Raw genomic sequence first — 55,419 nt, 5'->3', positions numbered from 1 at the left:
GCGCTCCGACAAGAAGCCGACCGCCGTGTTCAGCATGGGCGAGGACTTCCACGTGATCTCGTTCACGTGGGCCAACAACGAGCGCGTGCTCATCAGCATGGGCGAAAAGTCGGGCGCGCTGGAACAGCCGCGCTGGAACGGCAACCTCTACGGGATGGGCGTCGACGGTGGACCGGTGTCGCTCGTCGGGACCGATGCCGGCGTGGTCGGGGGCGCAAGTCGGCTCCGTGCCAAGGAAATCGAGTACGTGTCGGCCCAACTCATCGACAAGCTGCCCGGCGACGATCGCAACGTCCTGGTGGCCGTGACGCCCTACAGCGAGGACATCGCGCACAGCGAGGCGGATGCGCTGGATGTCTACACCGGCCGGCGACGCACGCTGGCCCGAAGCCCCGTCCGTGGCGCGGGATTCGCCGCGGATCCGCAGGGTGAAGTCAGGTTCTCGTACGGGCGCGACTTCCAGAACGCGAACAAGCTCTACTACCGCGATGTCGGGGGGGAGTGGGAGCTTGTCAACGACGAAACGCAGACCGGCCGGGTCGAATGGCCGCTCGGCTTCGATGCCGAAGGCCGGATCGCGTACCTCGAAGTCGAACGTGCGTCCGGTCCGAACGCGATCGTGGCATTCGACACGGTGGACGGCACCAGGAGCACGGTCTTCCAGGACGACACGGTCGATCCGGGCTCGCTGATCTTCGAGCAGCATGCGTCGGGGTACATGGAACCGGTCGGCGTGTTCGTGGCGTCGGGCAAGCCGCGGTCGGAGTTCTTCAAGCCGACCGCGCGGATCGCGAAGCTCTACCGCGGGCTCGAGGCTGCGTTTCCGGACGAGTCCGTGGCGATCACGTCGCGGACGCGCGACGATCGCCTCGCCGTCGTCCAGGTGTACAGCGATCGGAATCCCGGCGAGTTCTATCTCTTCGACACGACCACCATGCAAGCGTCCCGGATCATGGGTCGCCGCGACTGGATCGATCCGGAAAAGATGGGCAGCACGCGGGAAATCTCGTTCAAGGCGCGGGACGGCCTGACGATCCACGGCCTCCTGACGACGCCTGCCGGCGCGGGCGGCAAGGACCTGCCCATGGTCGTGTACGTCCACGGTGGTCCGTTCGGTGTCTCCGACGCCTGGGGATTCGATACCGACGTGCAGACCTTCGCCAATGCCGGATATGCGGTGTTGCAGGTGAACTTCCGCGGCTCGGGCAATTACGGCATGTCCTTCGAGGATGCCGGTGCCAAGCAGTGGGGCCTGAAGATGCAGGACGACGTGACCGATGCGACGCGCTGGGCCATCCGCGAGGGCATCGCCGACGAGGACCGGATCTGCATCGGGGGCGCGAGCTATGGTGCCTATGCGTCGCTGATGGGCGTCGCCAAGGAGCCGGGCCTGTACAAGTGCGCCATCGGCTACGTGGGCGTCTACGACCTGGAGATGATGTACGGACGCGGCGACATCCAGGAACGCATGACCGGCAAGAACTACCTGCGGGACTGGCTGGGCCGCGAAGGCCTGGCCGGGAATTCCCCGGTCAACCTCGCCGGCCGCATCCAGGCGCCGGTCTTCCTGGCCGCCGGCGGCGAGGACGAGCGCACGCCGATCGAGCACACCGAGAAGATGGAGCGCGCGCTCAAGGGTGCGGGCGTGCCGGTGGAGAGCCTGTACTACCGGACCGAGGGCCACGGCTTCTACAAGCTGGAGCACCGTCGCGAGCTGTATCGCCGCATGCTCGCCTTCCTCTCCCGCCACCTGGGCGGCGCGGTCGCGAAGGCCGATGCCAACGGCGGGCCCGGCGAGGCCGCCGACTGAGTTGGACGACGGGGCGGCCTGCGGGCCGCCCCGCTCGTTTCCGGCGCGAGCGTGCCGGGTAGGGGATGCGCGGATGGCCTCCCGGACTGGCCGCCACGGCGGCAATGGGTTACCAATGCCCACCCGGTCCCGCCCTCGCGGCGATCACCCATGGAGAACCGAATGCGTCGTTCCGCGCTTGTCCTGGCCCTCGCTTTCCTCGCCCCGGGCATCGATGCCGCGCCGCGCGGCTTCGAAGTCCGCGACCTGGCCACGCTCGACCGCCATTCGTCCCCGACGCTGTCGCCCGATGGCCGGTGGCTGGTGTTCGCGAAGCGCGAGGCCGACCTGCCGGCCAATGCCGCCACGACTTCGCTCTGGATCGAGGACCTGCGCGCCCGTGACGCCGCGCCGCCGGTGCGCCTGACGCCGGAGGGGTGGAGCGTGAACTCGCCGGCGTTCGCGCCGGACGGTCGTCGCGTGCTCTTCCTGAGCGCGAAGGGCGGATCGATGCAGGTGTACGCCATCGGCACCGATGGCGGCGCGCCCCGGCAGCTGACCGACCTGCCCGTGGGCGTCGGCGGGTTCCAGGTGTCGCCGGACGGCACGCGCATCGCCCTCCACGCGGACGTGTTCGCGGACTGCGGCAGCGACCTCGCCTGCACGAAGTCGCGGCTGGCGGGGCGCGAAGCCGACAAGGCCACCGGCCAGGTGTACGACCGCCTGTTCGTGCGCCATTGGGACGCCTGGAGCGACGGTCGCCTGAACCGGCTGTTCGTGGCCGCGCTGCCCGCGGACGCCGCCGGGCCCGCGACGACCGCGACCGCGCTGGCGGGCGACATCGCGGCCGACTTCCCGTCCCGCCCGTTCGGCGACAACAGCGAGTACGCGTGGGCGCCGGACGGTCGCACGCTCGTCGCCAGCGCGCGACTGGCCGATGCGCAGGAGCCCTGGTCCACCGATTTCGACATCTACCGGATCGACGCCGCCGGCGCGGCGCCTTCGGTCAACCTGACGCCGGACAATCCGGCCTGGGATGCCGCCGCGACCTTCAGCCCCGACGGCGGCACGCTCTACTACACCGCCATGGCCCGCCCGGGCTTCGAGGCGGACCGCATGGCGATCATGGCGCTGGACCTGGCGACGGGCGCGCGGCGGCCCGTCGCCCCGGACTGGGACCGGTCCGCGTCGGGGCTCGCGGTCTCGGCCGACGGGCGCACGCTGTACACGACCACCTGGGATGTCGGCGAGCACCCGCTGTTCGCCGTGGACATCGCGTCCGGGCGCGTTTCGGAGCTGGTGGGCGACGGTTACGTGTCATCCGTCGACGTGGCCGGCGGAACGCTCGCGTTCTCGCGCGCGAGCCTGCACACGGGCGACGTCATCCACGTCATGGGCGCGGCCGGCGGGACGCCGCGCGCGGTCACGCCCGATGCCGGCACGATGCTCGGCGGGGACGTGCAATTCGGCGACTTCGAGCAGTTCAGCTTCAAGGGCTGGAACGACGAGACCGTGCACGGCTACGTGGTCAAGCCCTGGAACTACGCGCCCGGTCGCAAGTACCCGGTGGCGTTCCTGATCCACGGGGGGCCGCAGGGCAGCTTCGGAAACGCGTGGAGCTACCGCTGGAATCCGCAGACCTACGCGGGGCAGGGCTACGCGGTGGTCATGATCGACTTCCACGGGTCCGTCGGTTACGGGCAGGCGTTCACCGACGCGATTTCCACCCACTGGGGCGACCGGCCGCTCGAGGACCTGCAGAAGGGCTGGGCGGCCGCGCTGGAGAAGTATCCCTTCCTGGACGGGGCCAACGCCTGCGCGCTCGGGGCGAGCTACGGCGGCTACATGGTCAACTGGATCGCCGGGAAATGGCACACGCCGGCCTCCGGCGCCTGGAAGTGCCTGGTCAACCACAACGGCGTGTTCGACACGCGGATGATGGGCTTCGCCACCGAGGAGCTGTGGTTCACCGAGTGGGAGAACGGCGGCACGCCGTGGGCGGTGCCGGAGAACTACGAGCGCTTCAATCCCGTGCACCACGTCGACCAGTGGCGGGTCCCCATGCTCGTGGTGCACAGCCTGAACGACTTCCGGATCCCGCTGTCGCAGGGGCTGGCGGCCTTCACGGCCCTCCAGCGGCAGGGCATCGAGTCCCGGTTCCTGTATTTTCCCGACGAGAACCACTGGGTGCTCAAGCCCGCGAACAGCGTGCTCTGGCACGATACGGTCAACGCATGGCTCGGGCGGCACCTGGGGGACTGAACGCATCCCGGGCCGGGGAGGAGGAGGGCGAGATGGGCAAGAATCCGTTTCTCGACGACGACGAGGGTGCCGGCCTCACGCCGGCCGACGCCCCTGCCACGGCCGAGACGTACACCGGGCCCGAGCGCCGGAGCGGGCGCGAGCGGCGCCAGAACAGCGAACGGCGCGAGGAGTTCCGTTTCGAGCCCGGCAAGGGCGACCGTCGCAGCGGCAAGGACCGTCGCAAGCGGTCCGGCTGGGACGACACCTCGATCCGATGAGGCCGCCACACGGGGTGCCGACCCGGACACGGGCGGCGGGACGCGTTCCGCCCCCCGGTCACGGTGACCGGCGGTGAACAGTCCCGCCCTGGTCCAGAACGACGCCGTCGTCCTCGGCCTGCTCGCGGCCACGCTCGGCGCCGTGTTCTGGACGGCGTCGCGCCCCGACGGCTTCTGGAAGCGGTTCTACGGCGTCGTCCCGGCGCTCCTGCTCTGCTACCTGCTGCCCGCGATCTACAACAGCATCGGCCTGGTCGACGGCGAGGCTTCCTCCCTCTATCCCATGGCGCGCGACTACCTGTTGCCCAGCGCGCTCATCCTCCTGTGCGTGGCCATCGACCTGGGCGCCGTGCTGCGCCTCGGTCCGAAGGCGGTCGTGATGTTCCTCACCGGGACGTTCGGCGTGATGCTCGGCGCGGTCGTGGCGTTCACCGTGATGGGCGTGGTTCATCCGGCGGCGGTGGCGGGGGAGACCTGGCGCGGGATGACCACCCTGGCGGGCAGCTGGATCGGTGGCGGCGCGAACCAGGCGGCGATGAAGGAAGTGTTCGCGGTCGACGCGACGCTGTTCGGCCAGTTCGTCGCCGTCGACGTGCTGGTCGCGAATGTCTGGATGGCGATCCTGCTGTTCCTCGCCGCGCGCGCCGACGCCTTCGACCGCTGGACGCGCGCCGACACGCGCGCCATCGCCGACCTCAAGCGCCGCATCGAGGACTACCAGGCGCAGCACGCACGCATCCCCACGCTGGCCGACCTGATGGTCGTGCTGGCGGTCGGGTTGGGATTGACTGGACTGGCGCACTTGATCGCCGACCCGGTCGTGGCGTGGATCTCCGGCCTCCCCGCGTCGTGGCGCCTGCAGGACTACAGCCTGGATTCGCGGTTCTTCTGGATCGTGCTGCTGGCCACGACCTTCGGGCTGGCACTCAGCTTCACGCGTGCGCGTCGCCTCGAGGGCGTCGGCGCCTCGCGCGTGGGCTCGGCCATGCTCTACATGCTGGTGGCCACGATCGGCATGCACATGGACCTGGGCGCGCTGCTCGAACGGCCCTGGCTGTTCCTGCTCGGGCTGGTCTGGATCAGCGTGCACGCGGGCCTGATGCTGGGGGTCGCCAAGCTCATCCGGGCGCCGCTGTTCTTCATGGCGGTGGGGTCGCAGGCGAACATCGGCGGTGCGGCGTCGGCCCCCGTGGTCGCGAGCGCGTTCCATCCGTCGCTCGCGCCGGTGGGCGTGCTGCTGGCGGTGCTCGGCTACGCCCTCGGGACCTATTGCGCGTATCTCACCGGACTGGTGCTGCAGGGCCTGGCCGGCTGATGCCGTCGGGCCGGCTCAGAGCCAGCGCACCTTCTTGAGGTACCGGTAGAGCCCGAGCACCACCAGCGCCACGACGCCGACCAGGACCGGATAGCTCCAGCGCCCGTGCAGCTCCGGCATGTGCGCGAAGTTCATCCCGTACCAGCTCGCGATCAGCGTCGGCGCGGCCAGCAGCGCCGCCCAGCCCGCCAGCCGCTTGACCACTTCGCCCTGCGCCACGGTGACGAGCGCGAGGTTGACGTTCACCGCGGCGGTCAGCATCTCGCGCAGCGTGTCGATCGAGTCGTTGAGCCGGATCGCGTGGTCGTGCACGTCGCGGAAATACAGGTGCACTTCGCCCGCGATCAGCGCGTCGTGCTGGCGCGCGAGCTGCGAGAGGATGTCCTGCAGCGGCCCGACGGCCATCCGAAGCCGCGTGAGTTCGCGCTTGAGCTCGTACAGGCGGACCACCGTCGAACGCCGGAACTCCTCGGCGAAGATGTCCTTCTCCAGCCTCGACAGCGCCTCGCGGAACTCGGCCACGATCGGCTGGTAGTTGTCGACGATGAAGTCGAGGACCGCGTACAGGCCATAGGCCGGCCCCAGCGCGAGCAGTTCGGGTTCCCGCTCCACGCGGGCGCGCACGGGCGCATACGACAGCGACGCACCGTGGCGCACGGTCACCAGGAAGCGGGGGCCGAGGAAGGCATGCGTCTCGCCGAGCTGGATGCGCTCGTCCACCGATTGCGCGGTGTTGACCGCGACGAACAGCGAGTTGCCGTACGCCTCGATCTTCGGCCGCTGGTGCGCGTGCTGGGCGTCCTCGACCGCCAGGTCGTGCAGCCCGAACTCCTCCTGCAGCTTGTCGAGCAGCGCGTCGTCCGGCTCGTACAGCCCGACCCAGAGGAAGCTCCCGTCGTCGCGCGCGAGGACGTCGCTGATGGCGTCCAGGGAGATGTCCGTCCGACGGCCGTCGCGGGCGTAGGCCACGCAGTTGACGACCGGGCCGGGCGGAGGCGTCTCCTGGTCGGCGCGGATGGCGGGCGGGCAGGGCGGCAGCGACATGCCGCCATCGTGCCGGCGACCCGTCGCGCGGGCAAGGCGGTCAGCGCGCCGCCGGTGTGCGGCCGAGCGCGAAGGCCAGCGCCACGTGGACGGGCAGCAGCAATGCGATCCAGCGCAGGTTGTCCTGCCGGGCGACGGGGAGGACGTGCATGGCCACCGCGACCAGCGCGCAACCGGCAACGACCAGGGAAAGCACGCGGAAGACGCGCCCCGGTTCGCGGGCGCGTGCCACCCGCCAGCCACCCGCGAGCAGGCCCAGGCACAGCGGGTTGAGCAGCAGCAGGTTCTGGTTCGCCCAGGCGGACCAGTGCGCGGTGAAGCCCCACAGGAAGACGAGCAACAGGCCGAGCACGCCCGCGAAAGACCAGAACCCCATCGCGGCGAGGGCGACCGGCGCAGGGCGCCGTCGCGCCGCGAACACGACCAGGCCCGCCACGCCGAGCCCGGCGATCGCGTGCGGCCACCAGGGACGGTCGCGCGGCGCGGGTTCCGGCTGGAGGCGATGGGGGACCAGCGTCATCTCGCCGGTGACCACGGGCCGGCCGTCGCGATGCCGCAGTCCACGCAGGCCGTCGGCAAGGCGCATGGGGACGAAGCCCGCCTCCCATGCGGCGATCGGTCGATCCGAGGCCGGCCCGAGGCCCAGGTCGAAGCCGAGCGCCATCAACGGGGCGGGGCGGGCGAGGCGCACCGCCTCGCTGCGGAAACTCATGCCGTCGCCTTCCACGCCCAGCTGGTCGCGCAGCAGGCCGTCCATGGCGCGGTCCAGTGCATCGCGCACGCGGGTGGAGCAGTTGTCGAGGAAATAGTCGTAGTCGTAGCGGGCGTTGCCGGGCAGCGCGTTGACCGCCAGCGCCGCGGCCAGTGCGCGCGCCTGCGCCGGATCCATGTCGAGCCACTGCAGCGTGACGCCCCGGCCGACGTCGCGGTAGTACGCGAGGTCCTCCTCGAGCGGAAGCGCGACGAGCATGTAGCGCATGCGTCCCAGAGCGAAGCCGCGGTGGAAGCCCGGCTCGGTCGGGTCGAAGTAGCCGAAGTTGTAGGAGACCGGCCCGTCGGCGGCGGGATCGTCGATGACGATCGCGTTGTGCCCGAAGCGTTCCCAGAAGATCTCGCCGGGCTGCATCGTCGCCACGCCGACGCGGATCGGCCGGGGGGGCGGGTCGCCGGACGGCTGGGCCGAGAGCCCCGTCGCGGCCAGGCCGAGCAGCAGGGCGAGCAGCCAGGGCATCCATCGGCCGGGCTCGCCCCGGCGGGAGGAAGCGCGGCGCACGCCGGGCGCCGGGCCCATGTCAGGCGTCGGCATGCACGCTCACGTGCAGGGCGTGGAGGCGCCGCGCGTCGGCGCGCGCCACGCGGAAGCTGAAGCGGCCGAGCGTCAGCTCCTCGCCCGCGTCGGGCAGGTGCCCGATCGCGGCGGTCACCAGGCCGCCGACGGTGTCGTACTCGTCGTCGTCGAAGTCGGCGCCGAAGCGCTCGTTGAAGTCGGCGATCGGGGTCAGCGCGTCGACCACGTACTGGCCGTCGGCCTGCGCGGCGATCAGCTTTGTGACGTCCTCGGCCTCGTCGTGCTCGTCGTCGATCTCGCCGACGATCTGCTCGAGCACGTCCTCGATCGTGACCAGCCCGGCCACGCCGCCGTACTCGTCGACCACGATCGCCATGTGGTTGCGCGACTGGCGGAACTCGCGCAACAGCACGTTGAGCTTCTTCGATTCGGGGATCAGCACCGCGGGGCGCAGCAACTCGCGCAGCGACCGGGGGCCGTTGTCGGCCACCACGCCGCGCAGCAGGTCCTTGGCGAGCAGGATGCCGAGGATCTCGTCCTTGTCCTCGCCGTGCACCGGGAAGCGCGAGTGGCCCGACTCGACCACCTGCTTCATCAGTTCGAGCAGTCGCGCGTCGCCGGGCAGGGCGACCATCTGCGAGCGCGGGACCATCACGTCGCCGACGGTCAGGTCCTCGATCGCGATCGCGCCCTCGATCATGCTCAGGGTGTCGGCGGCCATCAGGCCGTCGGCCTGGGCGTCGCGAAGCAGTTCGACCAGGTCCTCGCGGGTCGTGGGCTCGCCGGACAGGGCCGCGCCGATGCGGTCGAGCCAGCTGCGTCGCTTGTCCCCGCCGTCCGGCGGGCTACTGTCGTCTTCGGGCATCTCTGGGACGTGTCGGCCCCGTCGGGGCGATGGGCGGGAGTCTAACGCGGAGCGGGGGCGGCCCGGTGAAACGGGCGGTGGCCGGGGTCAGGCGTCGAGGTAGGGATCGGCGATGCCGAGCGAGGCGAGGATCTCCCGTTCCAGCCGCTCCATGCACTCGGCCTCGGTGTCGTCCTCGTGGTTCCAGCCGAGCAGGTGCAGGGCGCCGTGCACGGTCATGTGCGCGTAGTGGTCATTGAGCGGCTTGCGCTGCTCCCGGGCCTCGCGGGCGATGACCGGGGCGCACAGCACCAGGTCGCCCAGCAGCGGCAGGCGGACGTCGTCGGGCAACCCCTCGGGCAGCTCGGCCGGGAAGCTCAGGACATTGGTGGCGTGGTCGCGCCCGCGGAAGTGGCGGTTGAGGGAGCGGCCCTCGCGCGCGTCCACGATCCGGATCGCCAGGTCCGCCTCGCGGATCCGCCCGTCCAGCGCGGCAGCCACCCAGCGGCGGAAGCTCGTCGCGGCGGGCAGCCCCGCGCGCGGCAACGCGTAGCTCACCGAGACCTCGAGTCGGCTGGGGCGTCGGCTCATCGCACCGGTCGGCGTGGCGGGATTCCGAGTCTAGCCCGTCGCGCCGCCGCCGGCGTGCCCGCCCTCGGGGCGGGGTGACGTGGCGTCGTCGCGTGCGTCGTACGCACCGACGATGCGCGCGACGAGCGGATGGCGGACCACGTCGCGCGCGTCGAAGAACGTGAAGGAGATGCCCTCCACGCCCTTGAGGACTTCGAGCGCATCCTTGAGGCCGGACTTCTGGTGGCGCGGCAGGTCGATCTGCGTGAGGTCGCCGGTCACCACCGCAGTGCTGCCGAAGCCGATGCGGGTCAGGAACATCTTCATCTGCTCGATGGACGTGTTCTGGGCCTCGTCGAGGATGACGAACGCATCGTTGAGGGTGCGCCCGCGCATGTACGCGAGCGGGGCGACCTCGATCACCGACTTCTCCAGCAGCTTGACCACCTTCTCCACGCCGAGCATCTCGTACAGCGCGTCGTACAGCGGGCGGAGGTACGGATCGACCTTCGACGCCAGGTCCCCCGGAAGGAACCCGAGCTTCTCGCCGGCCTCGACCGCCGGGCGCACGAGGACGAGCCGCTGCACGCGCGACTGGTTCAGCGCCTCCACCGCCATCGCGACCGCGAGGAACGTCTTGCCGGTGCCGGCCGGGCCGATGCCGAAGTTGATGTCATGGGTGGCGATCGCATGCAGGTACTTCGCCTGGTTCGGGCCGCGGCCGCGGATCGTCCCGCGCTTGACGCGCACGGTGACTTCCTGCGGCTCGACGTCCTGCGCCACGGTGCGGTCGGCCGCGGCCTCGGTCAGGTGCAGGTGGATCGCATGCGGGTCGAGCGTCGCGCCGGCCGTCTCGTCCCAGAGCCGGCGGACGAGGCGCTCGGCGCTCGCGACCGCGGCGGGCGGGCCCTCGATCCGGAACACCTGCCCGCGGTTGGCGAGCTGGACCCCCAGGCGCAGTTCCACCTGGCGCAGGTGTTCGTCGAAGGGGCCGGCCAGGTTGGCCAGGCGCTCTGCGTCCGGCGGATCGAGCGCGAATTCGGAAACGGTGGCGTCGGGCATCGAACGGCCTGTGGCTGCGGTGGGACAGGGCGCGCCACGCGGTCGGCGCGTCCCGTGCGCGGGAGCCGAAGTGTAGTTTCCGCGCCTTCGTGCAGCGTGATGGCGGGGGGCGCGACCTACGCGGCGGTGTCCGAATCGGTGCGCACCCGCCCGCGCAGCGAGTTGCTCATCGCCTCGGTGACCACCACGTCCACGAACCGGCCGACCAGCCGCGGCGGACCCGGGAAGTTCACCGAGCGCATGTTCTCGGTCTTGCCGGTGAGTTCGTTCGGATCCTTGCGCGACGGGCCCTCGACGAGCACGCGCTGCACGCTTCCCACCATCGATTCGGAGATCCGCCGCGCGTTCGCGTTGATCGCCGCCTGCAGCGCCTCGAGGCGCGCGTGCTTCACGCCGGGCGGCGTGTCGTCCTCCAGGTCGGCGGCCGGCGTGCCGGGGCGGCGCGAATAGATGAAGGAGAAGCTCTGGTCGAAGCCGACGTCCTCGATCAGCTTCATCGTCTTCGCGAAGTCGGCGTCGGTCTCGCCGGGGAAGCCCACGATGAAATCCGAGCTGATCGAGATGCCGGGGCGAACCGCGCGCAGCTTGCGCACCTTCTGCTTGAACTCCAGCGTTGTGTAACCACGCTTCATCGCCGCGAGCACGCGGTCGCTGCCCGACTGCACCGGGAGGTGCAGGTAGTCGGCCAGTTCCGGGACGTCGCGGTAGGCCTCGACCAGCGAATCGGAGAACTCCAGCGGGTGGGACGTGGTGAAGCGGATCCGCTCCACGCCGTCGATGCGCGCGATCGTCCGGATCAGCAGGCCGAGGTCGGCGGTGCCGGCCTGCGAGCCGTCGTCATCGCGCATCGGGCCGCGGTAGGCGTTGACGTTCTGCCCCAGCAGGTTGATCTCGCGCACGCCCTGCGCCGCGAGCCGCGCCACCTCGACCAGCACCTCCTCGAAGGGTCGGCTGATCTCGGTGCCGCGGGTGTAGGGGACCACGCAGAAGCTGCAGTACTTGCTGCAGCCCTCCATGATCGACACGAAGGCCGTGGGGCCCTCCGCGCGCGGGGCGGGCAGGGCGTCGAACTTCTCGATCTCCGGGAAGCTGATGTCGACCTGGGCGCGCCCGCTGTCGCGACGGGCACGGATCAGCTCGGGCAGGCGATGCAGCGTCTGCGGTCCGAACACCAGATCGACGAAGGGCGCGCGCTTCACGATCGCCTCGCCCTCCTGGCTGGCCACGCAGCCACCCACGCCGATGAGGACCGGGCGATCCCCCGCCTTGAGGGCCTTCCAGCGGCCGAGCTGGCTGAACACCTTCTCCTGCGCCTTTTCGCGGATCGAGCACGTATTGACGAGGATCACGTCAGCTTCCTCGACGTTCGACGTCAATTCCATGCCTTCGGCGGCCGCCAGGACGTCCGCCATCTTGGCGGAGTCGTACTCGTTCATCTGGCAGCCGTGGGTCTGGATGAACAGCTTTCCGCGGCCGCCGGGCGCCTTCGGAGGCGATCCGGGGGCGGCCAGGGTCGGCAGGGGGTGGACCGCGGTCGCGGCGTCGGCGGGGGGCGTCATGGCGGCTCCGGGGGCGCGGCGGTGAATCCGGGCCCGGGGTCAGGTCTGGCGGCCGGACAGTCTACGGCGTCCCGTTTCGTGAATCGCGCGCAATACGTTCAGGGTTATGGTCTTGTCAAGGGGGCGTGATTCCCGGAGGATGCCGTTCATGATCAGGGGGACCCCACGACTGCTCGTGTTCGTCGCTGCCTGCGCGCTGGCGACGCCCGTGCTTGCCGGCACGATCTACCGCTGCGACGGCCCGGATGGCAGTCGCAGCTACTCCAGTTCGCGCATCAAGGGCGCGAGCTGCAAGGCGGTCACGTCCTACACGAAGGCGCCGGAGCCGGTCCGCGCCGCGGGCCCGGCGCCCGCCGCATCGGGCAGTGCGACGCCCGCGACCAGCGCCGCCGGCTCGCCGGCCTCGGCGCGCGCGCCCGCCACGAAGCCGTACCAGGCGCCGCGCCTGGTCCAGGGACAGGTCTACAGCTACATCAAGGACGGCGTCCGCCATTACAGCAGCCGCAAGCCCACGGGCGGCGGGGCGACCGCCATGCGGACGATCCAGTACAGCTTCCTGGAGAGCTGCTTCGCCTGCGCGGCGAAGCCGGGCGTCGATTTCGGCAACGTCCGCCTGAACATGGCGGCCTACGACGCCGAGGTCTCCGCGGCGGCCCGCGAGCACGGGGTCGACGAGGCGATCGTCCGCGCGATCATCCACGCCGAATCCGCGTTCAACCCCAATGCGCTCTCGCGCGTGGGCGCGCAGGGCCTGATGCAGCTGATGCCGGCCACCGCCCAGCGGTTCGGCGTCGGCAACCCGTTCGACCCGGGGCAGAACATCCGCGGGGGCGTCAAGTACCTCGCCTGGCTGCTGAAGCGCTTCAACGGCAACCTGACCCTGGCGGCCGCCGGCTACAACGCCGGCGAGGGGGCCGTGGACAAGTACGACGGCGTCCCGCCGTACAGCGAGACCCAGCGCTATGTGCAGCGCGTGGGCGTGCTCGCCGAGCGGTACCGCGGCGCCCTCGCTGCCCGCTGACCCCGCGGCCCCCGCCGACGGATTGTCGGCCGATTCACGTATCCGTTACACTTCGCCGTCTTTGTGGCCGCCGGTGTCCGGCGGCCCGGCCAGCCGCGTGCCGGCCGCCCAGACAGCGTGATCCACAGCGTATTTTCGGAGTGCCGGATGGCCATCGAAGGGGTCAACCCTCCCGCCCATGGCGGAACGCCCGACCAGGGCCATGAACCCGTCAACACCGGTCGCCGCCGGTTCCTCACCGCCACCACCGCCGTCGTCGGCGCGGTCGGTGCGGGGATCGCGGCGGTGCCCTTCATCAAGTCGTGGAACCCCAGCGAGCGCGCCAAGCTCGCCGGCGCGCCCATCAGCGCGGACATCAGCGCCCTGGCCGACGGCCAGCGCCTGATCGTGGAGTGGCGCGGCCAGCCGATCTGGATCGTCCGCCGGTCCCAGGCGGTCCTCGAGGCGCTGCCGACGCTCAACGACCAGCTGCGCGACCCGATGTCCGAGAACCCGGACCAGCAGCCGCAGTACGCGAACAACCCGACGCGCTCGATCCGCCCGGAAGTCTCCGTGCTGGTCGGCCTGTGCACGCACCTGGGCTGCTCGCCCGAGATGGTGGCGCAGATCGCGCCCCAGCCGTTCGACGCGAACTGGAAGGGCGGCTATTTCTGCCCGTGCCACAAGTCGAAGTTCGACATGGCCGGCCGCGTCTACCAGGGCGTCCCGGCACCGACCAACCTGGTGGTGCCGCCGCACCACTACGAGAGCGACACGACCATCGTGATCGGCGTCGACCCGCAGCAGGGGGCCGCGTAAGCCATGGCCAACATCCTCACCCGCGCCGCCAACAACGTCGCCGACTGGGTCAACGAGCGCGCGCCCGGCATGATGCCGGTGTACCGCAAGCACATGTCGGAGTACTTCGCGCCGAAGAACTTCAACATCTGGTACATCTTCGGCGTGCTGTCGATCGTGGTGCTGGTCAACCAGATCCTGACCGGCATCTTCCTGACGATGCACTTCAAGCCGAGCGCGGCCGAGGCCTTCGCCTCGGTCGAGTACATCATGCGCGACGTGCAGTGGGGCTGGCTGATCCGGTACATGCACTCGACCGGCGCCTCGCTCTTCTTCATCGTCGTCTACCTGCACATGTTCCGCGGGCTGATGTACGGCAGCTACCAGAAGCCGCGCGAGCTGGTGTGGATCCTCGGCATGCTCATCTACCTGGTGCTGATGGCCGAGGCCTTCATGGGCTACGTGCTGCCGTGGGGCCAGATGTCGTTCTGGGGCGCCAAGGTGATCATCTCCCTGTTCGGCGCGATCCCGGTCATCGGCAACGGCCTGGTCGAATGGATCATGGGCGACTACCTGCCCGGCGACGCGACGCTCAACCGCTTCTTCGCGCTGCACGTGATCGCGCTGCCGCTGGTGCTGCTGCTCCTGGTGGTGCTGCACATCTTCGCGCTGCATGAAGTGGGTTCGAACAACCCGGATGGCGTGGAGATCAAGAAGGGCCCGAAGGGCAACCGCTGGTCGCCGGCGGCGCCGGCGGACGGCATCCCGTTCCACCCGTACTACACGGTCAAGGACACGGTGTTCGTCGGCTTTTTCCTCATCATCGCGGCCTTCATCATCTTCTTCGCGCCGGCCTTCGGCGGCTGGTTCCTCGAGCACGACAACTTCACCGAGGCCAACCGCCTGGTGACGCCCGAGCACATCAAGCCGGTCTGGTACTACACCCCGTACTACGCGATGCTCCGCGTGGTGCCGCACAAGCTCAGCGGCGTGATCGTGATGTTCTCCGCGATCGCGATCCTGTTCCTCGTGCCGTGGCTCGACCGCGCGAAGGTGAAGTCCTACCGCTACCGCGGCCTGCTGTCCTGGGCGCTGCTGCTGGGCTTCGCGCTGAGCTTCGTCTGGCTGGGCAAGATCGGCGCCGGTCCGGGCACCGACCCGGTCGAGACGATCATCGGCCGCGTGCTGACCTTCTACTACTTCGCCTTCTTCATCACGATGCCGCTGTGGACCAAGCTCGACAGGACCAAGCCGGTGCCGGACCGGGTGACGACGCATGACTAAGCACATCCACGGCCGCGTGCTCGCGTTCGTCGCGGGCCTGATGGCGACCGCCTCGGCGCTGGCCGCCGGCGGCGGCAACCTCCAGCAGTCGGGCATCGACCTGGACGACCGGGTTTCGCTCCAGCGCGGTGCCGCGCTGTACATGAACTACTGCTCGGGCTGCCACTCGCTCAAGTACATGCGCTACTCGCGCATCGGCGAGGACCTCGGGCTGACCGAGGAGCAGGTGCAGTCCTCGCTCAACTTCACCGGCGCGAAGTACGGCGAGCAGGTGCTGACCTCGATGCGCGCCGAAGACGCGCAGGAATGGTTCGGGCAGGCACCGCCGGACCTGAGCCTCGTCGCGCGCGTCCGGGGCGCGGACTGGATCTACACCTACCTCAAGTCGTTCTACCTGGACGACACGCGCCCGCTCGGCTGGAACAACACCGTGTTCCCGAACGCGTCGATGCCCAACGTGCTCTGGGAGCTGCAGGGCCTGCAGCGCGCCGAGCACGGCGAGGCCACCGAGGGCGGCGAGCGGCCGGTCGAGCACCTGGTGCTGGCCGAGCCCGGCAGCATGGGGCCGGCCGAGTTCGACCAGGCGGTGCGCGACATCACAGCTTTCCTCGAGTACGCCGGCGAGCCGGCCGCGCTGAAGCGCCAGTCCATGGGCGTCTGGGTGGTCCTGTTCCTCGCGTTCTTCACCTTCCTGGCCTGGCTGCTGAAGCGGGAATACTGGAAGGACGTGCACTGAGCGAGCGGACGCGGCGCCCACGACGGCGCCCGACCGGCAGGGCCTGTCCGGCCCGCGCGGCACGTTTGTACCTCGGGGAACCGTGGCGACCGCCTGCACGGTGCGGGCGGCGTCTAGGCGACCGGCGGATTCCGGTCGCGGGGAGAGGTCGATGATGGCCGCGAGTCCGCGCATGCGTAATGCACTGACCCTGTTTTCCGCTACCGATTGCGTCCTGTGCCATCGCGTCCGGCTGGTGCTGGCCGCGAAGGGCGTCACGTACGACCTGATCCCGGTCGATCCGCAGAACCCGCCCGAGGACCTGATCGACCTCAACCCGTACCACTCGGTGCCGACGCTCGTCGAGCGCGACCTGGTGCTGTACGCCGCGAGCGTGGTCAGCGAGTACCTCGACGAGCGCTACCCGCACCCGCCGCTGATGCCGGTCGACCCGCTGTCCCGCGCGCGGCTCCGCCTCGCCATGCTGCGGCTCGAGCACGACTGGGTCCCGCAGGTGCAGGCGATCCAGCTCGGCAACAAGGCGCAGGCCGATGCCGGCCGCAAGCGCTTCAAGGAACTGCTGACCGCCTCGGTCCCGCTGTTCAAGGCGAGCAAGTTCTTCCTCAACCCCGAGATGAGCTTGGCCGACTGCGCGATGGCGCCGATCATCTGGCGCCTGCAGGCGCTGGACATCCCCCTGCCCAAGGAGGGTGGCAAGGCGATCGAGGACTACGGCAACCGGATCTTCCGCAACCCGGGCTTCGTTCGCAGCCTGACGGACGACGAAAAGAAGCTGGCCGAACTCCCCTCGTGATCCTGGGTCATGTCGAAACGAAGGGCCGCCAGCTGGCGGCCCTTCGCGTTCCGGGCCGTACGCGCGTGGATCGCGGCACCCGTGCTGGGGCTACACTTCCCCGATGACCGATGTTCCCGCCCCGGCGATGACCAGCCACCGGCCCTACCTGCTGCGTGCGCTCAACGAGTGGATCTCCGACAACGGCATGACGCCGCACCTGCTGGTGGACGCGGACGCGCCGGGCGTACAGGTGCCCCCGCAGGCGATCCACGAGGGCCGGGTCGTGCTCAACATCGCTGCGCGCGCCGTGGCCCACCTGGTCATCGACAACGACGCGGTGAGCTTCACTGCGCGCTTCGGCGGCGTCAGCCATCCGGTCATGGTGCCGATCGCCGCGGTCGTCGCGATCTACGCCCGCGAAACCGGGCAGGGGATGGCGTTGCCCGACGACCCCCAGTCGCGCGGCGAGGACGGCCCGGAGCCACCACCCTCAACGCCCGACGACGACGGCGGCACGCGCCGGAGCCACCTCCGGGTGGTCAAGTAGGTTCGAGCCGGTCAGGCCTGCCCCGGCGGGTCGAGCCGGCGTGCCTCGAAGGGATCGACGACCCGCCCCGGCCCCGCGAGCGGTCCGGTGAAGCCGACCAGCCGCCCGGCAAGCAATTGCAGCCGGCCCTGGTGCCGGTCGCTGCCATCGCGCGAATACTCGAACCGGAAGCTGCGTTCCACGCCCATGCGGCCGTCCGCGCGACGGCGCAGCCGCAATCCGGCCGCATGCACGGTGTCGTCCAGCAACTGGACGCCCGCCGACCTGCACGCCGACCGGCCCGCGACGACGGCCTGTTCGTGCGCGGCGCGCGCCGCGTTCCATGCCGCGGCCACGAGGGCGCCGGTGACCATCAATGCGAGCAGCGTCTCCACCGGCATAATGTGCGGCGCCTTGGCGCGGCAGGCAACCGTCCCCATTGGCACGGACTTCACGGATCACGGAGCAGCTTCGCGCAATGAAACTCGTCTTCCCCGGTGGAGAGCACCCGCAGGTCCTGCTTGGGCCCGGGGTCAACCGCGTGGGTTCGGATCCCGCGGCGAACATCGTCCTCGACCGGCCCGGCGTGCAGCCGACGCACTGCGAACTCCATGTCACCGCCGGCGGCGTCATGCTGCAGGTGCCCGGCGGCATGGCGGTATCGGTGAACGGGCGACGTGTCGAGGGCCTGATCGCATTGCGGCCGGGCGACGACGTCGCGTTCGACGGCGTGCGCGCGCGCCTTGCCTCGATGGACGCCACCGCGCCACGGGAACACCAGGCCGGACCCGCGATGCCCGACCCCGCGAACGACGACCCCGGCGCCACGGCGGTCCATCCGGTCGTCCCCCGGTACGTCCTGCGTGGCATCGGCGATCGTGCCTTCGGGCGCAGCTGGCCACTCATCGGTCCGGTCGTGGTTGGTCGCGCCGACGACTGCACCCTGCGCCTGGACCTGCCCGGCCTGTCGCGCCGGCACGCCAAGCTCACGCCGAACGACCAGGGCGTCCTCGTCGAGGACCTGGGTTCGACGAACGGCAGCTTCATCAACGGCAAGCGTGTCCAGCGGGCCCAGGCGGCGCCTGGCGACGAGCTCGCGTTCGACCGGGTCCGCTTCCAGCTGGTCGCGCCGGGGCAGCCGGCGCTCGCGAAGCGGGCGGCGCCCCAGGTCGCCTTCGCCGGACCGTCGCCATGGTGGTGGCTGGTGCTCGGGCTGGCCGCGCTGTCGACCCTCTGGATCCTCGCCCTGCAGTAACCGCGGGCTCAGCGCGCGGGGGGAAACCGCACGCCCTCGGGCGGACGTCCGAGCTTCATCGACAGGTCGATGGCGCGCACGTGCTTGGTCAGCGCGCCGATTGAGATGCAGTCGACGCCGTCCTCGGCCACGGCGCGGACGGTGCCCAGGTCGACGCCGCCGGAGACCTCGAGCGGGATCGCGCCGCCGTAGGGCGCGCCCTTCGCGATCCGCACCGCCTCCCGGCGTTCCTCGGCGGTGAAGTCGTCGACCAGGATGCGCGTGCATCCCTCGTCCAGCGCGGTCCGGAGCTGTTCCAGCGATTCGACTTCGACGATCAGGGGCAACGAAGGATGCATCGCCTTCGCCGCTCGGATCGCCGCGGCCATGCCGCCGGCGGCCCGGACGTGGTTCTCCTTGAGCATCACCGCGTCGTGCAGGCCCATCCGGTGGTTGTCGCCACCGCCGGCGCGGACCGCGTACTTCTGCGCCACGCGCAGGCCGGGCAGGGTCTTGCGGGTGTCGAGGATCCGCGCGCCGGTGCCTTCGACCGCCGCCACGAATCGCGAGACCTCGGTGGCCGTGCCCGACAGCGTCTGCAGGAAGTTCAGGGCCGCGCGCTCGGCGGTGACCAGCGCGCGGGTGCGGCCCTCGAGCAGCGCCAGCACGGTGCCCGCCTCGACGCGCTCGCCTTCCTCGACGCGCCAGTCGATGCGCGTGGCGGGATCGACCGCGCGGTGGCAGGCATCGAACCAGGGGCGGCCGCAGACGACCGCGGATTCCTTGCAGAGGAGATAGGCGTGGTCGGTCGCGTCCGGGAGCAGGGCGGCGGTGACGTCGCCGCCGCCGACGTCCTCCGCCAGCGCGTGCGCGACGTCGGCCGCCACCGCATCGGCCGGCGGCGCCGCCGGCGAGCGCCCGGTCATGCTCACGCCGCCGGGAAGTCGGCGACCTGGCCGGTCGGGATCGCCTCGTCCGCGAGCAGCACCGGGATCCCGTCATCGATCCGGTAGACGCGCTTCCGGTCCCGGGTGGCGAGCGCTTCCCGCAGCGGCGCCGACTGCGCGCTGCCGTCCTCCCGTGCCACGCCGCCCGCCGCGATGGCGGCGTTCAGCGCGTCGAGCCCGCGCCTGTCGAGCAGGTCCAGGGGCTGGCGCGTCGCGGGACAGGCGAGGATGTCGAGCAGCTTGCGGTCCATGGGGGCTCCGGTCGGGCGTGGGTCGCGGGTCGGGTGCCCGCCCGCGGCCGGGCCGGTAGAATACCGTTTTGACGCGGGGAGCCGGCATGTCCGACCGTCCTGGGGAAAGCGCAGCCACGCCGCTGGTCGGCATCGTGATGGGCTCGCGATCGGACTGGGAAACGATGCAGCACGCGGCCGCGCGCCTGGAGGCGCTCGGCGTGCCGCACGAGGTGCGCGTGGTGTCCGCGCACCGCACGCCCGACGTGCTGTTCGAGTACGCGGCCACCGCATCGGGTCGCGGCCTGCGCGCGATCATCGCCGGCGCGGGCGGCGCGGCGCACCTGCCGGGCATGCTCGCGGCGAAGACCACCGTCCCCGTCCTCGGCGTGCCCGTGAAGTCGCGTGCGCTCAACGGCATGGATTCGCTGCTGTCGATCGTGCAGATGCCCGCCGGCATCCCCGTCGCGACATTTGCCATCGGCGACGCCGGCGCGGCCAATGCCGCGCTGTTCGCGGCCGCGATGCTGGCGCCGGGCGATGCTTCGATCGCGGGTGCGCTCGAGGCATTCCGCCGCAAGCAGACCGACGACGTGGCGTCGAACGACGACCCGCGCAGGTGAGGCCGCGATGAGCACGACCGTCGGCATCCTCGGGGGCGGCCAGCTGGCACGCATGCTCGCGCTCGCAGGCGCGCCCCTGGGCCTGCGCTTCCTGGTGATGGATACCGTGCCCGATGCCTGCGCTGGCCAGTTCGCGCCGCTGGTGGTGGGCGACTGGCGCGACGAGGCCGCGCTGGCCGAGTTCGCCGGCCGGGTCGACGTGGCCACCTTCGATTTCGAGAACGTGCCGGCCGAGAGCGCGCGCTGGCTCGCCGATCGCATCCCCGTGTTCCCGAATCCGCGCGCGCTCGCGCTGGCGCAGGACCGGCTCGAGGAAAAGACGCTGTTCGGCGACCTCGGCATCCCGTTGCCCCCCTTCGCGGCGGTCGACGACCGCGCCGGGCTGGAGGCCGCCATCGCGCGCATCGGCGCCCCGGCGATCCTCAAGACCCGGCGCCTGGGTTACGACGGCAAGGGCCAGTTCCGGCTGCGCTCCGCCGCTGACTCCGATGCCGCGTGGGAAGCCCTGGGTCGGCAGGCCGGCACGGTCGGGCTGATCCTCGAGGGATTCGTGCGCTTCGACCGGGAACTGAGCGTGCTGGCGGTGCGTGGCCGCGATGGCACGTTCCGGACCTGGCCGCTGGTCGAGAACCGGCACGTCGATGGCGTGCTGTCGACCAGCGTCGCCCCGGCACGGGTGGACGACGCGATGGCGGCGCGCGCGCTCGACCATGCGCGCGCGATCGCGGAGTCGCTGGACTACGTCGGCGTGTTCGCGCTGGAGCTGTTCGAGCGCGACGGCGAACTGCTGGCCAACGAGATGGCGCCCCGCGTCCACAACTCCGGCCACTGGACGATCGAGGGCAGCGAGACCTGCCAGTTCGAGAACCACCTGCGCGCCGTCCTCGGCCTGCCGCTCGGTGACACGCGCATGGTCGGCCACGCCTGCATGCTCAACTGGATCGGCGAGCTGCCGGAATCCGGTCCGATCCTGCGGGAGCCCGGCGCGCACTGGCACGATTACGGCAAGTCCGCGCGGCCCGGGCGGAAGGTCGGCCACGCGACGTTGCGCGCCGACGATGCCGGGGCGCTGGCTTCGGCGCTGGCGCGCGTGGGCGAGGCCATGGGGCGGCAGGACCAGGTGGCGCCGGCCGTCGCGCGGCTCCGCGCGACCTCGTCCTGACTCACGCGGCGGGGCATCGCCCGCCGGGTCCGGGCGAAGCCGGAAACGAAACGGCCGGGCATGCGCCCGGCCGTTCGTGATCGTTCTTGGCGCCGCGCCTCAACGCATGTTCGAGGCCACGAAGTCCCAGTTGACCAGGTTCCAGAACGCCTCGACGTACTTCGGCCGCGCGTTGCGGTAGTCGATGTAGTACGCGTGCTCCCAGACGTCGCAGGTGAGCAGCGCGGTGTCCTCGCCGGTGAGCGGCGTGGCGGCATTGGGCGTGGAGGCGAGCGCGAGGCCGCCGTCCGGGCGCTGCACCAGCCAGGCCCAGCCGGAACCGAAGGTCTTCACCGCGGTCTCGGAGAACTGCTCCTTGAACTTGTCGAAGCCGCCGAAGGCCTTGGCGATCGCGTCGGCCACCTTCCCGGACGGCTCGCCGCCGCCGGACGGGGACAGGCAGTTCCAGTAGAAGGTGTGGTTCCAGACCTGGGCGGCGTTGTTGAACATCGCCCCCTGCGACTTGCGGACGATGTCCTCGAGCGGCATGTCCGCGAACTCGGTGCCCTCGATCATCTTGTTGAGGTTGTCCACGTAGGCCTTGTGGTGCTTGCCGTAGTGGTAGTCCAGCGTCTCGCCGGAGACGTGCGGCTCGAGCGCGGTCCGGTCGTAGGGCAGGGGAGGGAGTTCGATCGCCATGGCGGTCTCCTGTGGCTGGTGGCCGTCGAAACGGGGTGCCGGGCCGCGGCGGGGCCCGCGGCGGCGCGAAGAATTACAATGGACGATTGTATCCCCCCATCCGTCACGCGGCCGTGCATGCCGCGCGGCGCAGGAGCCGCCATGTCCGTGCTCGATCGCATCCAGGCCGAGGTCGATGGCCATCCCATCGTGCTTTTCATGAAGGGCACGCCGCAGTTCCCGATGTGCGGGTTCTCGAGCCGGACCGTGAAAGCACTGCTCGACGCCGGCGCGACGGACCTGCACACGGTCAACGTGCTCGAGGCGCCCGAGGTCCGGGCGAACCTCCCGCGCTTCTCGAACTGGCCGACCTTCCCCCAGCTCTTCATCCACGGCGAACTGATCGGGGGCTGCGACATCACGATCGAGCTGGCCGAGTCAGGCGAACTCGCGCGCATGGTGGCGGAGGCCGGGCGTGGCTGACGGGGCGCGCGCGCTCGACGGGCGCGTCATCCTGCTGACGGGTGCCCACGGCGGGCTCGGGTCCGCCGCCGCGGTCGCGTGCGCCCGCGCGGGCGCCACGCTCATCCTGCTCGGACGTCGGCCGGCGAAGTTGAACCGCGTGTACGACGCGGTCGCGCAGGCCGGTCCGGAGCCGCTGCTGTATCCCATGGACCTGGAAGGGGCGACGCCGGACGACCACCTCGCGCTGGCGAACCGGATCGCGGACGAGGTCGGCCGGCTCGACGGCATCCTCCATTGCGCGGCCGAGTTCAAGGGCCTGACGCCCCTCGAGCAGACCGATCCGGCGGCCGTCGCGCGCGCCCTGCACGTCAACCTGACGGCGCCGGTCTGGCTGACGCAGGCCTGCCTTCCCCTGCTGCGCCGCGCACCGGACGCGGCGGTGGTCTTCCTCATGGACGATCCGGCCCTCGGGGGCGGGGCGTACCGGGGTGGCTACGGCCTCGCCCAGCATGCGCTGCACGGGCTGGTCGGCATGCTGCATGCGGAGCTGGCCAACTCGTCCGTGCGCGTGTCCGGCCTCGTGCCGGGGCCGATGCGCACGCCGCTCCGGGCACGGGCCTACGTCGAGGAGGACGACCGCGTGGCACGCGACCCGGAAACGTATGCCGGCGCGTGCGTGCGGTTGCTCTCTCCCGGGGGCCGGGACGACCGCGGACGCATCCACGTTCCCGGAGCCTGACGCGGGTTCGAGGATCCGCTTGGCGCGCGCACCCGCGCGCGCCGGCCCGGCCGCCGCCGGGATTGCCTACAATGCCGCCCGCCATCGCGCACGCGCGTGTCCCCGGGAAACCGCATGACGATCGCCTCCGCCGCCCTGCTGCTGTTCCTGATCCTGGATCCGCTGGGCAACATCCCCGTCTTCCTGAGCATCCTGCGGCGCCTGCCGCCCAAGCGGCAGCGCCTCGTCATCGCGCGCGAGCTGCTGATCGCCCTCGGCGTGCTGATGCTCTTCCTGTGGGCGGGCAAGTACGCCCTCGAGGCGATGCACCTGCGCCAGGAGTCGGTCTCGATCGCCGGCGGCATCGTGCTGTTCCTGATCGGCATCCGGATGATCTTCCCGCCGCCGGAGGGTCTGATGGGCGAGATCCCGGACGGCGAGCCCTTCATCGTGCCGCTCGCGATCCCGATGGTCGCCGGGCCATCGGGCATGGCCGCCGTGATGCTGATGGGCAGCAGCGAGCCCGACCGGCTGGACGAGTGGAGCCTGGCGCTGATGATCGCCTGGGGCGCGACCGCGGCCATCCTGTTCTCGGCCACCTATCTCTACAAGCTGCTCGGCACCCGGGCGCTGACCGCCATCGAGCGGCTGATGGGCATGTTGCTGGTGGCGCTCTCCGTGCAGATGCTGCTCGATGGCGTGGCGACGTACCTCGGGGGGCTCCCGGCCTCCTGAGGCGATAGCCCGGGGTCTTCACGCCGCTGTCATCGGGGTGTCACCCGGGCTGCCTAGGCTGTTAAACTGTCGTTAACCCTGCGGGCCGGTATGGACGCGGGTCGGGGATCACCCACTACCCGGCTTCCTGCGCACGGTGGACGCCTGCGTCCGCGCCGGTGCGCGCGCCTGAAACCTTCGCTGCACCGCTTCCCATGAGGTCTTTCGCCATGTCCCATCGCACCTCCCCGCGCGCGTCGCGCCTGACGCTCGCGCTCCTCGCCGCCCTGGCGACCGCCCCCGCGTTCGCCCAGACCACGTCCTCCGGCATCGGCGGCATGGTCACCGATTCCACCGGCCAGCCCGTCGCGGGCGCCGATGTCGTGATCACCCACGTCGAGTCGGGCACGGTCAGCCGCGCGACCACCGACGCCAGCGGTCGCTACAACGCGCGCGGCCTGCGCGTCGGCGGCCCCTACACCATCACGGTGACCAAGGAAGGCGCCGGCATGGACACGGAGGAGGGGGTGTACCTCTCGCTCAACCAAGTCAGCAACGTCGACGCGCAACTGGCGTCGGGCGACGCGGTCACGCTGGGCGCGGTGACGGTCACCGCCTCGCGCCTGCTCGACACCTTCAGCCCGGACAACAAGGGCGTGGGCACGTCGGTCGGCGGCCGTGAGCTCGAGATCCTGCCGCAGGCGAACCGTTCGCTGGACGACGTCGCGCGACTCGACCCGCGCATCCAGGTGATCGACGCCGGCGACGGTTCGATCTCGGTGGCGGGCGTCAACAACCGCTACAACAACATCTCGGTCGACGGCATGTCGCAGGGCGACCCGTTCGGCCTCAACGCCAACGGCATGCCCTACATCGGCACGCCGATCTCGGTCGACACGATCGAGGCGTACGACCTGAAGGTGTCCGACTACGACGTCGGTGCCGACACCGTCGGCGCGACCGTCAATGCCGTGACCAAGTCCGGCACCAACGAGTTCCACGGCTCGATCTACCACGCCCGCCGCGACGCCGACTGGATGGGCAACCTCGAGGGCGAGGGCTACACCGGCTTCGACGTGGACAAGACCAGCGGCTTCACGGTCGGCGGCCCGATCGTCAAGGACCGCCTGTTCTTCTTCGCCGGTTACGAAGAGCAGACCATCGAGAACTTCGGCGGCTCCTCCACCTCCGACGGCATCGCCAACGGCGACGTGACCGCGGCCGACGTCCAGGAGGCCATCCGGATCGCCAACGAGCTCGGCCTGCAGCCGGGCGTGTACGGCCAGACGGGCATCAACCTCGACAACAAGCGCTACCTCGCCAAGATCGACTGGAACATCAACGACTGGCACCGCGCCAGCCTGACCTACCAGCAGACCGAGGAGTTCCGCCCGACGCCGTACGACGCGTTCTCCGACACGGTCGTGCTGAGCAGCCACTGGTACAACATCGACAACATCACCAAGAACACCTCGCTGCAGGTGTTCAGCGACTGGACCCAGGACTTCTCGACCGAGGTCAAGATCAGCCACCAGACCTTCGACCAGGTCAACGGCAACCCGGTCAACCAGCCGGAAGTCGAGGTCGAGGTCGCGAACGGCGGCTCGATCTTCATCGGCGAGGACAACAACCGCCACGAGAACCAGATCAACACCGACCGGATCGCGGCCACCTTCGCCGGCACGTACTACGTCGGCGACCACGAGATCAAGGGCGGCTTCGACTACCTGCGCCACGACGTGTTCAACCTGTACGGCCGCGACTACCACGGCTCGTACGTGTTCGAGAGCCTGGCCGACTTCGAGGCGGGCAACTACGACGTCTACAACCTGCGCACCCCGGCCGCCGGCTTTTCCGAGGCCGACACCGCCGCCGCGCTGGTGTACAGCCAGTTCAGCCCGTTCATCCAGGACACCTGGCAGGCCACCGACGCGCTGTCGCTGACCTACGGCGTGCGCGTCAACATCCCGAAGGCCGACAAGGCCCCGCCGCAGACCCCGGGCTTCGAAGAGGCGTTCGGCTTCCCGAACGACTACAAGCTGGGCTCCGACAACAAGGTCGTGCTGCCCCGCCTGTCGTTCAACTACACCTTCGACACCGAGCGCTACTCGCAACTGCGCGGCGGCATCGGCGCGTTCCAGAGCGTGCCGCCGTTCGTGTGGCTGGCGAACCCGTACCAGAACAACGGCGTGACGCTCACTTCCTACCGGTCGTTCGACCCGGCCACCGCGCCGTTCAGCCCCAACCCGTACAACCAGAACGTGCCGCCGGGCGGCTCGGGCTTCAACCAGATCGACGCCATCGATCCGGACTTCAAGCTCCCCACCGTGTGGAAGGCGAGCCTGGGCTACGACGCAGAGCTGCCGTGGTACGGCCTGGTGGGCTCGATCGAGCTGCAGACGATCCGCGCCAAGGACGCCGCGTTCTACCAGGCGCTGAACATCGGCGAAGTCCAGGGCCAGCTGGCCGACGGCCGCAACAGCTACTGGTGCACCCTGGGTTCGACCTCCAGCTCGAACAAGAACTGCGGCCGCAACTCGGCCTTCAGCTACAACTCGACCGTGCTCGGCAACACCGACGAGGGCCAGTCGACCTCGCTGACGCTGTCGCTGGAGAAGCCGCTGTCGAACAACTGGTACGGCAGCTTCAGCTACACCTACACGGATGCCAGCGAAGTCGGTTCCGACGCGAGCTCCCAGGCGTTCTCGAGCTACCAGTACGTGTCGCGCGTGAACCCGAACGAGGAGATCGCCACCACCGCCAGCCGCGAGATCCCGAATTCCGTCAAGCTCTCGCTCGGTTGGGAGAAGGCGCTGTTCGGTGACTACCGCACCAGCGTGACGGCCTTCTACAACGGCCGCGACGGCCTGCCGTACACCTGGCTCGTCAACGGCGACGCGAACGGCGACGGCATCTTCCAGGATCCGGCGTACATCCCGTTCGTCAACGACCCGAACGTCAGCTACGGCTCGGCCACGGCGGACCAGATCGCGGCGTTCCACGAGTTCATCGCGAACGACCCGTACCTGCAGTCGCGCCGCGGCATGATCGCGGGCCGCAACGAAGGCCGACTGCCGTGGGTGAACCAGGTCGACCTGGGCCTCCAGCAGGAACTGCCGGGCTTCTTCGCCGAGCACAAGTCGGTCGTCCGCCTGGACATCTACAACTTCCTCAACCTCCTCAACAACGACTGGGGCGTGACGGAAGAGATCGGCGGATTCGACACGCGCTACCTGGCGCGCCTGGGTGGCGTCAATGCCGACGGCACGTACGTGTACGACCTCGGCACGCCGGACAACCCGTCGTGGCAGAGCCTGCGTCCGTACGAGGGTCGCGTCCCGCGCGTCGTGTCGCGCTGGTCGGCGATGCTGACGTTCCGCTACGAGTTCTGATCCCCGCGATCAGCGTGTCATGAGAGCGGCCGGGGCAACCCGGCCGCTTTCTTTTTGCCCGCCCGGCGGCGCGCATCCGCGGCGTCACCCGCCACCTCGCGGCGGGCGCGTTGCGCTAGAGTCGCGCCATGGAACCCAACAACCCCGACGACGCGGCCACCGAGGCGCCGCGTCCGGCCCGGCGCGCACGCCCGGCCACGCTGCCGACCGTCGACGCGAGCATCTACCCCCGCGGCGTGGCGGCCCTCGACATCCTGTCCCGCCTGGAGGTCGCGCGCCTCCGCGACGCGTCCGCCGGAGGCATGCACGACCTGCTCCGCCGCTGCGCGCTCGCGGTGCTCACGAGCGGCGCGACGTCGGACGACCCCCGCGCGGCCGCCGAGCTGTACCCCCATTTCGACATCCAGGTGGAGCAGCACGACAGGGGCCTGCAGATCGACCTGAGGAACGCACCGGCGATCGCCTTCGTCGACGGGCAGATCATCCGCGGCGTGGCGGAACTGCTGTTCGCCGTCGTGCGCGACCTGGCCTGGACAGCCATCGAGCTGCGCGACGAGGCGACGGACCTGGCCACGACCGGCGGCATCACCGACGCGGTCTTCGGCCTGCTGCGCAACGCGCGCATCCTGAAGCGGACCGACCCGAACCTCGTCGTCTGCTGGGGTGGCCATTCCATCAGCCGCGACGAATACCTCTACACCAAGGAGGTCGGCTACAGCCTCGGCCTGCGCGGCATGGACATCTGCACCGGCTGCGGGCCGGGCGCGATGAAGGGGCCGATGAAGGGCGCGACCATCGCGCACGCGAAGCAGCGCCAGCGCAACGTCCGCTACATCGGCGTGACCGAGCCGGGCATCATCGCGGCCGAATCGCCGAACCCGATCGTCAACAACCTGGTGATCATGCCGGACATCGAGAAGCGCCTGGAGGCGTTCGTCCGCATCGGCCACGGCTTCATCGTGTTCCCCGGCGGGGTGGGCACGGCCGAGGAGATCCTCTACCTGCTGGGCATCCTGCTGCGCGAGGAAAACCGGCACCTGCCGTTCCCGCTGGTGTTCACGGGTCCCACCGCGGCGGCGCCGTACTTCGAGCAGATCGACCGCTTCATCCGCCTCACGCTGGGCGACGAGGCGACCGAGCGCTACCAGATGATCATCGACGACCCCGAGGCCGCGGCGCAGGTGATGGCGGCCGGCATCAAGCGCGTCCGCGAACACCGCCTGAAGGCGAGGGACTCGTTCTTCTTCAACTGGTCCCTGCACATCCCGCACGCGTTCCAGCAGCGCTTCGACCCCACGCACGAGGCCATGGCGGCGCTCGACATCAATCCCGGACGCGTCGCGTGCGACCTGGCCGCGGACCTGCGCCGCGCGTTCTCGGGCATCGTGGCCGGCAACGTCAAGGAGGAGGGCATGCGCCGGGTGGAGGCGCACGGCCCGTTCGACATCCGTGGCAACCCGGACATGATGGAGGCGCTGGACGGCCTGCTGCGCGCGTTCGTCGAGCAGCGGCGGATGAAGATCGCCGGCGAGTACCGGCCCTGCTACCGCGTGGTCACCTGACGCGCGGCCTCAGTTGCAGGAGGCGGTGGCCCAGCTCGGCTTGCCCTTGCTGTTCTCGTTCAACGTCAGCGTGCCGCAGCGGTCGCCGGCCTGCGCGCCGATCGGTGCGGCGGTGATGACGAACGTGCTCGGCGTCGCGGTCGGCAGCGACAGGTTGTAGAACGCGGAGTCGTAGCTGTCGACGTTCGGATAGGTGCCGGAGCCGCAGGGCGTTGGTGCGCAGTTCGCGTACGACGGGTTCTCGGCGCGCCACCGCTCGAGGTCCAGCTGGAGTTGGCCGACCGCGCGCGAGGCGTCCGCGCGGCGGCTCTTGCGCACCTGTTCCCGGTAACCGGGGAGCGCGATGGCCGCGATGATCGCGATGATCACGACCACGACCATCAGTTCGATCAGGGTGAAACCACTCGACTTGCGCATGCCCTTCGCCCCCGTCCCCCTCAGGATGGCGCGATGGTATCACCGGCCCGGGGGCGGCAAGGCCCGGCCAGCGGGCGTCCGTCGCCCATGGGGCGCCGTCCGTCCGGAGTCGCTTGCCGCGTCCCGGCGGCCTCCCTAGATTCCCTCCGGGGACACGAGGATGCGGCAGATGCGGCAGACAGGCGCACGACTCCCGGCGGGTTTCACGCTCGTCGAACTGATGATCACGTTGACGGTGCTGGCGATACTGATCGCGCTGGCGACGCCGTCGTTCCGGGACTTCTTCGACCGTTACCGCCTCCGCGGGGCCGCCGACGACGCGATGAGCCTGATCGCCGGCGCCCGCACCGCGGCCGTGGAGAACAACCGGGAGGTCAACATCGACTTCGGCGGGACGACGACGAACTGGTGCATCGGCGCGAACGCCGCACTCGACCCCGGAACGCCGGGGCAGCCTTACCCGGCCGCCGTCGCGTGCGACTGCACGAACGCCGCGCAGTGCCAGGTCGAAGGACAGCGGCTGGCGGTCGACCAGGGCGAGCACCGGGGCGTGACCGTGGATGCGGTCACCGCCAACTACACCTTCAACCACAAGCTCGGGACCACCACCAGCGGCGGGGCGATCGTCGCGCCGACCACGGTGGTCTTCACCTCGCCCTCCGGCAAATACGACCTGGCGCTGCAGGTGAGCGCGCTGGGGCAGGCCAGGGTCTGCGTCCCGGCCGGCGAGCCGCCGGTCGCGGGGGTGCCGTCATGCTGACGTCCAGCATCCGCAGGCCGGCGCGGAACGCCGCCGGCGTCACGCTCGTGGAGATGATGGTCGCGCTGGCCGTGGGCCTGATCGTGGTCGGCGCGGTCCTCGCGCTGCTGCTTTCGATCATGCGCTCCAACCAGCAGACCATCCAGGCCACGCGCCTGACGCAGGAGCTGCGCGCCACCGCCGAGCTGATCAACAACGACCTGCGCCGCGCGCGCGGTGTCGACGACCCGCTGTCGGTCGCCAAGCTGGCCGCTGGCAACCCCTTCAAGGACATCACCGTCGGCGCGAGCTGCGTGCAGTACGCCTATGACGGCGGCGTCGGTGGCGACTTCCGCTCCGTGCGCCTGGCCGGCGGCAAGGTCGTCATCGCCGCGAACGCCGCCGTGGCGAACTGCGGAACGGCGGGCGTGGCCCTGACCTCGGATGGCGTCGTCATCGAGTCGCTGGTGTTCTCGGCTCCGGGCGCGCCGCCCGCGGACCGCGTGCGCCAGATCGACATGACCATCACGGGGCGCCTCGCCAACCCGGATCCGGGCGTGGCGGCGATCCGCCGGACCATCACCCAGTCCATCTTCATCCCCTCGGTGGGCGTCGGGAGCTGACCATGAATCCTCGTGCCATCCGTCCCACCATGCGCGCCCGCACGGGCCAGCGCGGTTCGGTCCTGATCATCGCCATCGTCCTGCTGCTGCTCGCGGGCGTGATGACGCTGCTCGCGCTGAACGTCGGCGCCTTCGAGCAGCGCACGACCTCCAACGACCTGCGCGCGAAGATGGTGCGGGAGCTCGGCGAGGCGGGCGTCGCGCAGGGCGCGGAGTTCCTGTTCCGCCAGCATCCCGACTGGCTCGCCGACACCGGGCGCTGGGAGGCCTGCGGCACGGCCGACACGACGTTCCCGTGCGGTGCCGTGGAGCAGTTCGAGCCCGACGGCGTGACGCCGCGCCGGGCGAATTTCTATCGCCTCGAGGCGCAGGCCAACGCGATCGCCGACATCCCCTCGGAGATGTCGCAGTACATGCTGCCGATGGGCAACAAGATCGCGACCGTCGGCAACGGCGAGCAGGCGGCCTACGGCGTGGCGCCGCTTACGTGCTTCACGGAACGTCCCGATGCGGCGGATCCGCCGGAAACCCCGATCCGGTGCGGCGACGGTGCTTCGGCGCTGTCCACCGACTTGCGCATCGTCACCTTCGTGAGCGTGGCGCGGTTGCCGAACGAGAACGCGCGCGTGACGCTGGTCAACACGGTCGGGTCGTACCCGCTGCTCGGTGATCTCTCCGGCCAGCCGCCGCTCACCGCGTCGGGCTCGGCGGACATTACCGGCGGCCTGCAGATCGTGACCAATCCCAACGCCGGAGGCGCGGGCGTGCCGGTGTCCGTCTGGACCCGACGGGACATCCAGAAGACGGGTACGCCGAACACCTGTTACGCGGACGAGTTCTACCGCTACACCAAGAACAACGTCACGCCGACCCTGGTGGCCGGTACCAGCAGCATCCGCTGCGATACCTGCCAATGCGACGTCAACGGCGCGCCGAACACCCTGTCGTACGACAACAGCGGCAACCTCCAGGACGAAGGCATCGACATCCTGGACGTGGAGGGCAACTCGACGCAGCGGGGCACCGGCACGAATCACAACGTGCGCGCGGACAGCCTCTCGTACCCGATCTGCGAATTCCCGCCCGACCTGTTCCAGCTCTCCTTCCGGATCAAAGCCTGGACCGACACGGACGGAGACTGCTTCGCCGAGACGAAGGTCATGACGCAGTACCGGAACCCGAACTCCGGAGCGCTGGTCACGATGGGCGCGGACGAGGCGTGGCTGTACGAACACGCCGACAAGATCATCCCCGCCAATGACGCCGCGCACACCTACGCGGGGGTCCAGAGCAGCACGCTGCTCAAGCCCGGGCAGTTGGGGACCTCCGCCCTCCTGTCGAGCACGGCGTCGAGCGGCATCATCTGGTGCCAGGCGAACTGCGACATCGGCGCGAACACCGAGGTGGGGTCGGCCGCCGCGCCGGTGATCCTCATCCTGGACGGGCCTGACGTGCGGATCCAGGGCGTGGTCTGGGGCTTCGTCTTCATCCGATCCACCGACAACAACCCGGCCAGCCCGGCCGTCGCCAACGCCACGACCGGCGGCACGGCAACGCTCCGCATGAACGCGGGGGCCGTGGTCTACGGCGCGATGGTCGTCCAGGGCCAGGTCGAGAAGGCGAACGGCACGGCCTCGATCGTCTATGACGGCAACGTCCTTGCGACGCTCGAGGATTCGCTGGGCAGCGAATTCGCCACGCTGCCGGGCGCCTGGAACGACCAGCGGACCTACTGACGGGACATGACCATGAAGATCTCCAATCGCTTCGGGCCATCGGCACCGCGCCGCCCGCGCGGCTTCAGCCTCCTCGAGGTCCTGATCGCCGTCGTGGTGCTGTCGACCGGGTTCCTCGCGCTGGCCGCGCTGCAGGGCAGCCTGGCGCGCGCATCGGCCGACGCCAAGATCCGCACCCAGGTCGCCGCGATGATGCAGGCGCGGATGGACCAGCTGCGGGCGATCGGTTACTTCAGCGCCGATGACGCGACCGACTCCTGCGCCGCGAATGCCGGGGCGACCGATGGCAGCGACTTCGTCACGGCCGCGTTCTGCACGCAGAACGCATTGTCCGCGTTCACGCTGGTGCAGGAAGTCGATACCTGGACAAGCGCCGTGGGCGCGAATTCGTTCGCCGTGGGCGCGCCCGCGGACGTCAACGACCCGCAGTTCAAGCGCGTGGTGCTGCGCGCGCAGTGGACCGACGCGACCGGCGCCAGCCGGCAGATGGCGATGAGTTCGGACCTGAGCGAGCTGAGCCTGAAGGACAGCCTGGTCGAGCCACCGGACGACGAGAGCCTGGACACCATGGCCCCGCTGGTCCGCCAGGACAATCCGGCGACCGCCGGCGTCATCCCGATCGCCCTGGGCGACGGCAGCGCCTCGGCAGCCTCGAACCCCACGCCGGAACTCGTGGGCCGCAACAACAACGTCGAGATCGTGGGCACGAAGTTCAACGTGCTGACCTATGCGCCGTCCGGTGGCGGCTTCCAGATCCAGCGGCGCTTCGAGAACCAGGTCGTCAAGTGCAGCTGCACCTACGGCGCCGGCGGCAACAACCTGCCCGAGATCTGGCGCGCGCCGCAGTGGCCGGCGATCTGGACGGGCGAGCGCTACGACGTCTTCGTCCCGGACACGGCCATGACCGCCCCCGGCGCGCGGATCAATTCGCCCGCCGGCCCCACGTCCGGCGTCAGCCAGAGCGCCCTCTGCCAGGAGTGCTGCCGCGACCACCACGACAACGCCACCGACACGCCCCGGTTCGATCCCGAGCGGGACGGCGCCACCCTCGGCTACGGCAAGTATCGTCGCGACAACAGCAACAACCTGGTCGACCAGAACAACCTGGTGAACGGGCAGTACCTCGCCTCCTGCCGCGTGATCCGGGTGGACGGTTTCTGGCGCACGGCGTCGGACATGTACCAGCGCCAGTTCGGCCTGCTCGAGACCACGCCGGTGGCCAGCGTCGAGGCCAAGAGCGGGCTCGTCACGGGGCCGGCCACCAGCGCCTACGAGACCTTCGTCAAGGACTACCTGGATGCCTACGACGGCTCGCAGGCGACGGCGCCCGGCAACGCGGACACGATCTTCAACGCCCTGACCGCGCTCAACCAGCCGCAGGACGTGGACATCGCGGTGCCCTCGAACACCGACTACCGATACCTGCATGGCCGCGGCCTGTTCGTCGACTACCTCGAGGCGGACGCCCGCGACCTGATCGAGGACAAGTTCGACGACTGCCCGAACGGGACGCCGAAAGCGGACTGCGTGCTCCCGTACCTTCCGTTCTCGTCGATCAACCTCACGGAGATCGCGACCTGGACCTCCAGCAATCCGTCGATCCTGCTGGTGAACTCGGGCAACCTGCTCGCAAGCAACCCGACCCAGCCGTCCGGCAGCCGTTCGATCGGTCGCGCGAACGGAACCGCGGACAACACGGGCACCGTCCGGGTGTCGAACTCGGGCGTCGCCGTCAGCGGCTCGATCGCGGGTGGCATCGATCCGCAGGACGCCACGACCCTGAAGAACGACGTGCAGGCGTTCGAGGTCGGTGGCACGGGCGATCCGACCGGCACGGGGGATGCCTTCAACGTCCGCGTGGCCGGCGGGGGCACGAATCCCTTCGTGTTCTATACCGTGGTCGCCGATTCCGGCGAGTGCTTCAAGCCGGCCGGTTCCGACCATGCCTGTGCGACCAACACGGTCCTTGGTGCCGGCGGGCTTTCGGGTTCGATCCGCCTTGCCAACTACTGGCTCGAGACCACGACCCAGCAGTCGGTGACCGCGACGTGCACGCTGCCCAACAACAACACGGTGGCCAGGACCCAGACGCTGGCGGTGCCGACCTTCGTCAACTACCAGGTCGCGACCGTGACCCGGAACGGGTCGGCCGACGGCACCATTGGTGCCGCCTCCACCGACAACAAGACGACCGAGTCCACGACCGTGACGTTCGGCGCGATCGCTGCGAACGACCTGATCGTGGCCACGCTCACGGAGCAGAACCGCAGCTACGCGACGGTCCAGAGCTGCACGACGAAGAACAACAGCAACGAGATCAACAACGTCGTCTGGTCCAGGCCCTGGACCCAGCCCTGAGCCGGTGGCGCCGTGTTGACGCTGCAGGCGGGGGCGAGCAAAATACGCGCCCCCGCCCGAATAGCTCAGCTGGTTAGAGCACTTGACTGTTAATCAGGGGGTCGTTGGTTCGAGTCCAACTTCGGGCGCCAGACTCCGGCGAAGGCCCGCCACCAGGCGGGCCTTCCGCTTCTCCGGCCCCGGGCGGCTCAGGGCGCATCCACGCACCGTCGTGCAGCCGCACGGCCGGGCCGCCCCTCGCGCAGCCGGCCGGTGTTGGCCAGCACCAGCGTCACCGCCGAAGCTGGCCCCCGCCCGTCGCACAGCGTGAAGGTGGCATTCGAGCCCACGTTGCCGCCGTTCGGCTGGAACACCAGCCGCGTGCGCCCCGCCGTGCTGAACAGCCGGATGCCATCCGGCAATCGCGGCTGGTGGGCGAGCATCGCCTCGTCCTCGCCGCGGGACCGGTCCGCGTCCTCGTCCACGAAGGCCATCCAGCCCCGGTGCCAGGCCTGCGCGCCGCTGCAGGCCTGGCCGTCATGGCTCGCGCACAGCACCACGTGGCGTCCGCTGGCCGCCGAGCGCGCGGTCGACGCGAGCATGGATGCGAGCAGGGCGGCTTTCGCCTGACCGGCACCGGCGGCCTGCCGCGCCGCGCCGAGGCGCGGCAGCGCGATGGCGGCGAGGATCCCGATGATCGCGAGGACGACGAGCGCCTCGATCGCGGTGAAGCCCCGGCAGGGGCGTGGCGACGTGGTTGCGTCACGGTTTCGGCGCGTTGCCATCGTTTCGGCCTCGGATGGGGTGCGGCCAAGCTTCGAAGCGCGGGGACCGCCGGACCATCGCGCATGGCCACCGCCCTGCGTGGGGATATGCCGCGCCGGCGCCGTGGACGGGATTGGCGGACGCATGGGGTTTCAGGCCCTGCAAAGGCCCGGGCAGTAGACTGGTCGGTCCCCGAGGGAGGCATGCGATGAACGACGCCGCATCCGGTAACCGCTTCGAACTGGTCGCCCCCTACCAGCCCGCCGGCGACCAGCCCGCGGCCATCGCCCGGCTGGGCGAGGGCTTCCAGGCGGGGCTGGCGCGGCAGACGCTGCTGGGCGTCACCGGCTCGGGCAAGACCTACACGATCGCCAACGTCATCCGGGACGTGCAGAAGCCGACCCTGGTCATGGCGCCGAACAAGACCCTGGCGGCCCAGCTCTACGGCGAGTTCAAGTCGTTCTTCCCCAACAACGCCGTCGAGTATTTCGTCAGCTACTACGACTACTACCAGCCGGAAGCCTACGTCCCGTCGTCGGACACCTTCATCGAGAAGGACAGCTCGATCAACGAGCACATCGAGCAGATGCGCCTGTCCGCGACGAAGGCGCTGCTCGAGCGCCGGGACGCGATCATCGTCTGCACCGTCTCGGCGATCTACGGTCTCGGCGACCCGGCCGAGTACCACAAGATGGTGCTGCACATGGTCCGCGGCGAACGGATCGACCAGCGCGAACTCATCCGCCGGCTGACCGAGATGCAGTACACGCGCAACGAGATGGAACTGCGCCGCGGCGCCTACCGCGTGCGCGGCGAGACGATCGACGTCCATCCGGCCGAGAGCGAGGCCGAGGCCGTGCGGCTGGAGCTGTTCGACGGCGAGATCGAATCGATCAGCCTGTTCGACCCGCTCACCGGCGAGGTCCTTCGCAAGCTGCCGCGCTACACGATCTACCCGAAGTCGCATTACGTGACGACGCGGCGGACGGTGCTGGAGGCCATCGAGGCGATCAAGGTCGAGCTCAAGGCGCGGCTCGAGCACCTCTACGCGGAAAACCGGCTGGTCGAGGCCCAGCGCCTGGCCCAGCGCACCCAGTTCGACCTGGAGATGATGGCCGAGGTCGGCTACTGCAACGGCATCGAGAACTACAGCCGCCATCTGACGGGACGGATGCCGGGCGAGCCGCCGCCGTGCCTGTTCGACTACCTGCCGCCCGATGCGCTGCTGGTGGTCGACGAGTCGCACGTGACCGTCCCGCAGGTGGGCGCGATGTACAAGGGCGACCGCTCGCGCAAGGAGACGCTGGTGGAGTTCGGCTTCCGCCTGCCGTCGGCGCTGGACAACCGGCCGCTCAAGTTCGAGGAGTGGGAGCGTCGCTCGCCGCGCACGATCTTCGTGTCGGCGACGCCGGGGCCGTACGAGCTCCGTGAGTCGGGCGGCGAGCTGGTCGAACTGGTGGTGCGGCCCACCGGCCTGGTCGACCCGCAGGTGGAGATCCGCCCGGTCGCCACCCAGGTCGACGACCTGCTGGGCGAGATCAACGAGCGCGTGGCGATGGGCGACCGCGTGCTGGTCACCACGCTCACCAAGCGCATGGCCGAGAACCTCACCGAGTACCTCGCCGAGCACGACGTCAAGGTGCGCTACCTGCACTCGGACATCGACACGGTCGAGCGCGTGGAGATCATCCGCGACCTGCGCCTGGGCAAGTTCGACGTGCTGGTCGGCATCAACCTGCTGCGCGAGGGCCTGGACATGCCCGAGGTGTCGCTGGTCGCGATCCTCGACGCGGACAAGGAGGGCTTCCTGCGCTCGGGTGGTTCGCTGATCCAGACCATCGGCCGCGCGGCGCGCAACCTGCGCGGCAAGGCGATCCTGTACGCGGACAGGGTCACCCGTTCCATGCAGGTCGCGCTGGACGAGACCGATCGCCGTCGCGAGAAGCAGATCGAGTACAACCTCGAGCACGGGATCACGCCGCAGTCCGTCGCCCGGGCGATCGTCGACATCATGGAAGGCGCGCGCCCGGAACCGGGGCAGGTCAAGGCCGGCCGCGGCAAGGCCGCGAAGGTCGCCGAGGACGCGGACGACTACGGACCCCTGCCGCCGGCCGAGCTCGCCGCCCGCGTCAAGGCCCTCGAGGAGGAGATGTACCGCCACGCCCGCGACCTCGAGTTCGAGGCGGCCGCGGCCGTGCGCGACCGGATCCGGCGGCTCAAGGACGCCAGCCTGGCGGGTTGACCCCGGCCTAACGGCCCCGCTGCGACGCTCGCCGTTCCCCACGAGACGAGGAGCCCCGCATGGGCCTGCTGGACTTCATGAAGGACGCCGGTGACCGCATCTTCGGCAAGGACGACGACAAGAAGGACGTCACCAAGCCCCTGTCCACCCACCTGCGCGAAAACGGCATCGATCCGTCCGGGATCACCTTCCGCTTCGAGGGGGACGGCAGCACGGTGGTGATGAGCGGGACGGTCAAGGACCAGGAAACGCGCGAGAAGGCCGTGCTGGTCGTCGGGAACGTCCAGGGCATCGCGCGCGTGGACGACCGCCTGCGCGTGGGTGGTGGCGCGGACTTCGGCAAGGTGACCGGCGGCGCGTCGACATCGGTGGCCGATGCCTCGCCCGGCAGCGGCGGCGGGGACTGGTCGTCGCGCACCTACACGGTGCGCAAGGGCGACACCCTGTCCGGCATCGCCAGGGAACTCTACGGCGACGCCAGCCTGTACCCGCGCATCTTCGAGGCCAACCAGCCCATGCTGAAGGATCCCGACCGGATCTACCCGGGCCAGGTCCTGCGGATCCCGGCGAACTGAGCCGGATCCTGTTGTCCGGCCGGGTGCGCTGGGCTACACTTCGCGCCCCTCGGCGACTGCCGGGGGCGACGGGCGGTTAGCTCAGCGGTAGAGCACTACCTTGACATGGTAGGGGTCACAGGTTCGAACCCTGTACCGCCCACCACTCCGAGAGTGGACACCAGGCACGGCGCGATCCCCGGATCGCGCCGTTTCGCATTCCGGCGGCAAAGAGTTTCCGCGTCACGGCCGCCAGCGCAGGGCGTGGAGCGCCTCGTAGGCGGGCCGGCAGGCCTCGGCCACCCGCAGCGCCGGGCCCTCGAGGCGCACGTCGCGGGGGCGGGGCGGCTCGAACCCGGTGGAGCGCCAGACCGCGTCGTACCAGTAGGGGGCCCAGACGCCGTCGCTCTCGCGCGGCCCCGCCGGCCACTGGAGCATCGCCGGCTCGAAGCCGATGCCCAGCCAGTCGCACAGGGCCCGGAGGAAGTCCTCCGGTGCCTCCAGGAAGTCCCGCGCGTCGATCACCGGTGGCGCTTCGCCCCGCGCGGCGAGGTGGCCGTGCAGCGATGCCTGCTGCAGGAGGCCGATGTCCTCCGGCACGACGGTGGCGCGCGAGCGCAGGTAGGAGGCCACGACCTCCGCGGGGTCACGGATCAGCAGCACGTTGCGGAGCCGGCCGATCCAGTCGAGCGCCATGCCCGGAAGCAGGTGGTGGCTCATGTGCTTCTGGTACCAGACCGGCGCATCGCCAGGCGCGGGGCCTTCCGACAGCGACCGCGCGACCCGTTTCCAGTCCGTGTCGCCCGCGGCGATCACCTCGTCGCGGCCGGGATGGTCGTGCCCGGTGTCCGAGAGGTAGGCGGCGTAGAGCGGCTCGTCGACCACCGCGCAGTCCGACCGGTTCTCCCAGGCCCGCATCATCGCGGTCGAGATGTTGCGCGGGCCGCTCCACATCGCCACCCGCACCGTCATCGGGCGGCCCCCGCGCGCGCGGCGACGTCGCGCGCGACCAGGTCGGCGTAGAGCCGTTTCAGGCGTTCCACCATGGGCCCGGGGAGCGTCCCCTCGAAACGACGGCCATCCACCTCCCGCACCGGGACCACGCCGCCGAAGGTGCCGGTCACGAACGCCTCGTCGGCGCCGTAGACCTCGGTCAGGCTGAAGTTCTTCTCGAGCGCGGGGATGCCGGCCTCGCGGCACACGCGCAGCACGTTCGCGCGGGTGATGCCGCCGAGGCAGTAGTCGCCGGTGGACGTCCACACCTCGCCGCGCCGGACGATGAAGAAGTGGGTCGAGTTGCAGGTCGCCACGAAGCCCTGCGGGTCGAGCATCAGCGCCTCGTCGGCCCCTGCCTGCGTGGCCTGGATGCAGGCGGTGATGCAGTTGAGCTTGCTGTGGCTGTTGAGCTTGGGGTCCTGCACGTCGGGCCGGCCGCGGCGGACGTGCACGGTGAACAGGGCGAGCCCCGCGGAGACGGTCTCGGGCTTGGCCTGCTTGTGCTCGGCGATGATGACCACCGTGGCGGGCCCGGCCGATGCGCGCGGATCCTGGTAGGGCGTGCGCTTGGGTCCGCGGGTCACCATGAGGCGCAGGTGGACGCCGTCGTGCATCCCGTTGGCGGCCAGCGTCTCGTAGATCGCGCGCGTGAGCGCGGCCCGGTCCATGCCGATGTCCAGCGCGATCGCCCGCGCGCCCTCGCGCAGCCGGTCCAGGTGGGCATCGAGGAAGACGGGGTGGCCATCGACCACCCGCAGCCCCTCCCACACGCCGTCGCCCAGCACGAAGCCGCTGTCGAACACCGACACCACCGCCTCGGCCCGGGGCTTGAGCGCACCGTTGACCCAGATGCGGATGTCCGCGTTGCGCGGATCGTCGTGGAAGTCGTGGATGCTGGTGGACATCGCCGCCTCGCCGCGTGGACCGGCCCACTGTACCCGGGCCCGCGGCGGCGGGTCGGTCCGCGTTGACTTGCCGCCGGACCGACCACACACTTGCCCCGGTCAGGACAGGAGAAGGTGGCCCGCGCCGACGCGCCGGCCGAGCGTGCGACATGGAGACTCGTCCCGCCCGCGCATGACACCCCGCGAAGGCTCCGGACCCGGGCGCCCTCGTGGCGCTTTTTTGTTGCCCGCACCCGTCCGCCGGACCCCGTTCCATGCCGGGGCGCCCGTCGCCCCCGGCCCGCACGCAGAGCCACCAAGATGATCAGGATCTCCCTTCCCGACGGCAGCCAGCGCGAGTTCGACGGCCCCGTGTCCGTCATGGACGTCGCCCGTTCGATCGGCCCCGGCCTGGCGAAGGCCACCGTCGCCGGCGCGGTCGACGGCCGCCTGGTCGACGCCAGCGACGTGATCGAGCACGACGCGAGCCTGCGCATCATCACGCCGAAGGACGCCGAGGGCGTGGAGATCATCCGCCACTCCTGCGCGCACCTGGTCGGCCACGCGGTCAAGCAGCTTTACCCGGACGCCAAGATGGTCATCGGCCCGGTGATCGACGACGGCTTCTACTACGACATCTGGCACCCGCGTCCCTTCACGCCCGAGGACCTCGAGGCGATCGAGCGGCGCATGGCCGAGCTGATCGACACCGAGTACGACGTGGTCAAGAAGATGACTCCGCGAGACGAGGTGGTGGCGACGTTCAAGGCCCGCGGCGAGGACTACAAGCTGCGCCTGGTCGAGGACATGCCCGACGAGGCGGCGATGGGGCTGTACCACCACCAGGAATACGTGGACATGTGCCGCGGCCCGCACGTGCCGAACACGCGGTTCCTGCGGGCCTTCAAGCTCACCCGCATCTCCGGCGCGTACTGGCGCGGCGACTCGAAGAACGAGCAGCTGCAGCGCGTGTACGGCACGGCGTGGGCCGACGTGAAGCAGCTGAAGGCCCATCTCCAGCGCATCGAGGAGGCGGAGAAGCGCGACCATCGCCGCATCGCCAAGCAGCAGGACCTGTTCCACCTGCAGGAAGAGGCCCCGGGCCTGGTGTTCTGGCACCCGAAGGGCTGGGCGGTGTGGCAGGCGGTCGAGCAGCACATGCGCCGGGTCTATCGCGACTCGGGCTACCAGGAGGTGCGCTGCCCGCAGATCCTGGACGTGTCCCTGTGGAAGTCGTCGGGCCACTGGGACAACTACAAGGAGAACATGTTCTTCACCGAGTCGGAGAAGCGCACCTACGCGCTCAAGCCGATGAACTGCCCGGGCCACGTGCAGGTGTTCAACTCGGGCCTGCACAGCTACCGCGACCTGCCGATCCGCTACGGCGAGTTCGGCGCCTGCCACCGCAACGAGCCGTCCGGCGCGCTGCACGGCATCCTTCGCGTGCGCGGCTTCACCCAGGACGACGGCCACGTGTTCTGCACCGAGGACCAGGTCGAGGCCGAGGTCACCGCGTTCCACGCGCAGGCCATGCAGGTCTATTCGGACTTCGGCTTCACGGACGTGCAGGTCAAGCTGGCGCTGCGCCCGGATCCGCGGCTGGGCGACGACGCGACCTGGGACAAGGCCGAGGAGGCCCTGCGCGGGGCGCTGCGGGCGGCCGGGGTCGACTGGCAGGAGCTGCCGGGCGAGGGCGCCTTCTACGGCCCCAAGATCGAGTACCACCTGCGCGATGCCATCGGCCGCACCTGGCAGCTGGGCACGATGCAGGTCGATTTCATGATGCCGGCCCGGCTGGGCGCCGAATACGTGGACGAGCACAGCCAGCGGCGCCACCCGGTCATGCTGCACCGCGCCATCGTGGGCTCGATGGAACGCTTCATCGGCATCCTGATCGAGCACCACGCCGGCCACCTGCCGGCCTGGCTGGCCCCGGTCCAGGCGGTGGTCATGACGATCACCGACGCCCAGGCCCCGTGGGCGGATGAGGTCCGGAAAACCCTTGTGAATCAAGGGTTCAGGGTCCACGCCGATTTGCGCAACGAGAAGATCGGCTATAAGATCCGCGAGCACACGCTGCAGCGCGTGCCCTTCCTGCTGGTGGTCGGCGACCGCGAGATGGAGGGGCGTGCCGTGGCGGTGCGCACGCGTTCCGGGGAAGATCTCAAGTCGATGCCGGTCGAGGAGTTCGCCTCCCTGCTGCGTGCGCAGTCGCAACCCGGCGGCGCCTGACCGCGCCGCATCGAACAATCGCTGGAGACGCGCCAATCAATACGGACAAGCAGAACCGCAAGAACCAGGACATCCGCGTGCCCCGCGTGCGCGTGATCGGTTCGGACGGAGAAATGGTCGGGATCCTCTCGCGCGACGAAGCGCTGAAGATGGCTGAGGACGAGGGCCTGGACCTCGTGGAGATCCAGCCGAACGCCGATCCGCCCGTCTGCCGGGTCATGGACTACGGCAAGTTCAAGTTCGAGGCGCAGAAGAAGGCGAACCTCGCCAAGAAGAAGAGCAAGCAGTTCGAGATCAAGGAAGTGAAATTCCGCCCCGTCACCGACGAGGGCGACTACCAGATCAAGCTGCGCAAGATGCGGGGCTTCCTGGAGGAAGGCGACAAGATCAAGGTCAACATCCGCTTCCGTGGCCGCGAGATGAGCCACCAGGAACTCGGCCGCGAAATGGCCGCGCGGATCGAGGCCGACCTCGGCGAGGACATCGTCATCGAGTCCCGGCCGCGCCTGGAAGGCCGGCAGATGGTCATGATGATCGCGCCGAAGAAGAAGTAGCCGGGCCGCCCTGGCCGATGCGCGTGGGAAGGCGCCTCCGGGCGCCTTCCGCCGTTCCGGGCCCGGCGTCCCCCCGGGGCAGGGCGGTACCCGCCTGATTCGCAAGGGAAAACGTTGCGTGGGGGCCCGCGCGTCGGCATAATGGCCGGCCCGGCGCGCCCGGGGTGGCCCCAGTGGCCGACAGGACCCGTCGCGGGATTCGATCGATGCCTTTCGGATCAGCGACTTAAGACCGGACCGAGGCAGGAAGGAAAGCGTGGCAGCCGCCACCGCCCGGCCAGTGACAGATCCGAAAAGGACCCAACGATGCCCAAGATCAAGACCCTGAGGGCGGCGGCCAAGCGCTTCCGGAAGACCGCTTCCGGCAAGTACAAGTGCGGCCACGCCAATCGCAGCCACATCCTCACCAAGAAGGCGACCAAGCGGAAGCGCAACCTGCGTCAGACGAATTACGTCTTCGCCGGCGACGCGGCCCGCCTGGACCGCATGCTTCCGTATCTCTGAGGAGGGCTGACCCATGGCACGAGTCAAGCGTGGCGTGACGGCCCGCCGTCGTCACAAGAAGATCCTGAAGGCCGCGAAGGGCTACTACAACGCCCGCCGCAAGGTCTTCCGCGTCGCCAAGCAGGCGGTCACCAAGGCGCAGCAGTACGCCTACATCGGCCGCAAGCAGAAGAAGCGCAACTTCCGTTCCCTGTGGATCACCCGCATCAACGCGGCGGCCCGCATGAACGGCATGAGCTACAGCCGCTTCATCAACGGCCTGATGAAGGCCGGCATCACCCTGGACCGCAAGATGCTGGCGGACATCGCCGTGCACGACGAGAAGGGGTTTGCCGCGCTGGCCGAGAAGGCGAAGGGCGCGCTCGCGGCGTAATGGATGTCGCGGCCGAAGCGCATCGCGCGCGCGGCCGCCATCGCGGTATACGCATGGGGAAGGGCGCAAGTCCTTCCCCATGTCCGTTTTGGGGACAGCAACGGGGGTGGCACGGCCCATGGGTGGAATCGAATCGCTCGCCAGCCAGGCGCTGGCCGACATCGAGGCGGCCGGCACGCCGGACGCGCTGGAGTCGCTGCGCGTCGCGCTGCTCGGCAAGCAGGGCAGCGTCACCGGCCAGCTGAAGTCCCTCGGCGCGCTGCCGGCCGACCAGCGCAAGGCCGCGGGCGAAGCGATCAACCGCGCGCGCGATGCGATCACCGAGGCGCTCGGCGCGCGGAAGGCGGCGCTCGACGCGGCCGCGCTCACCGCGCGCCTGGCCACGGAGACCATCGACGTCACCCTGCCGGGCCGCGATGCCGGCCGGGGCGGCCTGCACCCGGTGAGCCGCACGCTCGAGCGCATCGCCGACATCTTCGCGCGCCTCGGGTACGAACTGGCCGACGGCCCCGAGATCGAGGACGACTGGCACAACTTCGAGGCGCTGAACTTCCCGCCCCACCACCCCGCGCGGGCGATGCATGACACGTTCTACTTCGGGGACGGGCGGCTGCTGCGCACGCATACTTCCGGCGTGCAGGTGCGCTACATGCGCGACGTGCGCCCGCCGCTGCGGATGATCGCGGCAGGCAAGGTGTACCGGTCGGACTCCGACCAGACGCACACCCCGATGTTCCACCAGGTCGAGGGCCTGCTGGTCGACGAGCACGCCAGCTTCGCCGACCTCAAGGGCACGCTCGCCGCCTTCGTGCGCGCGTTCTTCGAGCGCGACTTCGAGATGCGGTTCCGCCCCAGCTACTTCCCCTTCACCGAGCCGTCCGCCGAGGTCGACATCGCCTGGCAGCAGGCCGACGGGTCGACGCGCTGGCTCGAGGTGCTTGGCTGCGGCATGGTCCATCCCAACGTGCTGCGCAACGTCGGCATCGATCCGGAGCGCTACACCGGCTTCGCGTTCGGCCTGGGCGTGGAGCGCTTCGCCATGCTGCGCTACGGGGTCGACGACCTGCGCAGCTTCTTCGAGAACGACGTGCGGTTCCTGCGCCAGTTCGCCTGACGCGGGCGGCAGGGACCGGATTGCGGACAAGGTCCGCCGGCAGGCGGGACGGCACAGGAAAGGCAGCGAGATGAAATTCCCCGAGAACTGGCTCAGGCAGCACGTGCGCACCGACGTCGACCGGGACGGCCTGGTCGCGACGCTGACCGCCATCGGCCTGGAGGTCGAGGACGTCACGCCGCTGGGCGAGGGCCTGGACGGCATCGTCGTCGCGCGCATCGTCGAGTGCGCACCGCATCCCGAGGCCGACCGCCTGCAGGTCTGCACCGTGGACGCCGGCGGGGACGCGCCACTGCAGATCGTGTGCGGCGCGCCGAACGCGCGTGCGGGCCTGGTGGCACCCCTGGCCACCGTCGGCGCGCGCGTGGGCACGCTCGACATCCGGCCGGCGAAGCTGCGCGGCATCGAATCGAACGGGATGCTCTGCTCGGCGAAGGAACTCGGCCTGGACGACGATGCCTCGGGCCTGATGGAACTGCCTGGCGACGCCCCGGTCGGCACGCCGCTCGCCAAGTACCTGTCCCTGCCCGACGCGACGATCGAGCTCAAGCTCACCCCCAACCGCGCCGACTGCTTCTCGATCCGCGGGATCGCCCACGATGTCGCCGCGGCCACGGGCGCGCGCGTCGAGGCGTTCGACGCCACCCCCATGCCCGCGCTCAACGACGCGCAGGTCGCCGTCACTCTCGACGCCGGCGCCGACGCGCCGCGCTACCTCGGCCGGGTGGTCGAGGGCGTGGACCTGTCGCGCGGCACGCCCGCCTGGATGGCCGAGCGCCTGCGCCGCAGCGGCATCCGCCCGGCGAGCCTGGCGGTCGACACCACGCAGTACGTGATGCTAGAGCTCGGCCAGCCGATGCACGCCTTCGACCGCGACCTGCTCGAGGGACCGGTGGGCGTGCGCCACGGCCGCAAGGGCGAATCGCTCAAGCTGCTCGACGGCCGCGACGTGGCGCTCGACGCGGGCTATCTGGTCGTCACCGACGCCGATCGCCCGGTGGCGCTTGCCGGGATCATGGGCGGGCACGACACGCGCGTGACCGACGCCACGACGCGCGTGTTCCTCGAGTCCGCGCACTTCGCCCCCGCCGCGATCATCGGCCGTGGGCGTCGCCTCGGCCTGCACACGGACGCCGCGCACCGGTTCGAGCGCGGGGTCGATCCGGAGTTGCCGCGACAGGCGATCGAGTTCGCCACGCGCCTGCTGGTGGAACTGGCGGGCGGCGCACCCGGCCCGGTCGTCGAGGCGAGCCTCGACGGGGCCCTGCCGGTGCCGGGCGCGATCCCGCTGCGTCGCGCGCGCCTCGCGCGCGTGCTCGGCGTGCAGGTCGCGGACGATGAGGTGCGACGCATCCTGGAGGCCCTCGGCCTCGACGTGGCCGACGCCGCCGACGGCTGGCGGATCACGCCGCCGGCGCGCCGGTTCGACCTTGCGATCGAGGAGGACCTGGTCGAGGAGATCGCGCGCATCCACGGCTACGACCACGTGCCCGCGACGCTGCCGGGCGGCAGCGGCCGGCTGGCCGCGCCGAGCGAGACGCGCGTCGAGGAGACGGCGGTGCGTCGCCACATGGCCTCGCGCGACTTCCTCGAGGCGCTCAACTACGCCTTCGTCGATGCCGGCCTGCTGGCTTCGTGGGGCGCGGCCGATGGCGCGGTGCCACTCGCCAATCCGTTGAGCGCCGAACTGGGTGCGATGCGCACCGCGCTGCTGCCGGGCCTGGTCGCGTCCGCGGGCCGGAACCTTGCACGGCAGGCCGCGCGCGTCCGGTTGTTCGAACTGGGCAAGGTCTTCCATGCCGCCGGGACAGGCGACGCACCGGCCGAGACGCTGCGGATCGCTGCCGTGGCATCGGGCCGCGCGCGGGCCGAGCAGTGGTCGGCCGAGCGGCGCGGCGTCGACTTCTTCGACCTCAAGGGCGACCTGGAAAGCCTGGCCACGCTGTCGGGCGCGACCCTGGACTTCCGTCCGTCGGCACCGGACTGGGCCCACCCGGGCCGCTCGGCCGATGTCGTGCGCACCGACGGCGACGGCGAGGTCCGCCTCGGCTGGATCGCCCAGCTCCACCCGCGCCTGCAGCAGGACCTGGACATCGACGCCGACGTCGTCGCGTTCGAAGTCGACCTCGAGCCACTGCTCCGCCGCGCGATCCCGCGGGCCGGGGGGCTCTCGAAGCATCCGTCCGTCCGCCGGGACCTCGCGTTCGTCGTGCCGGACGCGGTGTCCTGGGCGACCCTGTCGGCGGCCGTCCGCGACGCCGCCGGCCCGTCGCTGCGCGACCTCTGGCTGTTCGACCGCTACGCCGGCAAGGGGGTCGAAAGCGGATTCAAGAGCCTCGCCATGGCCTTGATTCTGCAGGAGGAATCGCGCACGCTGACCGACCGCGAGGTGGATGCCGTCGTGGCCGCCGTGACGGCGCGCCTGGAAGGCGACCATGGCGCGGTCATCCGCGGATAGCGCCGGCCGGGCGACCGGGCGCGCGATCGTTCACAGGGGGACGAGAGGATGGCATTGACCAAGGCGGACATGGCCGAGCGGCTCTACGAGGAAGTCGGCCTCAACAAGCGCGAGGCGAAGGAGTTCGTCGACGCGTTCTTCGACGCGCTGCGCGAAGCGCTCGAGCAGGGCCGCCAGGTGAAGCTGTCGGGCTTCGGCAACTTCGACCTGCGCCGCAAGAACCAGCGGCCCGGCCGCAATCCCAAGACGGGCGAGGAGATCCCCATCTCCGCACGCACCGTCGTCACGTTCCGCCCGGGGCAGAAGCTCAAGGAGCGGGTCGAGACCTTCGCGGGGACCGGGCATGCTTGACCCGGGCAGCAATCGCGAGCTGCCGCCGATCCCGGCCAAGCGCTACTTCACCATCGGCGAGGTCAGCGAGCTGTGCGACGTGAAGCCGCACGTGCTGCGCTACTGGGAAACCGAGTTCCCGAGCCTCAGCCCGGTCAAGCGCCGCGGCAACCGCCGCTACTACCAGCGCCATGACGTGCTCATGGTCCGCCAGATCCGCGGCCTGCTGTACGAGCAGGGCTACACCATCGGCGGGGCCCGCCTCCGCCTGGAAGGCGAGGGCGCCAAGCAGGAGTCGGCGCTGAGCAGCCAGATCGTCCGCCAGGTGCGGATGGAGCTGGAGGAAGTCCTCCAGTTGCTGCGTCGCTGACCGCGCACGCCGCCCGCGCCGCGGGCTATAATCGCCGCCTTTCCGGGGTATAGCGCAGCCTGGTAGCGCACCTGTCTGGGGGACAGGTGGTCGTCGGTTCAAATCCGGCTACCCCGACCAAATCCATGCAAGCCCAGCGGCTGGTCGGCGACGACCGGCCGCTGTCCTTTTCCGGCCTTGGCGTCCTCAGTCGGCGCCGGTCCCTCCCCGCCCGTGCCGATGGTGTGGATCAGCCCCTCGTCCGCCACGCGCGAGTCGTTGGGGATCACGCTGACCCGCCCGGCCACCTCAAGGCCCGCGCGGTCGACCTGGGCAAGCGAGGATGCGCAGCGCCCATTCCTGCGGGGTGAACGCCTCGGCCCCGCCGGGACCGTGCCGATCGATTCAGGTGCCTGACGACGCCGCGTCCGCTTCACGCGTCGGCAACTCCGCCGGCGCGAGTCTTCCGTTCCCCCGCCGGCGCGGCCGGCCACCAGCAAGGAGCGAATGGCGATGGCGAAGCACGAGTACGACGAAGCGCAACTGCACGAACTGCTGTACCAGGCGCTCGAGACGGAGATGGGTGGCATCGAGGTCTATACGACCGCGCTGACCTGTGCCGTGAACGAAGACCTGCGCAAGGAATGGCAGGAGTATCTCGAGCAGACGAAGACGCACCGCGAGGTGCTGCTCAACGTGTTTTCGGAACTCGGCCTGGATCCCGGGAAGCAGACACCCGGGCGCAAGGTGGTCGCGCACATGGGCAAGTCGCTGGTGCAGGCGATGGAGATGGCGAAGGCGGCCGGCGACCCCACCGCGGCCGAACTCGTCGCCGGCGAATGCGTCGTGCTGGCCGAAACCAAGGACCACATGAACTGGGAACTGATCGGGCTGGTGGCCGAGAAGGGCAAGGGAGACGCGACGAAGGTGCTGAAGTCCGCCTACGAGGCCGTGGAGCAGGACGAAGACCACCACCTCTACCACACGCAGGGATTCACCCGGGAGCTCTGGATCGACGCCCTCGGCCTGCCCGCCGTGCTGCCGCCGCCCGAGGAGCGCAAGAACGTCGAAACCGCGATCGGTGCCTCGCGTGCCGAACAGGCGCGCGACGACATGCTGCGCCGCCGGCACTGACGACACGCGTGCCCATTGGTCCCGACGCGTGACAGCGGGGATGGCGTGCCCGGGCGGCGCGATGACGCACCGCCCGGCGCCCTCCTCATCCTGGACATCGTCAATCCGCTGGATTTCCCGGGCGCGGAACGACTGCTTGCGCAGGCGATTCCGGCAGCGAGGCGGTTGGCGCGGCTGAAGGCTCGCCTGCAGGCGCGGGGCTGGCCGGTCGTCTATGCGAACGACAATTTCACCCACTGGCGGAACGACTTCCGCGAACTGGTCGCGATCTGCTCGCAGGACGACTGCCGGGGTGCGCCGCTGGTCCGCGCGCTCACGCCCGGGGTCGGCGACTACCATGTCCTCAAGCCGCGGCATTCCGCCTTCTTCGATACGCCCCTCGAACTCCTGCTGCACTCGCTCGGGACGCGTCGCCTCGCGATCACGGGGATCGCCGGCGACGCATGCGTGACCGCCACCGCGATCGGCGCGCACATGCGGGGCTTCGACACGACCGTCGTTCGCGATTGCACCGCATCGATGACCGGTGAACGGAATGCCGCTGCGATGAAGTTGCTCCGCGACATGACCATCGGCGTCACGACGGCGACCGCCCTGCGCTGAACGCCCCGGTCCGGGATCCGGGGTGCGCGGGTCAGCCCGCGGCGCTTCGTCCCGGCGGCCGCCCGGCGTGCAATTGCGGCCACCGCGCGAGGACCGCGGTGCGGATGCCTTCCACGTCGATCCCCGCCTCGGCGAGCAGCTGCTCACGGCTGGCGTGGTGCTGGAAGGCGTCGGGCAGGCCGAGGTGCAGCACCGGCGCGACCAGGCCCTCGGCCGCGAACAGTTCGGCGACGCCGGAACCCGCGCCGCCGGCGACCACGTTGTCCTCGATCGTCACGAATCCCTCGTGCGTGCGCGCCAGGTCCAGCAGCAGCGTGCGATCGAGCGGCTTGACGAAGCGCATGTTCACCACCGTCAGGCCGAGCGCCTCGCCGACGGCCTCGGCCGCCGGCACCGTGGCACCGAACGCGAGTAGGGCGACCGGTCCGCCCGTGCGGCGCACCTCGGCCCTGCCGAGCGGCAGCGTGCCGAGCGTCGGCTGCACCGCCACCCCGGGACCGGTGCCGCGCGGATAGCGCACCGCCGCGGGTCCGGCGTGGTGGAACCCCGTCGACAGCATCTTCCGGCACTCGTCCTCGTCGGCCGGCGCCATCACCACCATGTTCGGCACGCAGCGCAGGAACGAGAGGTCCAGGTTGCCCGCGTGCGTCGCGCCGTCCGGCCCGACCACGCCGCCGCGGTCGATCGCGAACAGCACGTCCAGTCCCTGGATCGCGACGTCGTGCACCAGCTGGTCGTAGCCCCGCTGAAGGAAGGTGGAGTAGATCGCCACGACCGGCTTCGCGCCCTCGCAGGCCATGCCGGCCGCGAGCGTGACCGCGTGCTGCTCGGCGATGGCCACGTCGAAGTAGCGTTCCGGGTATTCCCGGCTGAAGCGCACCAGGCCGGAACCCTCGCGCATCGCGGGGGTGATCGCGAGCAGGGCGTCGTCGGCCGCGGCCATGTCGCACAGCCAGTCGGAGAACACGTCGGTGTAGGTGGGCTTCTTCGCGCCGCCCTTGCTCACCACGCCCTTGTCGGGGTCGAACGGCGACACGGCGTGGTAGCCGATCTGGTCGCCCTCGGCGAGCTCGTAGCCCTTGCCCTTCGTGGTGATCACGTGCAGGAGCTGCGGACCCTTCAGCGTGCGCAGCGTGCGCAGCGTGGAGACCAGCGCGTCCACGTCGTGGCCGTCGATCGGGCCGGTGTAGTGGAAGCCCATCTCCTCGAACAGCGTGGACGGCACGAACATGCCCTTCCAGTGTTCCTCCCAGCGGCGCACGAAGCGCGCCGGGGCACCATGCTTGTCGCCGAGCAGCTTCTTGCCGCCTTCGCGCAACGCATTGAGCGTGCGGCTGCCGGTCATCCGGCCGAGCATCTTGGTCAGCCCGCCGACGTTCTCGCTGATCGACATCCGGTTGTCGTTGAGGATCACCAGCAGGTCGGGCTCGGGCTCCATCCCGCCGGCGTGGTTCAGCGCCTCGTAGGCCATGCCCGCGGTCATCGCGCCGTCGCCGATCACCGCGACCACGCGGCGATCATTGCCGGCGCGCGCGTTGGCGATCGCCATGCCCAGCGCGGCCGAAATGGAGGTGCTCGAGTGGCCGACGCCGAAGGTGTCGAATTCGCTTTCCTCGCGCTTGGGGAACGGCGCGACGCCGTCGGCCTGCTTGACGGTGTGGATGCGGTCGCGGCGGCCGGTCAGGATCTTGTGCGGATAGGTCTGGTGGCCGACGTCCCACACGATCCGGTCGCCGGGCGTGTCGTACAGCCAGTGCAGCGCGACGGTGAGTTCGACCACGCCCAGCCCGGCGCCGAAATGCCCGCCGCTGCGGCCGACGGACTCGATCAGGTATGCACGCAGCTCGTCGGCGACCGCGCGCAGGTCGTCCGCGCCGACGGTGCGCAGGTCGGCGGGGGATTCGATGCGGGACAGGCGCGGATAGCGCTCGGAATCGATCATTCGCGGCGATCGGGTGCGTCGCGCGCCCGGTCGGTGGGGAAGGCCGGCCATTGTCCCGCCCGGGGAAGGGCGGGGCAAGGACGCGGCAGGCCGCGCCGGCGCGCCGCGCGGCGCGGGTTCAGCGGCCGCGCAGGCGCCCGAACAGGCCGCCCTTCTGCTGCGGCTCGGGCTCCGGCTCCGGTTCGACGTACCGCTCGGCGAACCCGGTGGCCAGGTTCGCGTTCACGAAGTCGGCCACGTCGGCCGCGGGGACGCCGCTGGCCTCGGCGATCTCGTCGATCGTCGCCGGCCCCTTCATCATGGCGGTGGCGATGCGGAAATGGCGCGGGAATTCGCGCTCGGTCTGCGGCCACTTCAACAGGCGGTACTGGGCGTCGGCCGGGAAGCCCGGCATGAGTGCGCCGCCACCGGCGAGCAGGCCGCCGTACCAGGCGAGGCGGGACAGCGGCTGCGCGTCGCCGTGCTTGCCGGCCTCGGCCTGCCATGCCGCCTCGTCGACGGGCACGAGGTCGCCTTCCTGCACCGTGCCGTCGAAGTAGGCCGCGAGCGGCTTCAGCGAGGCGGGGCCGTGGTACTGGCGCGCATCGGCATCGATCAGCAAGGCCGGACCGTCGTCGCGCTGGTAGCGCCGCCGCCCGGTCAGGCGACCGGGGGCGAGCCAGTCGGAGAACACGGGGTCGCGGGCTGGCGCCGGGGGTTCCGGTTCCGGCGGCGGGGCGCCGTGGACGCCGGCGGATGGCACTTCCTCGGGCAGCATGTCCTGCGGCGCCGGCGCCGGCGTGACGCCGGAGGGCACCGCCGCGGTGTCGTCGTCCTCGGGGCCGGGCATCGACACCGCCTCGGTCAACTCGGGTGACGGTTCGGACACGGGCGTGGGCGCCGCCTCCGCACTGGCGCCGGCGGCGAGCGGATCGGCGGCCTGGCCCATGATCGCGGACAGCACGCCGGCCAGGCCCTGCACCGTGCAGGGTTTCTGCAGATGGAAGTCGGTCTGGGTGCGCGGGGCGGTGGTCAGCCCGATCACGGTCTTGCCGGCGCCGTGGAGCTTCAGCCAGCTCATCGGGCCGTACATGCTGTCCATGTCGACGACCACGTGGTCGGCTTCGGCTTCCGGGACCAGCGTCCACCCACCGCCCGCCTGCGCGCTGGCTTCGGCGAAGGCGGCCTTGACGGCGGCCTCCGTGTCGCGGTCCATGCCGGTGAGGCCGAGGGTCGGGGACATCGCGTATTCCGCTTCGGGACGAAGGGCCGAGTGTAGCCGCAGTCGCGCGGCCGTGCGGGCGCGCGGCCCGGTGGAAACGGGGGGCGGCGACGCGTTCAGCCGGCCCGGCGCGCCTTCTTCGGCAATTGCGCCTTCAGGAACGCCATCTGGTCGGCGAGGATGTTGCGGTTGGACAGGATCAGGTGCTCGATCCAGCTCGGCCGATAGGGCACGGCGAGCAGCGGCATGCCCGCCTGCTGTGGCGTCCGGTTGCCCTTGCGGGCGTTGCAGTGCCGGCAGGCGGCGACCACGTTCTGCCAGATGTCCCTCCCGCCCTTCGAGAGCGGCACGACATGGTCCCGCGTCAGCAACTGGCGCGGATGTTCGTGCCCGCAGTACAGGCACAGGTGCTGGTCGCGCGCGAACAGCGCGGGGTTGCTCAGCGCGGGCGTGGGGTCGATCGCCTGCGGACGCGCATGGCCGCGCGCGGCCACGATCGGGTGCAGGTCGAGCAGCGTGCGCGCGCCGGTCGTGCGGCAGGTACCGCCGTGCAGGGTCAGGCAGGGCTCGCCGAGCGTCCAGGCCACCGCGCCGCGGGCGTACAGGCAGGCCGCGTCCTGCCAGCTCATCCAGTCGAGCGCGCGGCCGTGCGCGTCCAGCGACAGCAGGCGGACGGCGTCGAGGCGGGCGGGCAGCCGGAACGCGGAGGCGGGGACGACGGTGCCGGTGCCGGATGCCACGGGGGATCCGGCGCGGACCAGGCGAAGCTTCGCTCTGTCGGCCTCCATCGGGTCACGAGCATATACCCGATGGATGGCACTTTGGATAGCGCGCCGTCCCGTCAGTGGCGGCCGGCGTCGAATTGCGCGTCCGCGGGCGCCATCAGGGTGCCCGCGCCGGCTTCGATGGCGGCGGCATGGGCGCGGATCCGCGGCAGGAGCCGGGCGAAGTAGAACCGGGCCGTGGCGAGCTTGGCGGCCCTGAACGCGTCCGGCCGGGACGAACGGGCGCAGGCCGCCACGCTGCGCGCCCACCAGTACGCGAGCACCACGTAACCGCTGAGGAAGAGGTAGTCGACCGAGGCGGCGCCCGCCTCGGACGGGTCCTCCGCAGCCGCCGACGCGATGCGTCGGGACAGGCGTTCCCACTCGGCGGCGGCCGCGCGAAGCGGCCGGGTGAACTCGGCCAGCGCGTCGTCGCTGGCATTCGCGTCGCAGAACGACCCGATGATCCGCAGCATCGCGTGCAGGCCGGCGCCGCGCTGCTGGAGCAGCTTGCGGCCGACCAGGTCGAGCGCCTGCACGCCGGTCGTGCCTTCGTAGAGGGTGGTGATGCGCGCATCCCGGGCGAGCTGCTCCATGCCGTGCTCGACGATGTAGCCGTGGCCGCCATGGCATTGCAGCGCCAGGTTGGTGCACTCCACGCCCCACTCGGTGAGGCAGGCCTTTGCGATCGGCGTCAGGAACGCGAGCAGGGCCTCGGCCTCCCCGCGTTCGGCCGCATCGGGTGCATGCGTGGCGATGTCGACCAGCGTGGCGGCGTGGTAACCGAGCAGTCGCCCGCCCTCCACCAGGGCCTGGCACGTGAGCAGCATCCGCCGCACGTCCGGGTGGACCAGGATCGGATCGGCCGGCTTGTCCGGTTGCGCGGGTCCGCCCGGTGCGCGGCCCTGCAGCCGCTCGCGCGCGTAGCGAAGCGCGTTCTGGTACGCGCGGTCGGCCAACCCGAGCCCCTGCAACCCGACCGCGAGCCGCGCGGTGTTCATCATCACGAACATCGCCTGCAGGCCGTGGTGTGGCTCGCCGACGAGCCAGCCCGTCGCGTCATCGAAGTTCAGCACGCACGTCGCCGAACCGTGGATGCCCATCTTGTGTTCGATCGCGCCGGCGCGCACGCCGTTGCGCGCGCCGGGCGATCCGTCCGCTTCCACCCGCCGCTTCGGCACCAGGAACGTCGAGATGCCGCGGCTGCCCTCCGGCGCGTCCGGCAGCTTCGCCAGGACGAGGTGGACGATGTTCTCGGCCAGGTCGTGCTCGCCCGCGGTGATGAAGATCTTCGTGCCGGTGATCGAATACGTGCCATCGCCGCGCGGCACCGCGCGCGTGCGCAACAGGCCGAGGTCCGTGCCGCAGTGCGGTTCGGTCAGGCACATCGTCCCCGTCCAGCGACCCTCGACCAGCGGCGGCAGGAATCGCGCCTTCAAGACCTCGTCGCCGTGGTGCAGCAGGGCCTCGGTGGCGCCATGCGACAGCAGCGGGAAGTTTCCCCAGGCGAGGTTCGCGGCGTCGATCATCTCCTTGATCGGCACGCCGACCGTGTGCGGCAGGCCCTGGCCGCCGTGTTCGACCGGCGACACCAGGCCGGGCCAACCGCCTTCGACGTAGCGCGCATAGGCGTCCGCGAACCCGGTGGGCGTCGTGACGTCGCCGGTGGCGGGGTCGAACGTGCAGCCCTCGCGGTCGCCCACCGCGTTGAGCGGCGCCAGGACGCTGCCGGTGAATCGCGCGCCCTCCTCG

Annotated in this window: 52 protein-coding genes and 3 tRNA genes (2 of these 55 cut by a window edge); 37 read left to right on the top strand and 18 right to left on the bottom strand. The window is 70.3% G+C overall.

Annotated elements, in window-relative coordinates:
• The 4 genes from ACYU7H_RS02855 to ACYU7H_RS02840 form a co-directional block, all read left to right on the top strand.
• Positions 1-1,810, top strand: partial view of an alpha/beta hydrolase family protein gene (locus ACYU7H_RS02855; protein ID WP_460812318.1) — the 3' portion only. It extends 185 nt beyond the left edge of the window; the window shows 1,810 of its 1,995 coding nt (coding positions 186-1,995); its start codon lies off the left edge, out of view; it ends in the stop codon at positions 1,808-1,810.
• A gap of 150 nt (positions 1,811-1,960) precedes the next feature.
• The gene (locus tag ACYU7H_RS02850; RefSeq protein WP_460812316.1) at positions 1,961-4,051 is read left to right on the top strand and encodes a dipeptidyl-peptidase 5; all 2,091 of its coding nucleotides are present in this window, start codon (positions 1,961-1,963) and stop codon (positions 4,049-4,051) included.
• A 32-nt stretch (positions 4,052-4,083) separates the two neighbouring features.
• Complete coding sequence (locus ACYU7H_RS02845) at positions 4,084-4,311, top strand: hypothetical protein (protein WP_460812315.1); 228 nt, start codon at positions 4,084-4,086, stop codon at positions 4,309-4,311.
• Between the two features lie 73 nt (positions 4,312-4,384).
• Positions 4,385-5,626 carry a DUF819 family protein gene (locus ACYU7H_RS02840; protein ID WP_460812313.1) on the top strand — a complete coding sequence of 414 codons (1,242 nt, stop codon included), beginning with the start codon at positions 4,385-4,387 and terminating at the stop codon, positions 5,624-5,626.
• A 15-nt stretch (positions 5,627-5,641) separates the two neighbouring features.
• On the opposite strand, the gene ACYU7H_RS02835 is transcribed toward ACYU7H_RS02840, so the two are convergent.
• The 6 genes from ACYU7H_RS02835 to miaB all read right to left on the bottom strand — a co-directional run bounded on the left by ACYU7H_RS02835 (position 5,642) and on the right by miaB (position 11,993).
• Positions 5,642-6,670: a magnesium and cobalt transport protein CorA gene (locus ACYU7H_RS02835; protein WP_460812311.1), complete on the bottom strand. Its 1,029-nt coding sequence runs from the start codon at positions 6,668-6,670 to the stop codon at positions 5,642-5,644.
• Between the two features lie 40 nt (positions 6,671-6,710).
• Positions 6,711-7,961, bottom strand: a complete 1,251-nt coding sequence (locus ACYU7H_RS02830) for a lipoprotein N-acyltransferase Lnb domain-containing protein (RefSeq protein ID WP_460813042.1) — start codon at positions 7,959-7,961, stop codon at positions 6,711-6,713.
• Position 7,962: 1 nt separating this feature from the next.
• Positions 7,963-8,823 carry an HlyC/CorC family transporter gene (locus tag ACYU7H_RS02825; protein WP_460812310.1) on the bottom strand — a complete coding sequence of 287 codons (861 nt, stop codon included), beginning with the start codon at positions 8,821-8,823 and terminating at the stop codon, positions 7,963-7,965.
• An 87-nt stretch (positions 8,824-8,910) separates the two neighbouring features.
• On the bottom strand, positions 8,911-9,393 hold the full coding sequence (gene ybeY / locus ACYU7H_RS02820; protein ID WP_460812308.1) for an rRNA maturation RNase YbeY: 483 nt from the start codon (positions 9,391-9,393) through the stop codon (positions 8,911-8,913).
• Between the two features lie 30 nt (positions 9,394-9,423).
• On the bottom strand, positions 9,424-10,434 hold the full coding sequence (locus ACYU7H_RS02815) for a PhoH family protein (protein WP_460812306.1): 1,011 nt from the start codon (positions 10,432-10,434) through the stop codon (positions 9,424-9,426).
• 116 nt (positions 10,435-10,550) lie between these two features.
• Positions 10,551-11,993, bottom strand: a complete 1,443-nt coding sequence (miaB, locus tag ACYU7H_RS02810; RefSeq protein WP_460812305.1) for a tRNA (N6-isopentenyl adenosine(37)-C2)-methylthiotransferase MiaB — start codon at positions 11,991-11,993, stop codon at positions 10,551-10,553.
• A gap of 151 nt (positions 11,994-12,144) precedes the next feature.
• On the opposite strand from miaB, the gene ACYU7H_RS02805 reads away from it, so the two are divergent.
• The 6 genes from ACYU7H_RS02805 (at position 12,145) to ACYU7H_RS02780 (ending at position 17,133) form a co-directional block, all read left to right on the top strand.
• On the top strand, positions 12,145-13,014 hold the full coding sequence (locus tag ACYU7H_RS02805; RefSeq protein ID WP_460813040.1) for a lytic transglycosylase domain-containing protein: 870 nt from the start codon (positions 12,145-12,147) through the stop codon (positions 13,012-13,014).
• 147 nt (positions 13,015-13,161) lie between these two features.
• Positions 13,162-13,812: a ubiquinol-cytochrome c reductase iron-sulfur subunit gene (gene petA, locus ACYU7H_RS02800; RefSeq protein WP_460812303.1), complete on the top strand. Its 651-nt coding sequence runs from the start codon at positions 13,162-13,164 to the stop codon at positions 13,810-13,812.
• A gap of 3 nt (positions 13,813-13,815) precedes the next feature.
• Entirely contained in the window at positions 13,816-15,075 is a 1,260-nt protein-coding gene (locus tag ACYU7H_RS02795; protein ID WP_460812301.1) for a cytochrome b, read from the top strand.
• On the top strand, positions 15,068-15,811 hold the full coding sequence (locus tag ACYU7H_RS02790) for a cytochrome c1 (RefSeq protein ID WP_460812299.1): 744 nt from the start codon (positions 15,068-15,070) through the stop codon (positions 15,809-15,811). The genes ACYU7H_RS02795 and ACYU7H_RS02790 overlap by 8 nt, the downstream gene beginning before the upstream one ends.
• A gap of 154 nt (positions 15,812-15,965) precedes the next feature.
• Positions 15,966-16,604: a glutathione S-transferase N-terminal domain-containing protein gene (locus tag ACYU7H_RS02785; protein WP_460812297.1), complete on the top strand. Its 639-nt coding sequence runs from the start codon at positions 15,966-15,968 to the stop codon at positions 16,602-16,604.
• 103 nt (positions 16,605-16,707) lie between these two features.
• Positions 16,708-17,133, top strand: a complete 426-nt coding sequence (locus tag ACYU7H_RS02780) for a ClpXP protease specificity-enhancing factor (protein ID WP_460812296.1) — start codon at positions 16,708-16,710, stop codon at positions 17,131-17,133.
• 11 nt (positions 17,134-17,144) lie between these two features.
• Here ACYU7H_RS02780 and ACYU7H_RS02775 read toward each other — a convergent pair whose 3' ends face one another.
• Positions 17,145-17,552: a DUF3301 domain-containing protein gene (locus ACYU7H_RS02775; RefSeq protein WP_460812294.1), complete on the bottom strand. Its 408-nt coding sequence runs from the start codon at positions 17,550-17,552 to the stop codon at positions 17,145-17,147.
• Between the two features lie 38 nt (positions 17,553-17,590).
• Here ACYU7H_RS02775 and ACYU7H_RS02770 point away from each other — a divergent pair, with 38 nt between their 5' ends.
• Entirely contained in the window at positions 17,591-18,367 is a 777-nt protein-coding gene (locus ACYU7H_RS02770; protein ID WP_460812292.1) for an FHA domain-containing protein, read from the top strand.
• Between the two features lie 8 nt (positions 18,368-18,375).
• On the opposite strand, the gene nadC is transcribed toward ACYU7H_RS02770, so the two are convergent.
• The gene (gene nadC, locus ACYU7H_RS02765; protein ID WP_460812291.1) at positions 18,376-19,278 is read right to left on the bottom strand and encodes a carboxylating nicotinate-nucleotide diphosphorylase; all 903 of its coding nucleotides are present in this window, start codon (positions 19,276-19,278) and stop codon (positions 18,376-18,378) included.
• A complete protein-coding gene (locus tag ACYU7H_RS02760; protein WP_460812290.1) occupies positions 19,275-19,544 on the bottom strand; it encodes a Trm112 family protein in 270 nt (89 codons plus the stop codon). The genes nadC and ACYU7H_RS02760 overlap by 4 nt, the downstream gene beginning before the upstream one ends.
• Positions 19,545-19,630: 86 nt before the next feature.
• Here ACYU7H_RS02760 and purE point away from each other — a divergent pair, with 86 nt between their 5' ends.
• Both purE and ACYU7H_RS02750 read left to right on the top strand, forming a co-directional pair.
• The gene (gene purE, locus ACYU7H_RS02755) at positions 19,631-20,146 is read left to right on the top strand and encodes a 5-(carboxyamino)imidazole ribonucleotide mutase (protein WP_460812288.1); all 516 of its coding nucleotides are present in this window, start codon (positions 19,631-19,633) and stop codon (positions 20,144-20,146) included.
• A gap of 7 nt (positions 20,147-20,153) precedes the next feature.
• Complete coding sequence (locus tag ACYU7H_RS02750) at positions 20,154-21,308, top strand: 5-(carboxyamino)imidazole ribonucleotide synthase (RefSeq protein WP_460812287.1); 1,155 nt, start codon at positions 20,154-20,156, stop codon at positions 21,306-21,308.
• Between the two features lie 99 nt (positions 21,309-21,407).
• On the opposite strand, the gene ACYU7H_RS02745 is transcribed toward ACYU7H_RS02750, so the two are convergent.
• The gene (locus ACYU7H_RS02745; RefSeq protein WP_460812285.1) at positions 21,408-21,986 is read right to left on the bottom strand and encodes a superoxide dismutase; all 579 of its coding nucleotides are present in this window, start codon (positions 21,984-21,986) and stop codon (positions 21,408-21,410) included.
• Positions 21,987-22,127: 141 nt separating this feature from the next.
• Here ACYU7H_RS02745 and grxD point away from each other — a divergent pair, with 141 nt between their 5' ends.
• The 5 genes from grxD to ppnN all read left to right on the top strand — a co-directional run bounded on the left by grxD (position 22,128) and on the right by ppnN (position 28,816).
• The gene (gene grxD / locus ACYU7H_RS02740) at positions 22,128-22,448 is read left to right on the top strand and encodes a Grx4 family monothiol glutaredoxin (protein WP_460812284.1); all 321 of its coding nucleotides are present in this window, start codon (positions 22,128-22,130) and stop codon (positions 22,446-22,448) included.
• On the top strand, positions 22,441-23,169 hold the full coding sequence (locus tag ACYU7H_RS02735; RefSeq protein WP_460812283.1) for an SDR family NAD(P)-dependent oxidoreductase: 729 nt from the start codon (positions 22,441-22,443) through the stop codon (positions 23,167-23,169). Before grxD ends, ACYU7H_RS02735 begins: the two co-directional genes overlap by 8 nt.
• A 114-nt stretch (positions 23,170-23,283) precedes the next feature.
• Positions 23,284-23,883, top strand: coding sequence for a YhgN family NAAT transporter (locus ACYU7H_RS02730; RefSeq protein ID WP_460812281.1), 600 nt, complete (start codon positions 23,284-23,286; stop codon positions 23,881-23,883).
• A 209-nt stretch (positions 23,884-24,092) separates the two neighbouring features.
• The gene (locus tag ACYU7H_RS02725; protein WP_460812280.1) at positions 24,093-27,254 is read left to right on the top strand and encodes a TonB-dependent receptor; all 3,162 of its coding nucleotides are present in this window, start codon (positions 24,093-24,095) and stop codon (positions 27,252-27,254) included.
• Between the two features lie 128 nt (positions 27,255-27,382).
• The gene (ppnN, locus tag ACYU7H_RS02720) at positions 27,383-28,816 is read left to right on the top strand and encodes a nucleotide 5'-monophosphate nucleosidase PpnN (RefSeq protein ID WP_460812278.1); all 1,434 of its coding nucleotides are present in this window, start codon (positions 27,383-27,385) and stop codon (positions 28,814-28,816) included.
• 9 nt (positions 28,817-28,825) lie between these two features.
• Here ppnN and ACYU7H_RS02715 read toward each other — a convergent pair whose 3' ends face one another.
• Positions 28,826-29,233: a type IV pilin protein gene (locus tag ACYU7H_RS02715; RefSeq protein ID WP_460812277.1), complete on the bottom strand. Its 408-nt coding sequence runs from the start codon at positions 29,231-29,233 to the stop codon at positions 28,826-28,828.
• Between the two features lie 169 nt (positions 29,234-29,402).
• Here ACYU7H_RS02715 and ACYU7H_RS02710 point away from each other — a divergent pair, with 169 nt between their 5' ends.
• From ACYU7H_RS02710 to ACYU7H_RS02690, 5 genes are all read left to right on the top strand, one after another.
• On the top strand, positions 29,403-29,993 hold the full coding sequence (locus tag ACYU7H_RS02710) for a GspH/FimT family pseudopilin (protein WP_460812276.1): 591 nt from the start codon (positions 29,403-29,405) through the stop codon (positions 29,991-29,993).
• On the top strand, positions 29,987-30,595 hold the full coding sequence (locus ACYU7H_RS02705) for a PilW family protein (protein ID WP_460812274.1): 609 nt from the start codon (positions 29,987-29,989) through the stop codon (positions 30,593-30,595). Before ACYU7H_RS02710 ends, ACYU7H_RS02705 begins: the two co-directional genes overlap by 7 nt.
• A 2-nt stretch (positions 30,596-30,597) precedes the next feature.
• Positions 30,598-32,331 (top strand): hypothetical protein, encoded by a 1,734-nt coding sequence (locus ACYU7H_RS02700; RefSeq protein WP_460812273.1) that lies wholly within the window; start codon positions 30,598-30,600, stop codon positions 32,329-32,331.
• 12 nt (positions 32,332-32,343) lie between these two features.
• A complete protein-coding gene (locus tag ACYU7H_RS02695; protein WP_460812271.1) occupies positions 32,344-34,689 on the top strand; it encodes a prepilin-type N-terminal cleavage/methylation domain-containing protein in 2,346 nt (781 codons plus the stop codon).
• Positions 34,690-34,743: 54 nt separating this feature from the next.
• Positions 34,744-34,820 (top strand) — tRNA-Asn (locus ACYU7H_RS02690).
• 57 nt (positions 34,821-34,877) lie between these two features.
• Here ACYU7H_RS02690 and ACYU7H_RS02685 read toward each other — a convergent pair.
• Positions 34,878-35,453: a GspH/FimT family protein gene (locus ACYU7H_RS02685; protein ID WP_460812270.1), complete on the bottom strand. Its 576-nt coding sequence runs from the start codon at positions 35,451-35,453 to the stop codon at positions 34,878-34,880.
• A gap of 188 nt (positions 35,454-35,641) precedes the next feature.
• Here ACYU7H_RS02685 and uvrB point away from each other — a divergent pair, with 188 nt between their 5' ends.
• The 3 genes from uvrB (at position 35,642) to ACYU7H_RS02670 (ending at position 38,395) form a co-directional block, all read left to right on the top strand.
• Positions 35,642-37,675 (top strand): excinuclease ABC subunit UvrB, encoded by a 2,034-nt coding sequence (gene uvrB, locus ACYU7H_RS02680; protein WP_460812269.1) that lies wholly within the window; start codon positions 35,642-35,644, stop codon positions 37,673-37,675.
• A 59-nt stretch (positions 37,676-37,734) separates the two neighbouring features.
• Entirely contained in the window at positions 37,735-38,250 is a 516-nt protein-coding gene (gene lysM / locus ACYU7H_RS02675; RefSeq protein ID WP_460812267.1) for a peptidoglycan-binding protein LysM, read from the top strand.
• Between the two features lie 70 nt (positions 38,251-38,320).
• Positions 38,321-38,395: transfer RNA gene (locus tag ACYU7H_RS02670), tRNA-Val, on the top strand.
• A gap of 77 nt (positions 38,396-38,472) precedes the next feature.
• Here the strand turns inward: ACYU7H_RS02670 and ACYU7H_RS02665 are convergent.
• Together ACYU7H_RS02665 and ACYU7H_RS02660 are read right to left on the bottom strand one after the other, a co-directional pair.
• Positions 38,473-39,201 carry a sulfotransferase-like domain-containing protein gene (locus ACYU7H_RS02665; RefSeq protein ID WP_460812265.1) on the bottom strand — a complete coding sequence of 243 codons (729 nt, stop codon included), beginning with the start codon at positions 39,199-39,201 and terminating at the stop codon, positions 38,473-38,475.
• The gene (locus ACYU7H_RS02660) at positions 39,198-40,130 is read right to left on the bottom strand and encodes an aminotransferase class IV (protein ID WP_460812264.1); all 933 of its coding nucleotides are present in this window, start codon (positions 40,128-40,130) and stop codon (positions 39,198-39,200) included. Before ACYU7H_RS02660 ends, ACYU7H_RS02665 begins: the two co-directional genes overlap by 4 nt.
• Positions 40,131-40,430: 300 nt before the next feature.
• Here ACYU7H_RS02660 and thrS point away from each other — a divergent pair, with 300 nt between their 5' ends.
• The 11 genes from thrS (at position 40,431) to ACYU7H_RS02605 (ending at position 49,760) form a co-directional block, all read left to right on the top strand.
• Positions 40,431-42,341, top strand: coding sequence for a threonine--tRNA ligase (gene thrS / locus ACYU7H_RS02655; protein WP_460812262.1), 1,911 nt, complete (start codon positions 40,431-40,433; stop codon positions 42,339-42,341).
• Positions 42,342-42,376: 35 nt separating this feature from the next.
• A complete protein-coding gene (gene infC / locus ACYU7H_RS02650; RefSeq protein WP_460813038.1) occupies positions 42,377-42,895 on the top strand; it encodes a translation initiation factor IF-3 in 519 nt (172 codons plus the stop codon).
• A 306-nt stretch (positions 42,896-43,201) separates the two neighbouring features.
• A complete protein-coding gene (rpmI, locus tag ACYU7H_RS02645; RefSeq protein WP_460812261.1) occupies positions 43,202-43,399 on the top strand; it encodes a 50S ribosomal protein L35 in 198 nt (65 codons plus the stop codon).
• A 13-nt stretch (positions 43,400-43,412) separates the two neighbouring features.
• The gene (gene rplT, locus ACYU7H_RS02640; protein ID WP_460812259.1) at positions 43,413-43,772 is read left to right on the top strand and encodes a 50S ribosomal protein L20; all 360 of its coding nucleotides are present in this window, start codon (positions 43,413-43,415) and stop codon (positions 43,770-43,772) included.
• A gap of 118 nt (positions 43,773-43,890) precedes the next feature.
• Complete coding sequence (gene pheS / locus ACYU7H_RS02635) at positions 43,891-44,886, top strand: phenylalanine--tRNA ligase subunit alpha (RefSeq protein WP_460812257.1); 996 nt, start codon at positions 43,891-43,893, stop codon at positions 44,884-44,886.
• A 70-nt stretch (positions 44,887-44,956) separates the two neighbouring features.
• Positions 44,957-47,344: a phenylalanine--tRNA ligase subunit beta gene (pheT, locus tag ACYU7H_RS02630; RefSeq protein WP_460812256.1), complete on the top strand. Its 2,388-nt coding sequence runs from the start codon at positions 44,957-44,959 to the stop codon at positions 47,342-47,344.
• 48 nt (positions 47,345-47,392) lie between these two features.
• Positions 47,393-47,695, top strand: a complete 303-nt coding sequence (locus tag ACYU7H_RS02625; RefSeq protein ID WP_460812254.1) for an integration host factor subunit alpha — start codon at positions 47,393-47,395, stop codon at positions 47,693-47,695.
• The gene (locus tag ACYU7H_RS02620) at positions 47,688-48,044 is read left to right on the top strand and encodes a MerR family transcriptional regulator (protein WP_028916088.1); all 357 of its coding nucleotides are present in this window, start codon (positions 47,688-47,690) and stop codon (positions 48,042-48,044) included. The genes ACYU7H_RS02625 and ACYU7H_RS02620 overlap by 8 nt, the downstream gene beginning before the upstream one ends.
• Before the next feature lie 43 nt (positions 48,045-48,087).
• Positions 48,088-48,164, top strand: a tRNA-Pro gene (locus ACYU7H_RS02615).
• A gap of 372 nt (positions 48,165-48,536) precedes the next feature.
• On the top strand, positions 48,537-49,157 hold the full coding sequence (locus ACYU7H_RS02610; protein WP_460812253.1) for a hypothetical protein: 621 nt from the start codon (positions 48,537-48,539) through the stop codon (positions 49,155-49,157).
• 45 nt (positions 49,158-49,202) lie between these two features.
• Positions 49,203-49,760 carry a cysteine hydrolase family protein gene (locus ACYU7H_RS02605; RefSeq protein ID WP_460812252.1) on the top strand — a complete coding sequence of 186 codons (558 nt, stop codon included), beginning with the start codon at positions 49,203-49,205 and terminating at the stop codon, positions 49,758-49,760.
• A 31-nt stretch (positions 49,761-49,791) separates the two neighbouring features.
• Here ACYU7H_RS02605 and dxs read toward each other — a convergent pair whose 3' ends face one another.
• The 4 genes from dxs to ACYU7H_RS02585 all read right to left on the bottom strand — a co-directional run.
• A complete protein-coding gene (gene dxs / locus ACYU7H_RS02600) occupies positions 49,792-51,702 on the bottom strand; it encodes a 1-deoxy-D-xylulose-5-phosphate synthase (protein ID WP_460812251.1) in 1,911 nt (636 codons plus the stop codon).
• Positions 51,703-51,820: 118 nt separating this feature from the next.
• Positions 51,821-52,924, bottom strand: a complete 1,104-nt coding sequence (locus ACYU7H_RS02595; RefSeq protein WP_460812249.1) for a hypothetical protein — start codon at positions 52,922-52,924, stop codon at positions 51,821-51,823.
• Positions 52,925-53,019: 95 nt separating this feature from the next.
• Positions 53,020-53,691 carry an HNH endonuclease gene (locus ACYU7H_RS02590; protein ID WP_460812248.1) on the bottom strand — a complete coding sequence of 224 codons (672 nt, stop codon included), beginning with the start codon at positions 53,689-53,691 and terminating at the stop codon, positions 53,020-53,022.
• Between the two features lie 53 nt (positions 53,692-53,744).
• Positions 53,745-55,419, bottom strand: the 3' portion of a protein-coding gene (locus tag ACYU7H_RS02585; RefSeq protein ID WP_460812246.1) for an acyl-CoA dehydrogenase C-terminal domain-containing protein. Its footprint extends 128 nt past the window's final position; 1,675 of the gene's 1,803 nt are visible here — the last part of the coding sequence; its start codon lies off the right edge, out of view; it ends in the stop codon at positions 53,745-53,747.

The organism is Luteimonas pelagia (genome assembly GCF_054776035.1).
This window is presented reverse-complemented; position numbering and strand designations above follow the sequence as displayed.

Excerpts from the sequence above, each read along its gene's own strand:
- ACYU7H_RS02595 (WP_460812249.1), bottom strand. The coding sequence starts at position 52,924 with ATGTCCCCGACCCTCGGCCTCACCGGCATGGACCGCGACACGGAGGCC.
- ACYU7H_RS02745 (WP_460812285.1), bottom strand. The coding sequence starts at position 21,986 with ATGGCGATCGAACTCCCTCCCCTGCCCTACGACCGGACCGCGCTCGAG.
- ybeY (WP_460812308.1), bottom strand. The coding sequence starts at position 9,393 with ATGAGCCGACGCCCCAGCCGACTCGAGGTCTCGGTGAGCTACGCGTTG.
- ACYU7H_RS02715 (WP_460812277.1), bottom strand. The coding sequence starts at position 29,233 with ATGCGCAAGTCGAGTGGTTTCACCCTGATCGAACTGATGGTCGTGGTC.
- ACYU7H_RS02625 (WP_460812254.1), top strand. The coding sequence starts at position 47,393 with ATGGCATTGACCAAGGCGGACATGGCCGAGCGGCTCTACGAGGAAGTC.
- pheT (WP_460812256.1), top strand. The coding sequence starts at position 44,957 with ATGAAATTCCCCGAGAACTGGCTCAGGCAGCACGTGCGCACCGACGTC.
- petA (WP_460812303.1), top strand. The coding sequence starts at position 13,162 with ATGGCCATCGAAGGGGTCAACCCTCCCGCCCATGGCGGAACGCCCGAC.
- ACYU7H_RS02845 (WP_460812315.1), top strand. The coding sequence starts at position 4,084 with ATGGGCAAGAATCCGTTTCTCGACGACGACGAGGGTGCCGGCCTCACG.
- ACYU7H_RS02760 (WP_460812290.1), bottom strand. The coding sequence starts at position 19,544 with ATGGACCGCAAGCTGCTCGACATCCTCGCCTGTCCCGCGACGCGCCAG.
- ACYU7H_RS02620 (WP_028916088.1), top strand. The coding sequence starts at position 47,688 with ATGCTTGACCCGGGCAGCAATCGCGAGCTGCCGCCGATCCCGGCCAAG.
- dxs (WP_460812251.1), bottom strand. The coding sequence starts at position 51,702 with ATGATCGATTCCGAGCGCTATCCGCGCCTGTCCCGCATCGAATCCCCC.
- ACYU7H_RS02835 (WP_460812311.1), bottom strand. The coding sequence starts at position 6,670 with ATGTCGCTGCCGCCCTGCCCGCCCGCCATCCGCGCCGACCAGGAGACG.
- ACYU7H_RS02730 (WP_460812281.1), top strand. The coding sequence starts at position 23,284 with ATGACGATCGCCTCCGCCGCCCTGCTGCTGTTCCTGATCCTGGATCCG.
- ACYU7H_RS02770 (WP_460812292.1), top strand. The coding sequence starts at position 17,591 with ATGAAACTCGTCTTCCCCGGTGGAGAGCACCCGCAGGTCCTGCTTGGG.
- lysM (WP_460812267.1), top strand. The coding sequence starts at position 37,735 with ATGGGCCTGCTGGACTTCATGAAGGACGCCGGTGACCGCATCTTCGGC.
- rpmI (WP_460812261.1), top strand. The coding sequence starts at position 43,202 with ATGCCCAAGATCAAGACCCTGAGGGCGGCGGCCAAGCGCTTCCGGAAG.
- ACYU7H_RS02590 (WP_460812248.1), bottom strand. The coding sequence starts at position 53,691 with ATGGAGGCCGACAGAGCGAAGCTTCGCCTGGTCCGCGCCGGATCCCCC.
- ACYU7H_RS02610 (WP_460812253.1), top strand. The coding sequence starts at position 48,537 with ATGGCGAAGCACGAGTACGACGAAGCGCAACTGCACGAACTGCTGTAC.
- pheS (WP_460812257.1), top strand. The coding sequence starts at position 43,891 with ATGGGTGGAATCGAATCGCTCGCCAGCCAGGCGCTGGCCGACATCGAG.
- thrS (WP_460812262.1), top strand. The coding sequence starts at position 40,431 with ATGATCAGGATCTCCCTTCCCGACGGCAGCCAGCGCGAGTTCGACGGC.
- ACYU7H_RS02825 (WP_460812310.1), bottom strand. The coding sequence starts at position 8,823 with ATGCCCGAAGACGACAGTAGCCCGCCGGACGGCGGGGACAAGCGACGC.
- grxD (WP_460812284.1), top strand. The coding sequence starts at position 22,128 with ATGTCCGTGCTCGATCGCATCCAGGCCGAGGTCGATGGCCATCCCATC.
- ACYU7H_RS02725 (WP_460812280.1), top strand. The coding sequence starts at position 24,093 with ATGTCCCATCGCACCTCCCCGCGCGCGTCGCGCCTGACGCTCGCGCTC.
- ACYU7H_RS02775 (WP_460812294.1), bottom strand. The coding sequence starts at position 17,552 with ATGGGGACGGTTGCCTGCCGCGCCAAGGCGCCGCACATTATGCCGGTG.
- ACYU7H_RS02785 (WP_460812297.1), top strand. The coding sequence starts at position 15,966 with ATGGCCGCGAGTCCGCGCATGCGTAATGCACTGACCCTGTTTTCCGCT.
- ACYU7H_RS02750 (WP_460812287.1), top strand. The coding sequence starts at position 20,154 with ATGAGCACGACCGTCGGCATCCTCGGGGGCGGCCAGCTGGCACGCATG.
- ACYU7H_RS02695 (WP_460812271.1), top strand. The coding sequence starts at position 32,344 with ATGAAGATCTCCAATCGCTTCGGGCCATCGGCACCGCGCCGCCCGCGC.
- ACYU7H_RS02830 (WP_460813042.1), bottom strand. The coding sequence starts at position 7,961 with ATGGGCCCGGCGCCCGGCGTGCGCCGCGCTTCCTCCCGCCGGGGCGAG.
- miaB (WP_460812305.1), bottom strand. The coding sequence starts at position 11,993 with ATGACGCCCCCCGCCGACGCCGCGACCGCGGTCCACCCCCTGCCGACC.
- ACYU7H_RS02710 (WP_460812276.1), top strand. The coding sequence starts at position 29,403 with ATGCGGCAGACAGGCGCACGACTCCCGGCGGGTTTCACGCTCGTCGAA.
- ACYU7H_RS02780 (WP_460812296.1), top strand. The coding sequence starts at position 16,708 with ATGACCGATGTTCCCGCCCCGGCGATGACCAGCCACCGGCCCTACCTG.
- ACYU7H_RS02815 (WP_460812306.1), bottom strand. The coding sequence starts at position 10,434 with ATGCCCGACGCCACCGTTTCCGAATTCGCGCTCGATCCGCCGGACGCA.
- ACYU7H_RS02700 (WP_460812273.1), top strand. The coding sequence starts at position 30,598 with ATGAATCCTCGTGCCATCCGTCCCACCATGCGCGCCCGCACGGGCCAG.
- ACYU7H_RS02660 (WP_460812264.1), bottom strand. The coding sequence starts at position 40,130 with ATGTCCACCAGCATCCACGACTTCCACGACGATCCGCGCAACGCGGAC.
- ACYU7H_RS02790 (WP_460812299.1), top strand. The coding sequence starts at position 15,068 with ATGACTAAGCACATCCACGGCCGCGTGCTCGCGTTCGTCGCGGGCCTG.
- ppnN (WP_460812278.1), top strand. The coding sequence starts at position 27,383 with ATGGAACCCAACAACCCCGACGACGCGGCCACCGAGGCGCCGCGTCCG.
- ACYU7H_RS02665 (WP_460812265.1), bottom strand. The coding sequence starts at position 39,201 with ATGACGGTGCGGGTGGCGATGTGGAGCGGCCCGCGCAACATCTCGACC.
- uvrB (WP_460812269.1), top strand. The coding sequence starts at position 35,642 with ATGAACGACGCCGCATCCGGTAACCGCTTCGAACTGGTCGCCCCCTAC.
- ACYU7H_RS02850 (WP_460812316.1), top strand. The coding sequence starts at position 1,961 with ATGGAGAACCGAATGCGTCGTTCCGCGCTTGTCCTGGCCCTCGCTTTC.
- rplT (WP_460812259.1), top strand. The coding sequence starts at position 43,413 with ATGGCACGAGTCAAGCGTGGCGTGACGGCCCGCCGTCGTCACAAGAAG.
- ACYU7H_RS02705 (WP_460812274.1), top strand. The coding sequence starts at position 29,987 with ATGCTGACGTCCAGCATCCGCAGGCCGGCGCGGAACGCCGCCGGCGTC.
- ACYU7H_RS02685 (WP_460812270.1), bottom strand. The coding sequence starts at position 35,453 with ATGGCAACGCGCCGAAACCGTGACGCAACCACGTCGCCACGCCCCTGC.
- purE (WP_460812288.1), top strand. The coding sequence starts at position 19,631 with ATGTCCGACCGTCCTGGGGAAAGCGCAGCCACGCCGCTGGTCGGCATC.
- ACYU7H_RS02795 (WP_460812301.1), top strand. The coding sequence starts at position 13,816 with ATGGCCAACATCCTCACCCGCGCCGCCAACAACGTCGCCGACTGGGTC.